This is a genomic window from Paenibacillus terrigena DSM 21567, from assembly GCF_000374845.1.
In the GTDB taxonomy this organism is placed as follows: Bacteria; Bacillota; Bacilli; order Paenibacillales; family Paenibacillaceae; genus Paenibacillus_K; species Paenibacillus_K terrigena.
In genome coordinates this window covers 1-57,671 of record NZ_KB895431.1, presented here as the reverse complement: position 1 = coordinate 57,671, position 57,671 = coordinate 1, and the positions used below count along the sequence as shown (strand labels likewise).

General features: G+C 42.4%; 46 protein-coding genes and 5 pseudogenes (1 of these 51 running past the window's edge). 43 read left to right on the top strand and 8 right to left on the bottom strand.

The annotated features are described in order from the left end of the window. From C558_RS0128045 to C558_RS32070, 8 genes are all read left to right on the top strand, one after another. Positions 1–1,527, top strand: partial view of a S9 family peptidase gene (locus C558_RS0128045; protein WP_018759621.1) — the 3' portion only. 822 nt of this gene lie to the left of the window's left edge; only the last 1,527 of its 2,349 coding nucleotides appear in the window; the start codon falls outside the window, past its left edge; the stop codon is at positions 1,525–1,527. Between the two features lie 394 nt (positions 1,528–1,921). Next, positions 1,922–2,695, top strand: coding sequence for a DUF4097 family beta strand repeat-containing protein (locus C558_RS0128040; RefSeq protein ID WP_018759620.1), 774 nt, complete (start codon positions 1,922–1,924; stop codon positions 2,693–2,695). 773 nt (positions 2,696–3,468) lie between these two features. After that, positions 3,469–4,596, top strand: coding sequence for an NADH:flavin oxidoreductase (locus C558_RS0128030; protein ID WP_018759618.1), 1,128 nt, complete (start codon positions 3,469–3,471; stop codon positions 4,594–4,596). Between the two features lie 640 nt (positions 4,597–5,236). Beyond that, positions 5,237–5,368 (top strand): sporulation protein YjcZ, encoded by a 132-nt coding sequence (gene yjcZ, locus C558_RS35060; protein WP_083927297.1) that lies wholly within the window; start codon positions 5,237–5,239, stop codon positions 5,366–5,368. A gap of 1,191 nt (positions 5,369–6,559) precedes the next feature. Next, the gene (locus tag C558_RS0128025; protein ID WP_018759617.1) at positions 6,560–7,456 is read left to right on the top strand and encodes a cation diffusion facilitator family transporter; all 897 of its coding nucleotides are present in this window, start codon (positions 6,560–6,562) and stop codon (positions 7,454–7,456) included. A 433-nt stretch (positions 7,457–7,889) separates the two neighbouring features. Then, positions 7,890–8,876: a glycoside hydrolase 5 family protein gene (locus tag C558_RS0128020; protein WP_018759616.1), complete on the top strand. Its 987-nt coding sequence runs from the start codon at positions 7,890–7,892 to the stop codon at positions 8,874–8,876. 651 nt (positions 8,877–9,527) lie between these two features. Continuing rightward, on the top strand, positions 9,528–10,661 hold the full coding sequence (locus tag C558_RS0128010; protein WP_245583895.1) for a phosphodiester glycosidase family protein: 1,134 nt from the start codon (positions 9,528–9,530) through the stop codon (positions 10,659–10,661). An 88-nt stretch (positions 10,662–10,749) separates the two neighbouring features. Next, positions 10,750–11,052 (top strand): DUF4367 domain-containing protein, encoded by a 303-nt coding sequence (locus C558_RS32070; protein ID WP_018759613.1) that lies wholly within the window; start codon positions 10,750–10,752, stop codon positions 11,050–11,052. A gap of 343 nt (positions 11,053–11,395) precedes the next feature. Here C558_RS32070 and C558_RS0128000 read toward each other — a convergent pair whose 3' ends face one another. After that, complete coding sequence (locus C558_RS0128000; RefSeq protein ID WP_018759612.1) at positions 11,396–12,667, bottom strand: IS110 family RNA-guided transposase; 1,272 nt, start codon at positions 12,665–12,667, stop codon at positions 11,396–11,398. Between the two features lie 282 nt (positions 12,668–12,949). On the opposite strand from C558_RS0128000, the gene C558_RS0127995 reads away from it, so the two are divergent. The 12 genes from C558_RS0127995 to C558_RS0127940 all read left to right on the top strand — a co-directional run bounded on the left by C558_RS0127995 (position 12,950) and on the right by C558_RS0127940 (position 25,948). After that, entirely contained in the window at positions 12,950–13,216 is a 267-nt protein-coding gene (locus C558_RS0127995; RefSeq protein ID WP_018759611.1) for a hypothetical protein, read from the top strand. A gap of 869 nt (positions 13,217–14,085) precedes the next feature. Further along, a complete protein-coding gene (locus C558_RS0127985; RefSeq protein ID WP_018759609.1) occupies positions 14,086–14,541 on the top strand; it encodes a hypothetical protein in 456 nt (151 codons plus the stop codon). Between the two features lie 597 nt (positions 14,542–15,138). Continuing rightward, the gene (locus C558_RS0127980) at positions 15,139–15,789 is read left to right on the top strand and encodes a hypothetical protein (RefSeq protein ID WP_018759608.1); all 651 of its coding nucleotides are present in this window, start codon (positions 15,139–15,141) and stop codon (positions 15,787–15,789) included. Positions 15,790–15,884: 95 nt separating this feature from the next. Further along, positions 15,885–16,682 (top strand): stalk domain-containing protein, encoded by a 798-nt coding sequence (locus C558_RS32915; protein ID WP_018759607.1) that lies wholly within the window; start codon positions 15,885–15,887, stop codon positions 16,680–16,682. A gap of 289 nt (positions 16,683–16,971) precedes the next feature. Beyond that, positions 16,972–17,910, top strand: a complete 939-nt coding sequence (locus C558_RS0127970; protein ID WP_018759606.1) for a dockerin type I domain-containing protein — start codon at positions 16,972–16,974, stop codon at positions 17,908–17,910. A 342-nt stretch (positions 17,911–18,252) separates the two neighbouring features. Further along, the gene (locus C558_RS0127965) at positions 18,253–18,528 is read left to right on the top strand and encodes an S-layer homology domain-containing protein (protein ID WP_018759605.1); all 276 of its coding nucleotides are present in this window, start codon (positions 18,253–18,255) and stop codon (positions 18,526–18,528) included. Further along, entirely contained in the window at positions 18,525–18,575 is a 51-nt protein-coding gene (locus tag C558_RS35255; RefSeq protein WP_425413963.1) for a hypothetical protein, read from the top strand. The genes C558_RS0127965 and C558_RS35255 overlap by 4 nt, the downstream gene beginning before the upstream one ends. 343 nt (positions 18,576–18,918) lie before the next feature. Continuing rightward, positions 18,919–20,223 carry an ABC transporter substrate-binding protein gene (locus tag C558_RS0127960; protein ID WP_018759604.1) on the top strand — a complete coding sequence of 435 codons (1,305 nt, stop codon included), beginning with the start codon at positions 18,919–18,921 and terminating at the stop codon, positions 20,221–20,223. A 195-nt stretch (positions 20,224–20,418) separates the two neighbouring features. Beyond that, complete coding sequence (locus C558_RS32910) at positions 20,419–21,351, top strand: S-layer homology domain-containing protein (RefSeq protein WP_245583894.1); 933 nt, start codon at positions 20,419–20,421, stop codon at positions 21,349–21,351. Between the two features lie 271 nt (positions 21,352–21,622). Next, positions 21,623–22,552 carry a HupE/UreJ family protein gene (locus C558_RS0127950; RefSeq protein WP_245583893.1) on the top strand — a complete coding sequence of 310 codons (930 nt, stop codon included), beginning with the start codon at positions 21,623–21,625 and terminating at the stop codon, positions 22,550–22,552. Between the two features lie 98 nt (positions 22,553–22,650). Beyond that, the gene (locus C558_RS0127945; protein WP_018759601.1) at positions 22,651–24,381 is read left to right on the top strand and encodes a sensor histidine kinase; all 1,731 of its coding nucleotides are present in this window, start codon (positions 22,651–22,653) and stop codon (positions 24,379–24,381) included. Further along, positions 24,299–25,948, top strand: a complete 1,650-nt coding sequence (locus tag C558_RS0127940; RefSeq protein WP_211220810.1) for a response regulator transcription factor — start codon at positions 24,299–24,301, stop codon at positions 25,946–25,948. The genes C558_RS0127945 and C558_RS0127940 overlap by 83 nt, the downstream gene beginning before the upstream one ends. Before the next feature lie 77 nt (positions 25,949–26,025). Here the strand turns inward: C558_RS0127940 and C558_RS35055 are convergent, their stop codons facing one another. After that, positions 26,026–26,154: a hypothetical protein gene (locus C558_RS35055; RefSeq protein WP_281167153.1), complete on the bottom strand. Its 129-nt coding sequence runs from the start codon at positions 26,152–26,154 to the stop codon at positions 26,026–26,028. Between the two features lie 309 nt (positions 26,155–26,463). On the opposite strand from C558_RS35055, the pseudogene C558_RS35250 reads away from it, so the two are divergent. Further along, a pseudogene (locus tag C558_RS35250) lies at positions 26,464–27,100 on the top strand (IS1380 family transposase); the annotation flags it as partial. Between the two features lie 267 nt (positions 27,101–27,367). Here C558_RS35250 and C558_RS33460 read toward each other — a convergent pair. Next, a pseudogene (locus C558_RS33460) lies at positions 27,368–27,581 on the bottom strand (ISNCY family transposase); the annotation flags it as partial. A 440-nt stretch (positions 27,582–28,021) separates the two neighbouring features. Here C558_RS33460 and C558_RS0127925 point away from each other — a divergent pair. The 3 genes from C558_RS0127925 (at position 28,022) to C558_RS0127915 (ending at position 37,078) form a co-directional block, all read left to right on the top strand. Then, complete coding sequence (locus C558_RS0127925; protein WP_018759597.1) at positions 28,022–34,549, top strand: DUF7402 domain-containing protein; 6,528 nt, start codon at positions 28,022–28,024, stop codon at positions 34,547–34,549. An 829-nt stretch (positions 34,550–35,378) separates the two neighbouring features. Beyond that, positions 35,379–36,245: a carbohydrate ABC transporter permease gene (locus C558_RS0127920; protein ID WP_018759596.1), complete on the top strand. Its 867-nt coding sequence runs from the start codon at positions 35,379–35,381 to the stop codon at positions 36,243–36,245. Between the two features lie 5 nt (positions 36,246–36,250). Beyond that, positions 36,251–37,078 (top strand): carbohydrate ABC transporter permease, encoded by an 828-nt coding sequence (locus C558_RS0127915; protein ID WP_018759595.1) that lies wholly within the window; start codon positions 36,251–36,253, stop codon positions 37,076–37,078. A gap of 557 nt (positions 37,079–37,635) precedes the next feature. On the opposite strand, the pseudogene C558_RS32050 reads toward C558_RS0127915, so the two are convergent. Further along, positions 37,636–38,906: pseudogene (locus tag C558_RS32050) on the bottom strand (IS110 family RNA-guided transposase). A gap of 332 nt (positions 38,907–39,238) precedes the next feature. Here C558_RS32050 and C558_RS32045 point away from each other — a divergent pair. Continuing rightward, a pseudogene (locus C558_RS32045) lies at positions 39,239–39,688 on the top strand (GrpB family protein). Positions 39,689–39,791: 103 nt separating this feature from the next. Here the strand turns inward: C558_RS32045 and C558_RS0127900 are convergent. After that, a complete protein-coding gene (locus C558_RS0127900) occupies positions 39,792–40,181 on the bottom strand; it encodes a carboxymuconolactone decarboxylase family protein (protein WP_018759593.1) in 390 nt (129 codons plus the stop codon). An 86-nt stretch (positions 40,182–40,267) separates the two neighbouring features. On the opposite strand from C558_RS0127900, the gene C558_RS33455 reads away from it, so the two are divergent. The 9 genes and pseudogenes from C558_RS33455 (at position 40,268) to C558_RS34065 (ending at position 45,852) form a co-directional block, all read left to right on the top strand. Further along, complete coding sequence (locus C558_RS33455) at positions 40,268–40,546, top strand: MerR family transcriptional regulator (protein ID WP_342662363.1); 279 nt, start codon at positions 40,268–40,270, stop codon at positions 40,544–40,546. A 363-nt stretch (positions 40,547–40,909) separates the two neighbouring features. Then, a pseudogene (locus tag C558_RS0127895) lies at positions 40,910–41,179 on the top strand (sensor histidine kinase); the annotation flags it as partial. A 77-nt stretch (positions 41,180–41,256) separates the two neighbouring features. Continuing rightward, the gene (locus C558_RS34070; RefSeq protein ID WP_018759591.1) at positions 41,257–41,403 is read left to right on the top strand and encodes a hypothetical protein; all 147 of its coding nucleotides are present in this window, start codon (positions 41,257–41,259) and stop codon (positions 41,401–41,403) included. A gap of 155 nt (positions 41,404–41,558) precedes the next feature. After that, entirely contained in the window at positions 41,559–41,681 is a 123-nt protein-coding gene (locus C558_RS35050; RefSeq protein ID WP_281167152.1) for a hypothetical protein, read from the top strand. Positions 41,682–41,739: 58 nt separating this feature from the next. Continuing rightward, on the top strand, positions 41,740–41,913 hold the full coding sequence (locus tag C558_RS34845; RefSeq protein ID WP_245583891.1) for a hypothetical protein: 174 nt from the start codon (positions 41,740–41,742) through the stop codon (positions 41,911–41,913). 96 nt (positions 41,914–42,009) lie between these two features. Continuing rightward, the gene (locus tag C558_RS34840) at positions 42,010–42,279 is read left to right on the top strand and encodes a hypothetical protein (RefSeq protein ID WP_018759589.1); all 270 of its coding nucleotides are present in this window, start codon (positions 42,010–42,012) and stop codon (positions 42,277–42,279) included. A 260-nt stretch (positions 42,280–42,539) separates the two neighbouring features. Further along, positions 42,540–43,841: an ABC transporter substrate-binding protein gene (locus C558_RS0127870; protein ID WP_018759587.1), complete on the top strand. Its 1,302-nt coding sequence runs from the start codon at positions 42,540–42,542 to the stop codon at positions 43,839–43,841. A 935-nt stretch (positions 43,842–44,776) separates the two neighbouring features. Next, positions 44,777–45,334 (top strand): GNAT family N-acetyltransferase, encoded by a 558-nt coding sequence (locus C558_RS0127860; protein WP_018759585.1) that lies wholly within the window; start codon positions 44,777–44,779, stop codon positions 45,332–45,334. A gap of 350 nt (positions 45,335–45,684) precedes the next feature. After that, a complete protein-coding gene (locus tag C558_RS34065; protein ID WP_018759584.1) occupies positions 45,685–45,852 on the top strand; it encodes a glycine zipper domain-containing protein in 168 nt (55 codons plus the stop codon). 371 nt (positions 45,853–46,223) lie between these two features. Here the strand turns inward: C558_RS34065 and C558_RS32895 are convergent, their stop codons facing one another. Together C558_RS32895 and C558_RS0127845 are read right to left on the bottom strand one after the other, a co-directional pair. After that, positions 46,224–47,195, bottom strand: coding sequence for an S-layer homology domain-containing protein (locus C558_RS32895; protein ID WP_018759583.1), 972 nt, complete (start codon positions 47,193–47,195; stop codon positions 46,224–46,226). 274 nt (positions 47,196–47,469) lie between these two features. Continuing rightward, complete coding sequence (locus C558_RS0127845; RefSeq protein WP_211220809.1) at positions 47,470–48,123, bottom strand: hypothetical protein; 654 nt, start codon at positions 48,121–48,123, stop codon at positions 47,470–47,472. A 170-nt stretch (positions 48,124–48,293) separates the two neighbouring features. Here C558_RS0127845 and C558_RS34060 point away from each other — a divergent pair, with 170 nt between their 5' ends. The 8 genes from C558_RS34060 (at position 48,294) to C558_RS0127805 (ending at position 54,547) form a co-directional block, all read left to right on the top strand. Next, positions 48,294–48,446 (top strand): hypothetical protein, encoded by a 153-nt coding sequence (locus C558_RS34060; RefSeq protein ID WP_018759581.1) that lies wholly within the window; start codon positions 48,294–48,296, stop codon positions 48,444–48,446. A gap of 309 nt (positions 48,447–48,755) precedes the next feature. Then, the gene (locus C558_RS32030; protein WP_245583890.1) at positions 48,756–49,709 is read left to right on the top strand and encodes a helix-turn-helix domain-containing protein; all 954 of its coding nucleotides are present in this window, start codon (positions 48,756–48,758) and stop codon (positions 49,707–49,709) included. A gap of 269 nt (positions 49,710–49,978) precedes the next feature. Next, a complete protein-coding gene (locus tag C558_RS32025; RefSeq protein ID WP_018759580.1) occupies positions 49,979–50,632 on the top strand; it encodes a CPBP family intramembrane glutamic endopeptidase in 654 nt (217 codons plus the stop codon). A gap of 15 nt (positions 50,633–50,647) precedes the next feature. Beyond that, positions 50,648–51,574 carry an alpha/beta hydrolase family protein gene (locus tag C558_RS0127825; RefSeq protein ID WP_018759579.1) on the top strand — a complete coding sequence of 309 codons (927 nt, stop codon included), beginning with the start codon at positions 50,648–50,650 and terminating at the stop codon, positions 51,572–51,574. A 342-nt stretch (positions 51,575–51,916) separates the two neighbouring features. Beyond that, complete coding sequence (locus C558_RS0127820; RefSeq protein ID WP_018759578.1) at positions 51,917–52,489, top strand: nucleoside/nucleotide kinase family protein; 573 nt, start codon at positions 51,917–51,919, stop codon at positions 52,487–52,489. Positions 52,490–52,739: 250 nt separating this feature from the next. Next, on the top strand, positions 52,740–53,072 hold the full coding sequence (locus C558_RS0127815; RefSeq protein ID WP_018759577.1) for a winged helix-turn-helix transcriptional regulator: 333 nt from the start codon (positions 52,740–52,742) through the stop codon (positions 53,070–53,072). A 269-nt stretch (positions 53,073–53,341) separates the two neighbouring features. Continuing rightward, positions 53,342–54,070 (top strand): NAD(P)-dependent oxidoreductase, encoded by a 729-nt coding sequence (locus C558_RS0127810; protein WP_018759576.1) that lies wholly within the window; start codon positions 53,342–53,344, stop codon positions 54,068–54,070. A 15-nt stretch (positions 54,071–54,085) separates the two neighbouring features. Further along, entirely contained in the window at positions 54,086–54,547 is a 462-nt protein-coding gene (locus C558_RS0127805) for a DUF2269 family protein (RefSeq protein ID WP_018759575.1), read from the top strand. Between the two features lie 325 nt (positions 54,548–54,872). Here the strand turns inward: C558_RS0127805 and C558_RS0127800 are convergent, their stop codons facing one another. After that, complete coding sequence (locus C558_RS0127800) at positions 54,873–55,487, bottom strand: helicase-related protein (protein WP_169445438.1); 615 nt, start codon at positions 55,485–55,487, stop codon at positions 54,873–54,875. 768 nt (positions 55,488–56,255) lie between these two features. Between C558_RS0127800 and C558_RS0127795 the strand changes: the two genes are divergently transcribed. Beyond that, positions 56,256–57,053: a phosphotransferase gene (locus C558_RS0127795; RefSeq protein ID WP_018759573.1), complete on the top strand. Its 798-nt coding sequence runs from the start codon at positions 56,256–56,258 to the stop codon at positions 57,051–57,053. The last annotated feature ends 618 nt before the right edge of the window (positions 57,054–57,671 follow it).

The window sequence follows — 57,671 nt, the reverse complement described above, 5'->3', positions numbered from 1 at the left end:
ACGCCTTACGATAAGGTAAATGTTCAACTCGTGAGCGAATTATCTGGTGTGAAAGACGAAATTCTGATCTCGATGAATAAAGAAGATGCTGCCATCTTCGATGTATATAAATTGAATGTAAAGACAGGGGAAACGAAGCTGATCGCCAAAAACCCAGGGAACATTATGGCATGGGTAGCTGATCGCCAAGGTAAGATTCGACTCGCTTCTGAGAGCGACGGTGTCGTAAGTACATTGTTGTACCGCGATACGGAGGAAGAAGCGTTCAAACCGCTGGCTACGTTAAATTTTGGGGATACGATAAATCCGCTTGGTTTCTCGGCAGACGGTAAATCGATCTATGCGGTCTCCAATAACGGTCGGGACAAGACGGCGCTCGTCAAGCTGAATTTAAAGGGTAAGGAAGAAGTTCTGTATCAGCATCCGGAAGTTGACGTGACTGGAGCATTTTACGACAAAAATCAAGATAAAATGCTGGCGGCTATCTATGTGACAGATAAAACGCATTTGGCGTTTTTCGATGATAAATTCGAGGCGATGTACCGCAAGTTGCAGCAGAAGCTTGGCGTCAGTGAAAGTGAAATCGGGCTAAACGATTATAACGAGGATATGACGAGGCTGATCGTTCGTGTTTCGAATGACAAGACTTACGGGATGTATTATTTGTACGATAGCGTATCCGGTGAGTTAACATCCTTAGGTAATCTGAGTCCGTGGCTTAAACCAGATCAGATGGCTGATATGTATCCGATCTCTTACAAGAGCAGAGACGGATTAACAATTCATGGTTACTTAACATTACCGAAAAATAAAAAGCCTCAAAACCTGCCGATGATCGTTAATCCGCATGGTGGGCCGTGGACACGTGATATGTGGGGCTTCAACCCGGAAGTACAATTGCTCGCAAACCGCGGGTATGCCGTACTTCAAATGAATTTCCGTGCATCAATGGGGTATGGGAAGTCCTTTATGGATGCAGGAGATAAACAATGGGGATTGAAAATTCAAGATGATATTACTGACGGTGTGAAGTGGGCGATTCAGCAAGGGATTGCTGATCCGAAACGAGTTGGTATTTATGGCGGATCGTTTGGCGGATACTCAACCTTGACGGGCATTACGAAAACGCCGGAATTGTATGCTGCTGCTGTTGATTATGTAGGTATATCGAATATGTTCTCGTTCTTGGGAACGATCCCACCGTATTGGGAGACCATGAGAAATCTCTTAAACGAACGTGTCGGCGATGTCGAAAAGGACAAAGTAATGTTGAAGCAAGTTTCGCCGGTGTTCCACGTCGATAAGATCGTAACTCCTTTATTCGTGGCTCAAGGGGCTAATGATCCGCGGGTGAACAAAGCAGAATCCGACCAAATTGTCGAAGCACTCAAAAAACGCGGCGTGCAAGTGGAGTATATGGTCAAGGATGATGAAGGACATGGCTTTACCAACGAAGAAAACTTGATCGATTTCTTCAATATAATGATCAAGTTTTTGGATAAAAATTTGAAGACGCAGAGCAAATAAGGTAAGAATTGCTAGAGAAAAGGTAACTATGCTATAATTTATGAAATTATACAAAACGGATGGGGTAGCACCTCTCTTACTTTGGTGAGAGGGGTGCTTTTTGCGTTCATTCGTTCATTTTATGGAGGTGCAAGGTGAAATTAGTTGGGAACCGAGTCCTCCTATTACGAATTCATTTATTGAATCAGAAAAGTGAAATGAACGGGACACTATAGCACATAGAGTCAGCTTAAGAAATTCGTAAGAGTAATGTAAGAAAAAAGAAGATTACGTCCTGTAAGATATCGTTATGAGAGAGCGAGAGGAGAAAAGAGTAGGAAGCATAAGTACGAACGATTCGATTCGAAGACTGGTTAGTCAACACATCTATTGCAGAAGAAAGGAAGATAAACGTTTGAACAACAATATGAAGTTAGCTATGATTCTCCTGGCCGCTGCCAGTATCGGACTCGCCGGATGTACGAAAGTCACTAGTACATCTAGTTTGTTCCAGCAAAACTCTTCTATATCGACAAACACAAATGTATCGAATGCAGTAAAAGGGGATATTTCTCAAATAGATGTTACTAACATTCTTTCCTTAAAAATTCAGAGTAACGCTGCTATAGTTACAGTCATAGGCGACAAACAAATCAATCAAGCAGAATTGGAATTATCCAAGGGCAACTCACATGGAATGGATACCAACGTGACTACGTCGACCCAAGATGGAACATTACAGATTATACTTGAAAATAAACAAAAGATCATAAATACGGGACCATTGCCCTCTTTAACGATTCGTCTTCCGTATAAAGAATTCAAATCCCTTGAGATAGAAAACAAAATGGGCAACATTTCCGTTGAGTCAGAATTGTGGGTCCAACACTTAAATGTGAGCAGCAGTGCCGGCGACATTACTGTAACGGATGTCATTGGTATGGAAAGCAGTAACATTTCTAATAACGTTGGTAACGTCGAATTCGCTCTACCTGATCAACCAGCACCTCTAAATGTAAATCTATCAACAACAATAGGAAAAATCTATAATCAGGTTGCTCTTGAAAAAACAACAAATACCACAAAGGTTGTATCCAAAGAACTCCATGGATATGTTGGTAAGGCTCAATCCGAGAGTGCAACACTCAACATTTCCACGCAGGTGGGCGACATTCTGTTCAAAAATTAAGTGTCATCATCGTACCAGGCTTGCCATTATCATGATTACGTGAATGAGAGACGTTAGAATATAGTTCATCGAGATTATATCCATCCATAAGAGCAAAAACTAGATTCAAAGCTCTTATGGGAGGTTTTATTTAAGTGATTTTTGGTGAAGGGCAACAACAAAATGTGAAGGTCGACGACATATGTCGGGTGACAAAAACATAGTAACATTAGAAGTCGCTAATTATGCGGCTTTTTATTTTTATGATATCAAGTTCTTGTCAAAACACAATGACAAGAACTTGATATCATTCCCGACGGATGACAAGAACTTTGTTACATTCCTGATATGATCTCATCGGCAGCAGGCATGCTTAAAATAAGCCACTTCTGTTAAACTAACTTATAACAGGTAGTGTCATTGCGCTTTTGGGACACGATAGTTAAATCATGATATAGGCAGCCGGTCAAACGATCGGCTGCCTATATCATTAATGTAACGGGCAGTATTCTTCAGCTGCATATGTTAAAAATATAGATGGTTATCAACGAGTAGGCTCCTCAATTTGGAGGGAGGGTCGGTTAATGTGGAAACCTTATGAAGAAATTAGGAAACACCCCGCTGATTTCAGAGTTAAGTATAAATTATTATCACAATAAGAAGGCGGTATGTAAAAAGTAGTGCTTTGCAAATAGTATGGTATAGTAAATTCAATAACTGTAATAATATATATGACAGTTTAAGTCGCGAGGCTTATTAAACCAGAATTTATTCATAATGGAGGTAATACTAAAATGAATAATCATAAAATCCAACCTGCCTCCAAACTAGGACCTTTATTCGAGTCTTTCAAGCTTGGTACTTTGAAGCTAAAGAATCGGGTCGTCATGGCTCCAATGACGAGAGCCTTCTCTCCCGGAGGAGTGCCGGGTCCTGATGTGGCTGCTTATTACCGTCGCCGTGCCGAGAACGGTGTAGGGCTTATTATTACGGAGGGCACTCTGATCAACGATCCGGCTGCCACCAATAATCCGAATATTCCGAATTTCCATGGGGAGGAAGCACTGAAGGGCTGGGCTAACATCGTCGCGGAAGTACATGAAGCCGGTGGGCTGATTATGCCGCAGTTGTGGCATATCGGCACGGACCGTAAGGTAGGAGCCGTTCCGAACCCGGAGGAGTTGCCGATCGGACCTTCAGGCTTGGATCTCGCGACCGGGGAAAAAGTCAATGAGCCGATGAGCCAGGAAAGGATCGATTCCGTTGTTGCCGCTTATGCACAAGCGGCGGCGGATGCCAAACAGATCGGCTTTGACGGGATTGAGCTTCATGGTGCTCACGGCTATTTGATCGATCAGTATTTTTGGGAGAAAACGAACCAACGCACCGACAGCTATGGCGGAGACCTTGTGAAAAGAACCCGTTTTGCGGCTGAAATTATTGCGGCTTGCCGTCGCACCGTAGGACCCGATTTCCCTATCCTACTACGGATATCGCAATGGAAATCAAGTGATTACGAGGCGAAATTGGCAGCCAATCCGGATGAACTGGCCAAATTCCTTGTGCCGCTTGTAGAAGCGGGCGTTGATGTATTTCACTGTTCGACCCGCCGCTTCTGGGAACCGGAGTTCGCCGGTTCCGATCTGAATTTCGCAGGCTGGGTTAAAAAATTAACCGGCAAACCTACAATTACTGTGGGCTCCGTAGGTCTGGATAATGAGTTTCTATCTTCGTTTAGAGGGGAAAATGCAGGTACGGCGAACGTGGATACCTTGAAAGACAAGCTTAACAATCGAGAGTTCGATCTGGTTGCAGTCGGCCGTGCACTGCTGGTTGATCCGGCATGGGCGGCTAAGGTCCGCGATGGCCGGCTTGACGAGCTGAAGCCTTTCACCCCAGAAGCACTGCGTTCGCTATCTTGATTCTGCTGTAATTCTATTTTTTAACTATTTGATCGGGCACTCTGAGTTAGTGGGAGAGCCCGCTTTTTTTGTAATATCAGAATTTATAGGTTTTCAACTTTATGACATTCCCGGCGGATCCGCTGCTACACGTTATTACCGGAATCCGGTGGTAGACTGGCGTTTCGCCGAATTCTAAGACCAATTGATGCGCTGTAGGCAGGATAATACGAAAGAGGGTTAGGAAATATAAATTAAAGAGGAGATGTAAAAATAGCGGCAATTATTACTATCTCAGTCGAAGGATGAACATTGAATGCTGCTTAGTTACACTAACGGGACACGATAGTTGAATAATATACATTAATAAGTAGGCGACTGAAGCCTGCTTATTCTAGTAATCAAAAGTAACTATGTATATCAAGATAAAGTGATAAATGGAATTATTGAGATAGATCAGCAGAAAAAAGGAGTAACAATGATGGAGCATTTTCGTCATACTCGTGTTGCGATCCGTTGTGAAAATATTCGAAATTGCACCGAGGATCAGATGATGATTGTCTTTATTTCAATATAGTGAAATAACCAGTAACAAACATCCAAACAAAGTGAAATCAGCCTTCATAACCTAACGTGTACTCAGTAATAGGGAGGTGTTGGAATGTCCGAGTTACGTGGAGGTTTGTTTACAAATACAGCTACTATCCTTGTGTTGTTCATCCTGTTAGTTATAGTCGCTTGCGCTTGTATGGGTGGTATAGGTGGCCTCGGTGGTGTAGGTTGCGGTTGTTAATAAAGCCTATATAGTACAGATTAGTTAGAGCCTAATGTCGATAATTTGATATTTGAAATGAAGTGAGCCTCGGAGTGATCCGAGGACCAATTATCTAAATTCTAGTCTTCGTTCATCTTTCGATTAGCTATGCGAGAAGTACAAGCGCGGAGTTCAAAAACAGAATAACGTTAAAATAACGCCCACTGATGGAGTTGACCTTATGGCTTCATTGGTGGACGTTTTGTACTTATAAGCAGGTGGTACGATTGAACTAACGGGACACCATTGTTCAATAAAAACATGGAGGCAGACAGACGATCTGCTGCTTTTTCCTCGCAAACAGGATGGTACATCTACTCGAGGCTGATCTTATGCGAAATTCTTAATACGGTGATCATGAGGCTTTCACCATACTGCTCATGCCGACCTATTTGGCCCATGAGAATTGAGAAGATAATTCATTGGTTTAGTAACAATAATCCAAGCAAGTAGAGAGATATCTTCATAACATAACGTGTACTTCATAGGAAGGGGGTGTTAAAGACGTCCGGTCTATTTGGTAGAGCATTACAAGCACAAGGACCATACTTGGCTATTGAGAATCGAGTTGCATGGGGCGCAAGGATAAGGGGGTAACTTTGGGACGTTACGGGACGAGGTTCGTTTTAATTTATCCGTAGTAATACTAGGAACAATCTATCCCGATCCTTATATGAAGTGAAAGGATTGATATTTATGACATTTCGCCAACAAGCAAAATTATTACAGGGAAAGAAAGTACAAGTTACAACTACCGGCAGCGTATTTACTGGTACTCTTTTATCCGTTGGTACAGACTTTTTAATTTTAAGCTCTATAATTAGAGGTCGCAGAAGACGTCTCATCATGCGATTAGCCGAGATAATTCTGCTTTCGAGATTATTGCGCTAATATAGGAATAAACCCAGAATCCAGGTGATTTCATCTGGATTCATTGCTTACTATAAAGTTGAATTTCCAAATAAACTATAAAAAATACATAAGGCAGTTACGCTATAAAATCACGTTATCAGTTTCGTATAACCAATTGTTTTTAGTTCTACCATAAGATTTGACCATAATCAACTTATAAGGTTATAAGCAACACTGTTTCTCTAGACCCACTCGAATATCATCGTTTAGAATGTTCTAGTTGACCTTAACAGTTTAAAGATATGTGAGGAAAGAATAATGAACGATTATAACAAGCAATCAACATTTGCGATATGGATCAGCTTTATTAGTAATATCGTATTGACTGTCATCAAACTAATGGTTGGATTACTCTACAATAGTCCTGTTTTAATTGCAGACGGGGTCCATAATGCAGGAGACATTGTTGCTACTGGTGCAGCTCTAACCTCCATGAGAGTGTCCAAACAACCTCCTGATGATGACCATCCTTATGGACATGGTAAAGCAGAAGTAATAAGTGCGGGTATTGTAGCCATTATTTTAGTATTGGCTGCAGTATATATGGCATATCATTCAGTAATGGTATTATTTGAGCCTCCACAAAAAGCAACAGTCATCGCTCTGATTGCGGCATCCTTTTCTTTAATCCTGAAGCAAATACTTTACCTATATACAATATCTATTGGAAAAAAAACAAATAGCAATGGATTGATCGCAACCGCTTATGATCATCTAGCCGATGTATATGCATCCATTGCGGCAGTAATCGGTATTGGATTAGCAATACTTGGGGATTATTTACAGATTGATATTCTATCATACGGAGATCCCATTGCTGGGATCATCGTGTCTTATTTTGTGTTAAAACTCGCAATTCATATGGGGAAGGCAGCAGTTGATGTGCTGATGGAAAAGACTGTAGATCAAGAGAAAATGGATGCATACATCCATCGAGTACAATCCGTTCAAGAGGTAAAGCGAATTGATAAAATTCGCGCAAGAGAACATGGCCATTACATTATTATTGATGTAAGAGTCGGAATTCAGGCGGAATTAAGTATACAAGAAGGACATGATATATCTAGGCATATTAAACAATCCATTATGAATCAGCATCCAGAAGTTGAAGAAGTGTTAGTTCATTTAAATCCATGGTACGGCGACGAAGATTAACAGCACCTGAAAGGTGCTGTTTTTATTGTGTACTGTCCAATGACACAAAAGTGCCAACATAACTTGACGGTGAAAAGCTTGATAAATCAGGCTTTTCTTATTTTTTGTAGGCACATTTGTGTCATGAAAAAATGCACAAATGTGCCTACATAATCGTTATTTGACACAAAGTTACCTACATTGTCGCGGATAGTGATTTAAAGGGAAATACATTCATGTTTTAAACTATGTTTTATCGCAGATTATTGAGCTAACGGGCAGGTTAGTTCCAATATATGTTAATATTAAGGAGCAATATATGGTTAATAAAATAACAGGGGAATCCCAAGTGATTAATGAATCACCAGTGTTTTCTTGTTAGCAGCGATTTTGAGTTTAATGACAGATTTAATTGGTACAGTAATAATTGGTTAATCTGAAGGAGTGGTGCTGAATGAGTAGTACTGATCACGTAAATGAGACTGAATCGTTTACATTCGGAGTATTTCCACTCGGGCTGTCAGGCGGCCCCGACGGGGTTGCAACAGGCCCGCCCGATGATTTCGAGCAGATGGTTCTCGCAATGAAACGGCTGCAGGGAGATGGCGAGCCGTTATTAATCCGCTGGTATATAAGTTGGACTGGAGCCGAGTCGACGGAGGGGGCTTTACAACATATTGGCCAGATGGCTTCGATTCCAGCATCATGGGATATGGTCTTGTGCTACAGAGATCCACGCGGCGACGTCGATGCTTGGATCGATTTTGTGAAACTCGTGGTAACCAGATATGGTAACCACTTGTCCAACGTACAAGTAACGAGTGAAATCAATCTGGTGGGATTCTCGGAGGCTGCCGACGGCAGCTCGCCGAGAGCCATAGAAGCTCTGGTTAAAGGGGTAATTGCGGCAGGACGGGCAAAGCGAGGATCCGATCGGAACGCTTCGATTGGCTTCGCCGTTGTTCCGGAGATTGATCCGCACTCAGGGACCTTTTGGCCGAGTCTAGCCAAACTCGGCGGAACAGAGTTCGTTGATTCCTTGGACTATGTCGGACTGGACATGTATCCGGATGTATTTGGCGGTCGTATTGTTAAGAACGAACTAGCCAGCGCTACTGAGCAACTGCTACGTTCTTTCCGTGAGTTAGCCTTGCCGATAGCGGGGATCGGGCCGAACGTGCCGATTCATATTTGTGAGACCGGCTGGCCTACCGGTCCCGAACGCTCAGAAGAACATCAGTCCTTTGCAATAGAGACCGTTCTATGTACCGCATACGCGAACCGGTTCGAACTTAACGTAACACATTGGGAATTGTTCACGCTTCGCGATGCGGACAGCAGTAAGGACAACATGTTCTATCAGTTTGGAATCTTACGAGACGATTATTCGCCGAAACCCGCCTTTGAACGACTCTGTCAGGTGCTCACTGAACTGCGCTGAACTTTATTTTCGAGCCAGATAGGCGAATGAAACTTTCTGGCTGTTTGGTGCGTAAATTCGTGATATTTAAGCTTCATTTCTACGCTAAGGGGACACTATAGTGCAATATGCAACTACAAAGGCAGCGATCACTTAGATCAGCTGCCTTTCTCAACTAACGGGCAGTTTAGTTGAAGATTAATTACGGTGAACCGTACCATAAATAGAGCGAAATTTTCCTGAAAAGTGAGAGCGACCCGTACTTGGTGTACGTGCCGCTCTTTTTCGTGGACTAGAATTTGTTTTTCTGCGCTTGTGAGGAAGTGAATGTCGCCTTCGGGGTTGAAGGTTGCTTCGAGCGTCAACAAGATTATTTAGAGGATTTATTGAAAAAGGCTGTGACTAATGCCAACAAAACAACTTATTCAAGACTTTTCTTGTAATTCAAAAAAAGCCCCAGACATTTTTGAAGGGCACCCCTTATAGTAAATATTGGAAAAACACCCTGTTGTTTAAACCGATGGTAACTATAGGGGGTGCTTTTCGTTATGGCGAGCATAAATAGATGTTCTCCAAATGTCGATATAAGTAATATTACCTATTTTGTTGATTGTGGGTATATCGAAAGCAAGGGGAGCTGAAGACACAGAGATGAGAAAGAACTATTGGCTAGTGTTATTGGGAGTAACGCTGTTACTGGCTGGAGGACCGTGGCAGCAAGTCGCTGAAGCAGGGGGAATACGAAATTATGGCTATATGGATACAAAATCCAATCGAACTTATGTACCTATCCGCTATTTGAGTGAGCAATTGAAGTATAGTGTGGCTTGGAACGAGCAAGCTCAAGAGATTACTGTAAGTAAGGAACAGAATAAGATCATTCTCACAATAGGAAAGAAGACGGCAATTTGGAATGATAACACGATTCAGGTAGATGCTGCACCATTCGTGCGCGGAGGAGTTACCTATGTACCGATTCGCGTCATGATTGATGCGATGAACCTGCCTTTGGAATGGGATAAATCTGGTTCTACGCTGGTCTTTCAAAATGGTGAACAACCCTCGAAATTGCCTATTATTTCACTAGAACGCGAGGTATCGTCACAGCCAATAACGAAGAAACAGCAAACGTTCAATGTCGGTCAAAAACAGATAAAAGCCACGATCCTGCAAATCGATCTGTTGAGCAAGGATATTCAGTTAGGTGTTGCTGTAGCTAACAACAAGATTGGAACAGTAGATTCTTTAAAGCATATGGCAACAGTTAATAATGCTGTGGCAGCAATGAATGGAACGTATTTTGATGCGTATTCTAACACAGGGATACAGAATCCATTTGGATATATCGTGCAGAATGGAACTGTAGTAAATAAGAGTCCAGGTGATAAGCGATCTGTTTTGGTGTTCACGAAAGATAATCAAGTGGAAATACTGTCGGGGCAAGACTTTCAGATACGTGTGAAGGAAGGGCAAATATATGGCGCCCTGCAGGCAGGTCCGCGCCTTGTGACAAACGGAGAAGTCAAGGTTGATCCAGCAACAGAAGGATTCAGAGATCCAAAGATTCTTACGAACAGCGGTTCTCGCAGTGCTGTGGGAGTAACGAGAGATCATAAGCTCATATTGGTAACCATACCGGGTGCGAAAGTAACAGAACTGGCACAAGTGATGCTGCAGGTAGATGCGTATCAAGCGATGGGATTAGATGGCGGGGCATCGAGCGGGTTGTACTATCAAGGTTCTTATCTAACATCTCCTGGTCGTGAATTGAGCAATGCACTACTCATTTATCAAAGCAAATCATAATTTATAAGCATAACAAAACAGCGCCATCGTCATGCCACTTCTTCCGGCATTGCGATCGGCGCTGTTTTGCTTTCTGGTTCATAACCACTTGGGTTTGGGGCTGTTTGGAATAGAAGAACATAAGTCGGATGGCTATAAAATCAGGCGAGTTGAAACCATAAGTGATGTTCGTAACCATACTAGTACAGATAAAACTATTGTTGAGGAATTTAAATTTGATGTAAGAGGAGAAAAAATCAACATAAACGGAATCGAAGCGCGATTTGTACCATGGGCTAATCACAAACCTGGTGGATATCTTCGTTGGGTACAAGATGGTACTTTTATTAAAATTGACAGTGGAGCCTTGTCCAAGGAGATGATGGTCAAGCTGGCAAAGTCGATGAAGTGAGCAAGTGATTTCGCCCTTGCTTGAAATACGGAAAGATAGTTAGAGAAAGCTAATTGAAGACCAGGACAATATGAAGGCGCGAGGAAATAAAGGGGGAGGTTAGAACCCCATATTCTTCCATATGCTGCACACATTCTCCACGCCGCCCCTGGAGGTTCTCACTCCCATGTCTCAACGGGTCTTTGCCCTCTCATTCCTTCGTTACGCCTGTCCAAGGGGTGGAGGCCGGTCTTGCTAACGGTACGGGTCGGTGCCCTTTGGTTGAATGTATCCGGTACTCCGTGCTTTCTTTGAAACCCTGCGAATAAGCCAAAATTCGTACGACGAAACGGTTATATTAAGCTTAAGCTGCTAGTTGAGTTGACATCGTTTTATGAGGATTGTATGCCTCGTTGCTACGAGCCATCCCTACGAGAATGCGAGCTAATTTACCACATAGTTTCATCAGGGACCTCATTTTCTTCATCTTTTTCACTTGAACATTGTACGTATGGATCGCTTTGAACTCCGGATTGTTCGCAATTAAACTCATGGCCATCATAAAGATGAAACGGCGGAGGCGAGATCGTCCACGTTTACTAATCTTCATCTGACCCGTCCATTTCCCAGAGCTTGCTTCTGCGAGGTTAAGGCCAGCATGCCGCAGTAGAGCATTGCCATGAACAAATCCGCTTAAATCGCCGGCTTCACCAAGAATTCCAGCGAGTGAAATGGCGCTAATTCCTTTGACAGCAAGCATGGATTTAGCAAAAGGTATGCGATCTAACACGGCGATAATCTCCGCTTCTACTATGCTTAGCTGCTGGCAAGCAAGGTCGTATTCATCGAGTAACTGCTTCAAGTGAAGCTTGTAGGCATTCGTGGCTTGTCTAGAACCCACAGAGCTACTAGCAGGGGCGATAAGAGCTCGAGCTTTTCGCTCACCAGAATGACGCTTCATCAGTGATTTCCAGCCTTCGATGATTTCTCTTGGCTGTAGTTTTCGAAGTTCTTCAGGTGTAGGAAAAAGACGAAGTGTGGCCAACGAACCGGTGCACATGAGGTTCTTAAATACCTGCCGCAACTCGGGGAAAACAATGTCAACAAAGCGATGGATTTGGTTTTTAGCACTCACGAGTCTCGTCACGACAGAGTCGCGGTTTGAGAGATAAACACGCAGCTCTTCAAATTCCTCAGGCGTGCTGCGAATGAAAGAGTAATAGCCGTTTTTGACCATATCTGCAATAACAAGTGCATCCTTTTTGTCGCTCTTGGAAGGCGTATTGTCACGGTTTTCTTTGTTCTTTTTCACGAGATGAGGATTGACAAGAACGACTTCGAATTGGTGATCCGAGAGCCACTTGGAAAGGTTAAGCCAGTAGTGACCGGTAGGTTCCATCCCGACAATGTTGTTAGTTAGAGTGTGTGATGCTTGTAGAGATTGCACCCACCGAAGGAGATTGTGAAATCCTTCTTCATCGTTTGAAAAGGAAAGGGGATTCCCAATGGCGATTCCTCGAAAGTTCACCGCACGTGCTACATGAGTTTGCTGGGCGATGTCGATCCCGACGACGAGGTGCTTGGCGGTAATCTTTTCAATGAGTTGATTTTGTTTCTCCTGTGCCTTAAACTTCATAGTAGAGCGTCCTCCTGGATGATGGGATTTTAAGGGCTATGACCCGTTGCGTACTCCCATCGTACCGAGGCGCTTTTCTTTTTGCAAAGATGAAATTAATCCATCTAAAGGAATGCTAACGGGACACGATAGTTCAATCGCAACAAGAAGGCAGCCGATTATCGATTCGGTTGCTTTTTTCGTTACGCTAACGGGCAGGATTATTTAATCCACTTCGCCGAATAATTCAATATCAACTAAAATTACATTATTAAAACTAGACGGAACGGGCGGGAAATTGCGATGTTGAAAAAAATCATACGAAAAACAGTATTTATTTATTCTATTTTTGGTTTGATTGTTGGAATTGGATTGCTTATAGCTTCATTTTTTACAAATGAAGTAGTTTATCAATACGGCGAAAAAGTAATTGCGAGTGGCGTTAAAGCAGGTATGATTGGCGTTCCAGCTTGTGTACTAATTGCGTCGTTTATCGGATTCATTCACGCTATATTTTTGTGGTTTCCGATTGTCTATATTTATAAGAAGATATCCAGCAGGAAAAGTTAAATGATTTGAAGGCTAATCGTAGAATTGATATTTTTCAATTGACCCATTCAGCTAACGGGACACGATAGCTCAATAAAAGACATTTGAAGGTAGCTGACTTCTTGAGATCGGCTGCCTTTTCTCAACTAACGGGCAGGATAGTTTGATATTACTATAGAAAAGTATGTTCTAATCTGTTCGACCTGCTTGCTGATTTTGATGAATATAAAAACGAGACAGACTTGATACTTACGAAATATCATAAAAAGGGGAGGGAAATAATACATTTAGGTGAACATGTCCGGAAACCAAGTAAACTTAGTGGCCCAAATAAGTTAAATAATAAGTAACGCATCAAATAACTAAAAAGGAGTTTATTCAATCATGCGAAATATAATTACTTACATGTATATCTTCCTGGTACTTGTATTTGGTATTCTATTAGTTCCTCAACGAACTTATTGGGGTCAGGAAAACAGTAGAACAATTGATAGCGTAGCGTTTGCACCCATTTGGAAACAACTTGCTCCTGGTGATATAAACGGGTTTAACCGCATATACTATATTGATATGCCTCGTCTAATAGTGATCATAATAGTGCTAACAATAATTTACGTAGTTTTAATTACACAAATTTATTCAAATAAAAGTAAGTAAGGGTCAAGCTGTTCGGTGTTGGTTTACGAGAAATATCGAGTTGTAATTAATTTGCTATTGAACTAACGGGACACTATAGCTTAATTAAAACGCGGCTGCCGGCATGGATCGGCAGCCGCGTTGCGCTAAAGGGCAGATTAACGCAACAAAAGACAATAAGACTGTATAAATGATTACACAAAAAGTTATAATTTGTAAACAAATTGATTGGTGTAATTCGGGGGGGGGGAACATTGAATAAAATAAGAATTTATCTGATGTGCATTACATTAGGTATTCTGATAAGTATAGGTGTTGTTTACTTGTTCCTCTCAACCCCAACAAAGTCGATCAAGATAACAGGTAATGCTATTGCATACAACATTGAAACTCAAATTCATAAGACAATTCCCATCCAACTCGATGGTACCTATGATAAAAGTGAAAATACATTTATTGGATCAATGAACATTGGAGGGACTGAATTTAAGCATACTATACTCGCGAATGGTTTCCAGATTGTAACTTATGATAAAGCTACTCGCACCCTTATTGGAACTGCCTATATAAATTCGGATATGACAGAAATCTCATTAGAATTTAACAAAGAGGAGTTCTTAATTTTCAATACTGGTGGTACTTCTATTCTTAGCTATCCAGCAAATAATTTAACGGAAGCCATGCAATTAAACAAAAAATTAAAGAAATAGTAAACCGCATACTACACATCGGAGCTTTTGTTATGCTAACGGGACACTATAGCTTAATAAATAACTAAGACGCGGCTGCCGGCATGGATCGGCAGCCGTTTTGCGCTAACGGGCAGTATTATGAAAAAAATGCTTTAGAATAAAGGGTATGAGTGATTGATGAAGAATTTTACATTTTATGAGTCAGAATAGACAATGGAAACATTTCGCTGTTAAGGATCTGGATGGATATGTCATGGTCTTTGGTGGAAGTGATTAAGCTAACGGGACTCCCATTGGTTCTATTCTTAGAGCTTAAATAACTAAGACGCGGCTGCAGACATGGATCGAAAGCCGCTTGTGCTAACTGCTGGAATAATCCATCCATGGCGAATATGGGACAAACTATAAAGTGGCCGGCGCACCCTTGCAACAAGTTTTTTCTTAAAAAATTGGTCATATATGATTTAGGATAAGGGAATGCCCCAAGTTTAAGCAGACACTAGTTGAGATAGACAAAGAATATTAAGTAATATAAAAACCTAAACTCAGATGCAGCTGATAGGTACAGGAATAGAAAGTATAAATAAATAATCATGCGCATAGGGGAGTTAAGATATGACACAGTTCTCAGTAGGGCTATTTGATCGCTTGTTCGGAAAGAAAACTACGCTGGAATTATCCGATGGTAAAGGAGGTATTGTTAAGCGTACCGTAACGGAAAAGTGGCTAGCAACAATGCAGGAACAAGGGGAAATGTCGGTTGTTAGAGAATCTGCTATAAATTCAATAAGTTCCGATATGGCAGTGGCATTTGTCTTCAAGGCAGCTATGGATGATCTTCCATTGAAGTGGGAATATGTCAAAAGCGAAATAATAGGCTACGATGTAATTTTTAAGGATATCCCTGAGGAATGGGCTCAGTTTGAGTTCATACTGGCTTCGCTTGGGCTTGATTTATTAGCCCTTTATAATCTTTATCCGAAAGAACAAGCAACCGAATTGCATGAACAAGTATTAACGTTGGTCCGTCAGATGGAGGAAATAGGGGAGAACTCGTCAACGGCCGTCCATGATTATTATTTAGTGGTATCGGATGCAGTGAGTAATACAGAAAATCCGTTGGAATATGCCGCATCTTTCTTATGCCATAGGCTTGATCTGACGGAGGATATTGGACCAATCGTATTAACAGGAATTATGGCAGGTATTACGCAACTCGGGGGGAAATGGGGATGGATTAGACAAAACTTCATCATATCCGATTAGCTATTGGTAAATCACTAGTTCATTAATGTAAAAAGTGTCTTAACTAATTCGTATTGAGAGGTTGGTGTAATGAATTCATGAGGAGAATCCCCTTCTTGCTTTCGCTGATAGTCTTACTGATTTCTGTTCCTACTTTAACAGTCTCGGCTTCTAATAACACGTTAAACTCAACAGTAATTTTAAAACTTAATCAATTTTATGTAGTCTATACTTCCCCATTAGCGCCTTATGTAGATAAAGAAAATCGATTAATGGTTCCTTTGCGTAGCCTATCTAATTTATTATCCACAGATGTAACCTACAACGCAGCTAATAAAACGGCAGTCATCTCAAGAAAAAATGATCTGAACGCTAGTGAAAAATACTATACTATAAAGATGGAAGTAGGCAAAAATAAAGTTGAAATCAATGGTATTACATCGGAAATGGACACAATTCCTACTTTGTACAAAGGAAGTATGTTTGTTCCTTTAAGTATTATTACTACTGCTTTCCACATTGATACTACTTGGGATAAATCTAAGAATATAGTTAACCTAAATGTTGATCCAGCTTATTTACCATCTGGAGTTGTTAGTGATGAATTACATTTTTTATCTGATAAAATTAACGAGGATATTAGGCCAATTAAATCATCTGTTATGACACAAACTAAATCCAATGGCACACATTTAGCAAATGTTCGATTGACTGCAGTGAATGAAGGGACCACGACTGTTTTGAGCAACGATCTATACCTACATTTTTATGTACAAGATTCTAATTTTAGTTTCATTGACATTGCTAACAAATCGTTAACTGAGCCCGGAAAAACATTTACAGTCCAAACAGCACCTTATACAATTCTGTCGGACTCACTTCAATATATCCTTGTTGGAGTTTATAATAATTAGCTCAACTTTCGCAGCTTACAGTTCCAACCTATAATGACCGTTTCTGTTAAAAGAGGAGACGGTTTTTTCTATGCAATTAGATACTTAGTTTTTAAAGAAGGGGAAAAAACAACAATATAATGTGACACATCATATGTCGGGTGACAAGAACATATATCGTTTGCCGATTGAGGACAAGAACATATATTGGTTTTCGTAAATGAGGACGATTTTCAATTAGATTTAATTTTCGTGCATTTTTACTTGAGCCAACCCGGCGTTAAACTAACGGGCAGGATAGTTCCAATATGTGGTACCATTAAGTCAGTATAAAATCTGGGGTGCAAATGTAACATGGGATGTAAACGCTTCAAGCTATGATCCTGCCTTGACGATTGCACAGACCTTTACTGTAAATGGAACGGTGACCTTACCTTTAGGAGTAGCCAATCCGAACAGCATAGCATTGACTACTAGGATCAATGTTACTGTCAATGCGGCCGCGGCATCGCTGAATACGGTAATAACAGGTAGTGATAAGACCGATGCCAGCGCCTCATTTAACTTAATTTACGGATCGCAGCATGTGAACTCCACGAATTACGCAATAGATCTGACGCTCAAGTACGATCCGACGAAGGTGGAACTTGTATCGGCAGATTCGCTGAAAGACGTAACGAAGATCGTCCAGAAGCATGTTGATCAAGCGGGGCAAGTTCGTCTGCTTGTGGCAGGCTTGGGCGAGGGGAATGGCGTAATGGCGGATGGCGATGGTGCGGAAATTCACTTGCAAGACGTATCTCACAGCATTCAGATCGTTGCGACGAAGAAGGAAGAATTGAACGCCTTGATTAGTACAGCGCAGCTTGTGCATGACAGCGCAGTGGAAGGCACGAAGCCGAATCAATATCCTGTCGGATCCAAAGCCGTCTTGCAGGCCGCGATCAACAAGGCTAAAGCGGTAGCAAACAACGCGGAAGCTTCAGCGGAGGAAATCAATCAGGCATATGTTGAACTGAGTGCGGCGCTGCAAGCGTTCAAGGACTCGGTCATTTCGCGAATGATGGAAGATATCAACGGCGACAGCACTGTTTCCATTGGTGACTTGGCTATTGTGGCGAGATATTACGGTAAAACTGCTGTCGATCCGAACTGGGATACGATCAAGATCACGGATCTTAATGGCGACGGAATCATTGACATTGTCGACTTATCGATGGTGGCAAGGAAAATACTCAACATTAAATAGTATTTGTGAAGGGACCTCTGGAGGATGGCAGTAATGCCATCCTCTACTATCACCATTTCCGTTAAAGGACGAAATAAATAAATAAACTATTATTTTAGGACAATTGAGTGACTTGCATGCCGAATTCATGGTTTATTTTGTTCCCGCGAAATGCGACTGTATAAGAGAAGTTTGCTGATATGTTGGAGCACTTCGCTCTTAGTTTAACAGCTTCCTGCTGATAAAATTTTCTGATCACATGTTAAAACCCTGCTGATGGGTAATAACGGGGGATGCAAGCAATTTTTATTTCAACGGTAAAGTGCCTACCGGTTGGTCTGGGCTATATGGAGAAGAGAGCAATTGTCTAATGGCAGCACTACGAAAATAGGATTTGCGGACGCAGATAGTATCCCAGAATGGGCAAAGCCGGCCATAGCGGCAGCCGTAGCGACAGGCGTTGTGGAGGGATATGAAGACAATACGTTTCGTTCGGATTATCGGATAAACCGGTCTGAAATGACAGCAATGGCAGTTCGGGTCATGAAATTAGACGTAAACGCTTCGTCTGCATCCACGTTCTCCGATGCCGATCAAATCCCGGCGATGGTTTTGATCTTCGTTCAGAAGAGATTTTGAATTTATCGATAGAATTAGATCGACTGCTTAATGAATACCATAAATAACTTACTCTGCTCAATAGGGGTGCGAGTCCTAAACAGTTCATTGAGGTGCTGACACTTTACGACGGCGGACGAGAATATCGCTTCCGTCGATGACGGTCTATACACAACCTGCACAGGCGCTGGGACAAATTCGCTTGATCATCGCATCGCTTGGAATGGATCATTTTCTCCCCCTCATTGATGATTATCATCAGAGTAAGAATAGATAACAGAGGAGTTCTATAAATACTACAAGATTTTCATAAATCCTCTATAGGACACTATCATTCCCCTTTTTATAATAATAGTACGGTAAACGGTATTAAGTAGTACGTTTAACGTTATTAAACGAGGGAGGTTTACTATGAAAAAGATTGGGTCTTTATTGTTGGTGACTACATTATTGGTGGGAATGACTGCTTGCGGTGGAGGTAATAATGAAGGTTCGGCTACTAATCCGTCGGATGCAGCGAATAGCTCTAACGAGCCTAAAACCCAAGAATCTGTCCAAGCAAAGTTTTTCTACGATAACGCAGCTTGGACGGACTATCTGAAGGATATTAATCCGATTACGTTGAAAAACTCTCAGACAGAAATGATAGGGGTTCCCTACAACGAGCCTACTTCCTTCCAGACGGCAGTTAGGGTAGGGTTTACAACAAATGATGCGGCGGACGTATTTAAATGGTGGAATGGATTTCAGATGAAGGAACTTGTTGATGCAGGATACCTTGCAGATATGACCGAGCAATGGAAGGAAATGGAGAAGGACGGCGTGGACCCTTCCATGGCCAATACATTGACCTTTGACGGCAAGACTTATGGGATTCCAGCGGGTGTACATTATTGGGTCATGTTTTATAACAAAAAATTGTTTAATGATAATGGGTTAAAGGCACCGAGAACATGGGACGAATTCCTTGCCGTTTCCGATTCATTGAAAGCGAAAGGCATTACGCCAATTGGTACAACAGTTACAGATGTATGGAACGGATTTATCTGGTTTGAGGAAATGATGATTCACTCCAATCCGGATCTTTATAACAAATTGGTAGTTGGACAAGCGAAGTACACAGATCCAGGCGTCGTCGAAGTCATGAAAACATGGAAGTCGCTATACGACAAAGGATATTTCGCTAAACCGATGGATTGGAATAAAGAAATTGCCCCAGCGATGGCTAAAGGACAGTTCGCGATGTACATGATGGGTACATGGTATTCCGATTATTTCAAAAATGCCGGGATGAAACCAGGTGAAGACTTGGGTACTTTCGTACTTCCAGCGATTAAACCTGAAGCGGGTAATAATGTGATTTCAGAGGTGACTCCGTTCCTCGTCTCGCAAAATTCGAAGAACAAAGATAATGCGATTAAAGCACTTGTAGCATTAACCAAGAAAGAAGCAAATGAGAAAGTGCTCTCCTTGTACGGAGGTGTTCCGATCCGTAAAGACATTGAATCTAAAGATTCTGTCATTAAAGAATTGTCTGATACGATTAACCAAGGCGGCTATAAGTCGATTACACGTTTTTGGGAAGCGACTCCCTCCGAACTTTCGGAGTATGCATCAAGTGAATTTGTACGCTTTATGCTGAATCCGGATCAATATATGACAGTGCTTGAAAATATACAGAAAAAAGCTGATAAATATTGGTCTGAACATAATTAATAATGATGAGCCACGTGATGATATCGCCGACTTCCTGAATAAGCGACTCGTACCCTAGATGATACTTTCGTTAAGGAACATTGTGATGTTGCATATTATTCCGGTACATGTGAGCGCTTTTTTGATCACATTATAACCGCAGTTTTCATAAACATCGCTGCTGTAATAAAAGCTGAACCAACAACAATTGATTTAGTGCTAAACTTATTTCCTGAACCAGGAGATACTGGAAATACTTATTCTCTGACTATTACGGCAGGAACAGGCGGACGAATTACTACTGGAAGAAGCGGCACCTATGAAGAAGGATCAGTGATAACCATTGCAGCCAAATCCAATTCGGGATACAGCTTCAAGGGATGGTTATCTACTGATGGTGGAACTTTCGCCAATGCTAAAGAAGCTAGTACAACCTATACCATGCCGGCAAATGAAACAACTATTACAGCCACATTCACCTATATTGGCTTCGGTGGCGATGGGAGTAATAATGGAGGCGGTGAAACCACATCTACACCAACGCCTACACCAACGCCTATGCCAACTGAACCAACTGATCCAGTGAATCCTACTAAGCCTAGGATTCCAAAAGTAGAACTAACAGATATAGCGAATCATTTGGCTAGGGCTTCCATTGAAAAGTCTGTAGAGCTTGGGTTTGTAAGTGGATATGAAGATGGGACTTTCAGTCCGAATCGTTCTGTTACACGTGGCGAGGTTGCAACGATGTTAGCTAAAGCACTGAAATTGGATCCTGGTGAAACTGAATATAGTTTTGCTGATAAAGATCAAACTCCGGCATGGGTACGGCCATTCATTCAATCAATTGCTAAAGCTGGATTCATTGTGGGATATAAAGATGGTACGTTCCGTTCAAATAATAAAATATCAAGAACTGAATTAGTAGTAATGATTGTTCGTGCACTGGGGCTTGAAGTAAATCCAAATGCAACACTAATGTTTGATGATGCAGATCAAATTCCAGCATGGGCAAGACCGTATGTAGCAACAGCTGCAGAAGCAGGCTTAATTAAAGGGGATGGGAATGGCAAATTTAATCCTAATGCTTTTTCAACCAGAGCTGAAGCAGTCACTTTAATTTTAGCTATGTTAGATAATGTAAAATAAAGTTTTACAAGGCAATAGACAATAAAGCCGCAGTTATTAACTGCTGCGGCTTTATTAGTACTGCGTAACCTTGCGATTACATCCAGCGACATGGCAGGCAATCAAGTAAGCAATCCATTAATGAGAAGGGGTACCGGGAATGATCCGCCGTTATATCATATTAATAGGTACGATTATATTACTTTTATATAACTCTTCTACCTCATTTGCTCATTATAAAAGTGTCGGCTACTCGACCTTAAACGTGAAAGGGAACGAGATTCTCTATGAATTGTTTTTAGAAGAGGTCGATTTGTACCAATTTGACATCAATAAGGATTTCATTTTTGAGAACGAAGAACTGGCCTCGCAAAAAGATCAAATCGAAGCTTATATACGCGAAAGACTTCGCATCGACACAGACCGGGGACCTTTGAAAATAGAATTGCTTTCTACGGCTGTATCGGATAAGAATTCTGCGAAAGGCGTAGTTTTTCAATTGCGATTTACCGCAGATGAAGAGATCGATCAATTTAATCTTCATTACAATTTTTTGTTTGATGACATTGCGCCTGATCATACGAGTATGCTCTTGGTCAATTCAGGGGAATTTTCCCATCAAGGTATTCTTGCGGAAGACACAAGAGACATTCAACTTGACCTTCCCAGGTCCAATGTAGGCTTCCTACTCTGGAATTATTTCGTTCTTGGAATCCATCACATTTTGACAGGTTACGATCATTTGCTGTTTCTATTATCGTTGGTATTAATCGTATCCCGATTCAATGAAGCGTTGAAAATTGTAACCGCTTTTACGATAGCCCATAGCATTACACTTTTCTTGGTGGCGTCGGACCGCATTCACGTCATCTCGTATTGGGTCGAAGCCTCGATTGCGCTGTCAATCTGTTATGTGGCAGTGGAAAATCTGTTTGTTCAAAAGGCGAAATGGCGGTGGATATTGACAGCTTTATTCGGCCTGATTCACGGTATGGGCTTCGCCGGGGCATTGGCTGAAACGGGGCTTCCAAAGCGCAATCTGGTTGGCACACTTCTATCGTTTAATTTAGGTGTGGAAACGGGCCAGTTAATGGTCCTATGCTTATTACTGCCCCTCTTGATATGGCTGCGGAGGTTCTCTTGGTATCGTAAAATGATGATTTCAACGTCTTGCCTTATTTTTATACTAGCATTTTATTGGTTGATTCAAAGGTTGATTTGAAAAAAACTTATAAATATTGGTCTGAACATAATTAATAATGATGAGCCAGGGAACCGTATCCGCGATTTCCTGGTTGTTTCGTTCCGGAGGGGTTATTCGTGTTCATTTCATTTCCGAATCGGTTGACACTGATTATCACGGTTACAATTTTGATACCGACAATATTCATCAATTTAGCAACCTTTTTCTTCATCAAGCAGGAGATGCAATCCGATGCAGCGTCTTGGCTGCAAGGAATGACCGTAACTACTGGAGAAACAATGGATAGCTATACAAAGTTAATGGACGGAATTACGATAAACCCCGCATATGACTATACACTCATGAACATCTTGGAGACCCATCGAGACAACAAGATTGGTTTACTCGGATACACATTTGACGAGATAGCGCAAATTAATGGACTTCTTTCGATGATCTGGGCGACCAATCGCAAAAGTCTGCTTACTGTTGAGTTATTTGATAATAACCAAAACCGCTTCAGGCTTGGAGAGGACATTTTGAACAGCAACATGGATTGGATGAACAAGGCTAGGTTAGCTCAGGGAGGGAGCGTTCTGGAACCTCCTGTTAAGATCAAAGACGGACAAACTGTTTTTTCTATATCCAGGCAGTTGTACAAACCCCATACATTTCATGCAGTCGGAATGATTCGCGTGGTTTTTATACTCGACTTCCTTGCGGCAACTAGTCATGAGGTTCAACAGCGGGATGGTAATTTACTACTGGTGGGTGAGAACGGAAGTGTGTTGTACGATACCAGGCAGAAGTGTAATAACAAAAAGTTGACGGATTGTATCGGGAAGGATCAATTTAACAGCAGCTACAAATCGGATGTATCTGGATGGACATTGGTCGGTGCCATGCCTGTCAACCAACTCTTTTTAAAAGTGAATCGAATTCAGAAGATTATCCTGCTGGTCAATACTTTTTTTTTCGTGGGAGCTTTGTTGGTCATTGTTTGGTTAAGCTTCCAGATGTCGCGTCCACTCATGCAGCTCAGTAGAAAGATGCAGATTGCATCGAAAAATCAATTTCAAATTGAAGTTGCAGAAACGAATCGTAAGGATGAGATTGCTATCATTACAACCAGCTTTAGAAATATGATTAAGCACATTCAAGATCTGATCGCCGAGGTGACGGTCACAGAGCAGCGGCGTAAACGTTCTGAAATCTCTGCACTGCAGGCTCAAATCAATCCACATTTCTTGTACAATACGTTAAGTACGATTGTTATGCAGGCAGAGATAGATGGAAACTACCGTATTTCAAGTATGGCATCACAGCTAGGTAAACTTCTTCGTTATGCGATCGGTCAGGAAAAAGAATGGGTGGATGTTAGACGGGAATGTGAACATATTCGACTATATGTGCAAGTTATGCGGTATAGATACCCTAGGGTGACATTAGAGCTTCTGGTAGATGAAAGGGTGGAGGATTGGTCGATGATTAAGCTCCTTATGCAGCCAATCGTTGAGAATGCCATATTGCATGGTATCGTGCCCGACGGACAAGAAGGCATGATACGAATCCGAATCTCGGCAAAAGAAGACTTAATGAAGGAGACGCTCCATATTGTTATAGAGGATTCAGGGATCGGGATGAATGAAGATCAATTGATAACTTTAAAGAAGGCGATATCTGGTTTGCAATCGAATGAAACCACAACAATTAAAGGGATGGGGGTCCTTAATGTTTATGAAAGAATTCGACTCGCATATGGGGATGGACCGATCCGATTTGACGTTGAAAGCCAGGTGGAACGTGGAACAAGATACATCATCGAGCTGCCGAGAGTCCATATTGATGAACGTCATGATCGTGGATGATGAGGAACTATTGCGTCATGGAATTAAGGCAATGATCGAGCGTATGGACCTTCCATTTACTGTGGTTGGTATGGCAAGTGACGGGGTACAAGCACTAGAGCTATTGGCAGACATTGAACCGCATGTCATTTTGACCGATATCCGTATGCCTAGAGTTGATGGTCTCGAATTGGTTAAGATCGTTTCTACCCGATTTCCTAAGGTGAAGTCGGTCATTTTAAGCGGATATGATGATTTTGATTTTGCGAAACGAGCCCTCAAGCTTGGTTGCATAGATTATTTGGTTAAGCCACCGAGCTATTCGGAATTGCGGGAGCTTCTATTATTGATTTACAAGGAATATACACTGGAAAAGATAAAGCTACAGGAAGAAACCGAAAAAAACGAAATCATCAAACGAAATCAGTTGCTGATTCGAACTGACTTCTTGCGGAGCATTATGGTACAAAAGGGTTTCCAGCATACGATGAACATCCGAGAGCAATCTAGGCGAATCGGTCTGGATATGGATTCAGAACATTATGTTGTTAATATACTCAAGTTCGAGAAACAGCATGAGCTTCGTCAGAAATATACGTTAGCGGAGTGGCAGTTGCTCCAATATGCAGCTTGGAATATTGCAGTCGAGACACTTGAACATCATCTTTGCTTTTATGATGAGAAATCGAAGCTGGTCATGCTGTTTAAGGAGCCATTAACGGTTGAAGAATGCGTAGAGAAATGTATAGCGATTCGTAATAATATCGCATACTACCTTAACCTGTCGGGTTCAATCGCAATCTCGCCGCCTACGTCTTTGTTATCCGTAGGAACCGGTTATACTGTAGCTCGGGAGCTATTAACCCTGCGCTTAATACGAGAAAAACCTGTGATAATCACAGAGGGGGATTCAGCAACGCTGATAAACGATAACACTCAGTATCATTTGGATCAACTACTCGAGCTCTTTAAGATCGACGAACCGCAAACACTCGGCCAAAAGTTAGAAAATTGGATTCAGTCGGTAAAAACGTCGGCTTATACACCAAAGGCTATTGAAATTATTTCGAAGGAACTACGAATTGCCTTAATCGCGTTGTATCGCTCCCTGTCAATTAACGCAACGGAGCCATCAGCGAAAGCCCTATATGCAGATCCAACTTGGCACGAACGGATTGAACTAGCTGATACGCTCAATGAGCAGTTGGCTCCGCTTCTGCAATTGATCGAGAGATTGGAATACAAAGGGCAATTCGGAACGTTACAAAATCGTACCATCGAACAATCATTGAAATTCATTCGAAAGAATTTCAATAGCAATTTGAACCTGTCCTCAATCGCTGAGGAAGTAAAAATGACCGCCGCCTACTTCAGCGTATTGTTTAAAAGGAAGACTGGAAAGAGTGTCATCGAATATTTGACAGAAGTTCGCATGGAGGAAGCCAAAAAATTGTTGCAAAGGACGGATCTGAAAACATACCAGGTGGCTGATCAAGTAGGCTATTCCGATGCAGGCTATTTTTCTAATATTTTTAAACGCTATACGGGGATGTCGCCACAGGATTATCGCAACAAGTCGCAACTATAAATACTCCATGAAATCCATAGATTATGATACGAGGAAATTGGGGTGGCCAGTACATCCGCCTCGTTGAAAAGGTTCGGTTACAGTAGATCCGAATGCGTCTTCTCGCTGGAAGTACTCCGACCGTCAACAAGGCGATGTACAACTGTCTGGAAACGATGGGCTTTCGCAGCGGCAATTTCTTCGGTCTGGTGCCGGAGTCGTTCCAAAACTCGTGGCTGTTTGGTGTGGAACTGGACAGCATTACCGGCCGTATAAAGGTTACGACAAACACAAGTTTCCGTCACCAGAAGGACAACTTACGACCGCCCTGGCGGATATTTTGCGTTGGCAGTAACACTATATATTCTACAAGAAATCAATATTTTTTCTATGTAAACGAATATAGAGTAAGTTCATAATTTAGTTAAACCTAAATTTCGAAAGTGCCAATCTCTGTAAACGTGAAAGAGCTCCGAATTTTTTGGGGAATAGTGTTTGTCGACAACACATCACCCAAAGAGAGGAGCACCTTTTGGGTGAAGTCTACCACACTCGTCAGCAAAATCAAGACCGAAAAAATCTTTCGGGCTTATCTCGAAAAAATCACGCTTTCCGAGGCGATGGACAATCTCTCCGGAGGCAAGGCGCGCAACTCGGTTTTCCACATTCATCGTATATTGCTTTATCTCATCGTCGGCTGGATGCTCGGTTGCGAACGGATCTTCCGTTTCCGCAAGTTGCAGCACGACGCGTTGCTGAACCGCTTTCTGGGTGACCGCTGTCCGAATCACATCTTGCTATATAAGGAGCTCGTCTGGCTTGGTCGGTTCTGCCTGCAGTGCCAACTGAACTAACGGATGCTGAATCAGGATATTATTCGGCTGTGCTAGCCGTCTGAACTTATTCTCGAACTGGAGCACGCACGATTTGATAATGGCTTCGGCGGAGAGGATTTCTACAGCCTATGGGAAAGCAAAGAAATTGGCTATGTCGGTAAGCATAAAGCGCAAGTATTCGAAGACGGTCAGGGCCGTATTGTGATTGACACGGGCTGGCAATACGAAGCGATCGTGACGAATCTGGAGTGGGAGCCGATTGATTTGTGTCGCTTCTACAACCAGCGTTGCTGTCTCTATCGACCGAATCGCGACAAGCGATTTCAAGGCCAACGAATAATGAAAAAAAGCAACAAAATTACATGGGAGATCACCGTGCCTATTGAGTGGGGGAGCGATTATCCACATGTGGATAGTCAGAGTCAATTACATTGGAATCCTATCCACTTATTAACAGGCTAGGTACCGCTTTCCTCAGATACCAACCTCATCATTAGGGGCTTTCGAAATTTAGGTTGAAATCAGTAGCGTTGAATAAAACATGACAATGAAACAATCCATCTTCTGCGTTTTCCTCAGAACTCCATAATTTCCATTTACTTCCTTATTTCACTTCTGTTTTGAGTATTTTGGCCGCTCTTTGCAGGTTGTGGGTCAGAATTCCGAAACCGACCCAACTTTTAGAGCCAGCAAGGCTAATTTATCTGCTGCGGGACAAACCGCACTTTCGCTTGAGGAGACTGATCTTCGCCTCGCCAGCGGCACGATAGCGCTAACAAATTTTGGAACCATATTTGTTTCTCGTGATCCGATCGCTTTAGGCCAGCCGACATCCTGAACAAGATACTCGTTCCCTAGATGGTACGTTCGTTAAGGAAGATTGTGATTTTGCACTTTATTCCGGTATATGTAAGCGTTTTTTTAATCACGTTATTACCTCAGTTTTCATAAACATCGCTGCTGTAATTTGAGCCTGTCAAGGCATGCTCTTTTGCCTTGATAGGCGGTTCCTACCTCCGACGGTAATTGGCTGCCCAGCAAGTCATTGCTAGGCCTACTTCGCGGCGAGCGACGGGGTGCAGTGGACGTGTTCCCTGCGGTTCCCCCGTTCAAGATTCGTTCGTCATTCAGCAATTCATCGACGCCAATTCGGCCGGCAGCGTACGTACGTTGTGTATTACTTTTGTTTTGACATTTACTCCCCGACTTTTACGGGGGAAACTAATTAACAACAAATTTCAAAGAAAGTGGGAGTGAAATGAAATTATTTAAAGTACAAAAAGCTTTAAGTTTGGTACTTTGTCTATGCATGGTGATTTCATTTTTTACACCGTTAACAAAGGTTAGTGCAGCAGTAGGCGATGTGACTATTAGTAAAGTAAAGCAAACGTCAATGGTAAGGACAGATGGGAAACAAGAGACGATGGTTTCAGTTTCAAACGGCAGCACAGCATTTTCAGGCTGGGCAAAGGTGACGATCGGTACAAATCAACCGTACACAGTCGCCATTGGAAAAATAGCTGCTGGAACTAGTGATGTTATGGTTCCGGTATCGGATACCCATGCCATGCTGAAACCTGGTGAAACCACTACTTTGAAGCTTGAACTGTGTGACAACGAGCAGTGCAGCGGTTCGGCTAAAGCCGTGTATCAGACCGACGAATGGGCAAGAACGCGCCATTGGGAGTTTTATCTATCTCAACAAATGCATACTGATCTGGGTTATACACTCTATCAGGAGGATCTGAAAAAAGCATATTCCAGTTATTTAGATATGGCAATACAGTATGTGAAGGAGTCGGATAAGCGAGGAACTGATATAGAGAAATATAAATACGCAGTTGAGTCCAGCTATATGATGGGCGAGGCATATTCGAAGAATAGGAACGCGGACCAGATTCAGGAAATAAAAGACTTCATTGATGTAGGAAGAATGACCATTGGTGCTGGACAGTTTAATTATACGACGGAAAATTTCAGTACCGAGGAAGCAGCGAGAGCGCCGTATTACACCAACCGCCATATGGTGGACAAATTGGGAGTAGACCCTAGTACAACGCAGCGGATGTTTGACAACCCTTCATTTAGCAAGGGTTACGTGGATGCCGCTGTACAAGCTGGCATCAAATACGGCATCCATTCCATGAATGGAGACCGTTCCCCTTACTATAAGAAAAGGCAGTATGACCTTTTCTATTTGGAAGGAATGGATCCCAATAATAAGATGCTGATATTTAATGGCAAGTCTTATGCTGAGAACTACGGTTTTGGCGGTACTCATGGCAGTGATGCAGGTAGTGTGGCAAGTGCCCAAAATAGCATCATGTCCATTATTGGAGATTTGGAAAGCCGAGTCGGAAGAAACGCCTATCCATATGATAAATTTCCTATGCCGCTTGTTCCGTTTGGTGATAATAGGCAACCATCGGATTCCCAAATAAAAGTTGCAAACGATTTAAACAAGCAGTGGAAAGATGCCGGTTATGCATATCCTAGAGTAAAATCGGCTTTTGCAGAGGAATTCTTTGAGGATGTAGAAGCAGAATACAAGGACATGATTCCTGTGGAAACGGGTACGGAGGAGAATTGGTGGAACGACGGCTGGGGCACCACCGCCTACGAGTCTGGAACAAACAAGGAAGCAGGCAGCTTGATTCCTGTTGCAGAGACAATGGCTTCCTTTGCTTCCACATTGACGGGTAGCGAGTATCCTTACGACGACCTGTTTCAAGCATTAGAACGGAATCACATCTATGATGAGCATACTTGGGGGGCAGCAGGTTATGGCAGTGCAGATTATCATAACCAGTTTGAGTGGAAGCGCAGCAACGCATTTGGTGCTAAATTATTGGCACGAAAGGTGCTGGATAATTCCTTAAAACAGCTCGCTTCACGAGTTGGCACAACAGGTAAGGGCATCTATGTGTACAATCAGCTAAACTGGGTGCGAAATGATGTTGTTGCGATTTCCGATCTCAGTGATCTACCAGCGTATTTTGTGATCAAGGATGGCAGCAAATCGGTGCCTTATACGATCAAGGATGGCGTCTTGACTTTTGTTGCTAAGGATGTTCCTGCACTAGGCTACAAGACTTATACCATTGAGGAGACACAAGCAGTTCAATCCTATACCCCACAAGTCATTACGGGGGATAACTTCATTGAAAATGATTATTATAAGGTTACATTTGCACCAGATGGCACTATTTCCAGCATTGTGGACAAGCAAAACGGCAACCAGGAAATTGTGGACGCTCAGGCTCCGGTAAAGTTCAACCAATACCAGTACTATGATGATTTTGGAATCCCATTTAGCAATATGGGTGCAAGTTTTGACCAAAGCAAATGGAAACTGTATGTGCCTGGTAATCCATCAAAGTTGGACGTACAAGCTAACGGTTATAGCGCGGCTGCAAGCATGAACACGGCTACTTTCCGTACCAACAGTATTAAGCAGAAGGTTACACTATACAACGACATTCCTAGAATTGATATCTTGAACGAAATTGTCAAGGAACCTCTTCCTAATTTGCAGGCGAAAGAAGAAGCTTTCTATACTTTTCCGTTCAAAACATCAGGCAGCAATTACGAGATCCGCTATGATCTGCCAATTGGCAATACGATAGAAGGCGATCAGGTCTATGGCACCTCACATGATTGGTACACGGCTAATAAATGGGTCAATGTGAAGGATAAGAGCAATAACTACAATATGACATTAGCGCTTCCAAACTCTGCGCTACTGCAGTTCGGTGAAAGAAGAACCGGAAACTGGTCGTTCGACTATAAATCCGAAAAGCCTTATATTTACAGTTACATTATGAATAATATGTGGCAGACAAACTTCCAGGGAGATCAACCAGGTTATGTGAATTTCAAGTACTGCATATCCACGAATACAGACGTTGGAGTAGGCGAGTCGGCTCGTTTTGGTTGGGAAATTAGCACTCCGCTTCAAGCGACTGTAATAACGGGGCAGCAAGGGGCATCGGGACCAGTATCAGACAGCATTATTAAGGTTAACAAGGATAACATCCAACTGACAACGATGAAGGCATCGGAAGCAAATTCGGACGGCATGATCGTTCGTTTCCATGAGATTACAGGAAAAGCAACAAATAAAGTTACAGTAACATTACCATTTGACAATGCTACTGTAACTGAAACGGATATAGTTGAGAATGATTTGTCTGAAGTGTCGAATTCGAGCACATTTACATTCGATATTCCTGCTTATGGCATCAAAACCTTCCGTGTGCGTTATGGATCGGCTCCAGAGGCAGTGACAAATCTCAATGCTGTTTCAAATTCGATAAAGGCAATCAATTTATCGAAGAATGCAATAGCAATGGCCTCAAGTGAGTATAGTGCTCAATATGCTGCAGAAAATGCAAAAGATATTGGAAATGGTCTAGAATGGGCATCTAAAGGACAAAAAGAAGCTTGGTACCAGCTGACTTGGAGTTCTCCGGTAACTGTTAAAAAGATTCTCGTTGCAGATAGACCTAACTCAACTGATGATATTTCATCTGCAATTATTACTTTTAGTGATAATAGTACTGTTGAGATTACCGATATACCACCTAACGGAAAGCCGAAAGTGATTGTTTTACCTGAGGAAAAGACAATTACTTCTCTAAAAATTGATATTAAAGGTACTCCATCCACCTTAAATGTAGGTCTAATAGGTTTGGAAGTTTATGCTTCGGATTTAAATACGAACGCAGCGGGAACACAGCTTAGCTGGGATGCAGTTGATAGAGCCCTGTATTATGAAATATTCCGTGATACCAAACAAGACTTTACAGCCGGCCGCGGAAATTATCTAGAGACCACCCGTGATACCGTTTGGTTTGACACGCAAGTTACTGTTGGATTAAAGGATAGTTACTATTATAAAGTTCGTGCAGCAGCAGCGGGAGCGAATGGTAAACCGTCTGCAGCAGTATCCCCTCATGCGGGTGATATTGTAGATACTACCGTACCTGGAACACCTAATTTAGTTGCACAACCACGGGGAACAAATCAAATCGATTTATTCTGGACACCAGTTCATGACAATGTCATGGTCGATTATTATGAGGTATATCGTGATGGAGTGAAGCTGGGTGGAATGTATGACAACTATGTTTGCTCATACCGTGATAGAACAGCTAAACCTGGAGTCGAATATACCTATACAGTCAAGGCAGTAGACACAAGCGGCAATGTGGCGGAAAGCAATGCGGTTAAAACAAATGCATTTACGAATGGTGTGACATTGTCTGATTTAGAAGTATCTATGGGAACCTTGTCGCCTAAATTTGACTCTGCACTTAGTGTCTATTCCCTGAATATGGGTGATAACTTTGGGCGTTTTGAGGGTGTTAAGGTGACTCCGACTACTGATGATGCAGATGCAGTTATAACTGTGAATGGAATCGAGGTAGCTAATGGTAAAGAAACCTTGATCCCGATTAAAGAGGAAGGCGACAAGATTACGATTGAGGTGAAAAAAGATGGGCAGACCAAGTTCTACTTTTTAACAGTCACTGCTAACGATCCTATTATTGTGCCTAATCAAGCATCTGTAGGTAGTGAATGGGCACCTCAGTCAGGCGGTCAAAAGGCGGCTAACCTGATAAACAATTCCGGTATGTCAGGAACGACTTCGCTTCAGGATACTCATGATACAGCTAGTAATACTATTTGGCATACAGATAGTAATCCAGGCAATAAGGCATGGGCAAAGATTGATCTAGGCAAGGTCTATCAACTGGACGAAATGTGGATATGGAATATAAATCAAGCGAATAACTCTTCACGCGGATTAAAAAATGTCAAGATTGAATATTCCATTGACGATATCCATTGGAGTGAATTGAATCCTCCAAAGGGTATGGTGTTTAAGGATGTAGTGGTAGACGGATATCCATTCCAGTTAGCAACAGCAAATGGTAAAACTAGTTCTAAAGCCACCAACTTAAATAACGATAAAAATAGTCCAGTTAGCTTCGAAGGAAAGGACGTGCGGTATGTTCGGATCACTGCACATCCTGAACCTGGAGTAGGTTCTTGGGGAGATATCTATTACGGACTGAGTGAACTTCGTTTTACACGAGCTATGGAACTAATTGATTTCATTCCTGTTGAGGAAATTGTTGTTTCCGCTCAGGACAATGCACATGAAATAACGGTTAGCGGAGGCAGCCTTCAAATGACTGCAAACGTTGAACCGAAAACCGCAACGAAGAACAAAGTGCAATGGTCAGTGACCGATGAAGCTGGAAATGAAACGAAGGATGCTATCATCGATAAGAATGGAATGTTGTTTGCACGTAGTAATGGAACCGTAAAAGTAATTGCCACAGCTAGTGACGGAACAAGAGTAACTGGTGAATACACCGTTCAGATCACAGGGCAGAAAGAGCTGTTGCCGGTAGCAAAAGTAACAGCAGGAAGTACCTATAGTAATTTGCAGCCCCCCATTAATATTATCAATAGTTCCGGTATGAGTGGAACGAAAAGCTTGTATGATATCCATGATAATAATGGTAATGCGGCAACCATGTGGCATACAGACATCAACCCTGGCGTGAACGCTTGGATCGAGTTCGATCTTGAAGAGGTCAGCAGTGTAGGCGAGATGTGGATTTGGAATATTAACCAGCAAAATAATATTGACAGGGGCTTTAAAGACGTAAAGATTGAGTACAAGGTTAACGAAGAAGATCAATGGACTGAACTAAGGGGGTCAGGTTCGAAAGAAGGAAAGGCATATCCATATACCTTTGCTAGAGCGACGGGCAACCCTAATCAGCCAGCAACCAACCTTGTAGGTGGTAAATCGGTGGTCTTTAATACACAAGCCCGCTTTATCAAACTTACGGCAGATCCAGTCGCAGGCCAAGGTTCTTATGGTGATGTATATTATGGCCTTAGTGAAGTTCGATTTACACGCGGAGAAGCGGTTGAAAAAACTGCGGCGGCGATCGGAGGGCCGGAGAACGTCCGTGCCGGGGAATCGTTCGATCTCACTTATGGATTGAACAATGTGACCGATAGTGTCTATGCCCAGCATGTTAAAGTTTCGTATGATCCGGATAAAGTTGAATTTGTTTCTGCCGAATCTATCGCGGACGGAGTCGCCATCGTGAAACAAAAGGCAGAGCCGGGTCAAATTCAAATCCTGGTGGCAAGTCTTGGCGAAGGAATCGCATTAAGCGCCGGCGGCGATGTACTCAAGCTGCATTGGAAGGCGAAACCGCTTAGTTCATCGGCATTGTCGGCAATATCGTTCAATGCAGTTATCGCTAACGGCAACGGGCTTGAAACACAACTGGACAGCGCTGCTCATCAAGTGCAAATTTTGGCAGCAGCAGTCGACAAATCTGCGCTTAACGCATTGATCAGTGATGCGCAAAGCGCACATGACAATGCAACAGAAGGCGTTCATATCGGCCAATATCCTGCTGGATCAAAAGCAGTGCTGCAGGCGGCAATTGACACGGCATTAGCCGTATCTCTTAACAACTCAGCTACACAGCAGCAAGTCAATCAAGCCACAATCGAATTGGGAGAAGCGCTGCATGCGTTCAGAACGTCGGTAATTACTAGTAAGACAGGAGATGTGAATGGAGACGGCAAAGTTACGGTAGGCGATTTGGGGATTATTGCGAGGTACTATGGCACGAAGAATACGGATCCAAATTGGGATATCGCCAAAGTGGCAGACGTCAACAACGACGGCAAGATCGACATTGTAGACCTTGCGATCGTTGCCAGAAGAGTACTCGACACAGATTAAACTAGACAAATATACTTACAACAGAGAAAGCACGGTAGAGGTATCAAAATGAAATCAAAAGGCAATCGCTCTAAGTGGTTGTCCTTTTGATTTTAATAGAATAGATTCTCGGAATTTTGAGGGGAAATGAACGGAACAATGGCAGTGGCATTATGGGCTGCGTCAAGCAGCATTTTATCCACTATGCCTAAGGTGTATCGTTGCGCATATTCAATCGAACTAACGATTTGCCAATCGGTACATCTGGAAACGAATTGAGGCAAAAAACAGTTTGTCCGTCTTTAATCTTAACAGGAGGTTCCAGAATGCTCCCTCCCAGAGCTAACCTAGCCTTGTTCATCCAATCCATGTTGCTGTTCAAAATGTCCTCTCTAAGCCTGAAGTGGTTTCGGTTACGAAACACTCGAATATCATCTTTGCTTTTATGACGAGAAATCGCAGCTGGTCATGCTGTTTAAGGAGCCATTAACGGTTGAAGAATGCGTAGAGAAATGTATAGCGATTCGTAATAATATCGCACACTACCTTAACCTGTCGGGTTCAATCGCAATCTCACCGCCAACGTCTTTGTTATGTGTAGGAACCGGTTATACTGTAGCTCGGGAGCTATTAACCTGCGCTTAATACGAGAAAAACCTGTGATAATCACAAAGGGGGATTCAGCAACGCTGATAAACGATAACATTCAGGGATGTCGCCACAGGAATATCGAAACAAGGCAGTACTATAAATACTCCATGAAATCCATAGATCCTCTATACCTGGAGTCCCTTCTAATCCTTACAATTAATAATAAGGACACAGAAGTCAAAAGGAGAGGTTAATAAAAATGATAGCTTATTGGAAAAAGAATGGAGAAGCTCTGCTTTATGCGCTTCCTGCCGCGTTATTGATCATCGCATTTTTTATCACTTCGATCGCATATACGATCTACTTAAGCTTTACTGACTATAATGGATTGGCAGCACCGAAATGGGTAGGATTATCCAATTACTTAGCGATCTTTCAAGATGCAACCTATTTGACCTCTTTAAAAAATACTTTGATCTGGGTATTTGCTTCACTTATTTTACCCGTTGGTTTTGGCCTGTTGTTCAGCGTGCTGCTTCAAAATTTGAAGGGGCAGCGTATTTTTAAAAATATTTTTTATTTACCTTATGCGATGTCTCTCACAGTAGTTGGAGTTATTTGGGTATTTTTGTTTTCACAAACGGGTATCAACTACATGTTAACACTGTTAGGTCTTGAGGCATTTACCAGGGATTGGCTGACTTCACCGCCACTAAATACATTTTCGATGATCGTCGCTTCTGTGTGGCAGGGGACAGGAACGAACATGCTGTTATTTCTGATCGGCCTTGGCGCACTGCCTAAGGAGCCGTTTGAAGCCGCCGCGATTGACGGAGCAAACCGAATCCGCACATTCTGGAGCGTGACGCTTCCAATGCTCAGTCCGATCACAATCGTTGTGATGGGGATGTCTCTTGTTAACAGTTTTAAAATTTTCGACATCATTTGGGTAATGACGATGGGGGGGCCGTACCGTTCATCTGAAACGCTGGCCGTAACGATGTTCCGTGAATCGTTTGTTCTATTCCACTTTGGACAAGGTGCCGCAATTTCAATTGTACTAACGATCGCTTCCATCGCCGTATCGTGGTTCTATTTACGGAAGACAATTATAAAGGAGGGGTGATCGGCATGAAGCGTCTCGGACAATGGATTATTTATATCATAATAGGGCTACTAGCGATTTTATGGGCACTTCCTGTCATCCTGGTTCTCATGAATGCATCTAAATCACTGACGGATTTTAGCCAAGGTAACATCTGGGCTTTTCCGACTACGTTTCAATTAGGTAAGAATATAATGGAAGCTATACGAATGGGTGGTTTGGGGTCAGGGCTCCTCAGCAGTTTCAGCTATGGGGTACTCGGTGCTGGGATAGCGATCATCCTTTCAGCGATGGCTGCCTTCGGAATTGTTATACTTAGATTGAAGGGTGGCTTCTATTGGTTTCTGCTGATCTATAGTGGTACAATTTTCCCATTTCAAATGTATTTGGTTCCGCTTTTCAAGGGCTATCAAGAGCTGGGTCTATATGATACTTTTGTAGGCATGCTTTTATTTTATACAGCAATCGCTATACCATTCTGTGTCTTTCTTCTTCGTAATTACATGGCAGCGCTTCCTTATGAAATTGTGGAAGCTGCACAGCTTGATGGATTTCGCAGCTTTGAAATATTCATCCGAATTATCGGGCCGTATCTGTTGCCTCCAATATCCGTATTGTTCCTTTTTCAGTTTACTTGGATATGGAATGACTTAGTTTTCGGTATGACCTTAACTCGATCCGAAACTATTCGTCCGATTATGGCTGGTCTAGCGACTATGCAGGGGATTTATTTCAGGTCCGGTGTCACCACTCTTCTGGCTGGGATCGTATTGACTTCGTTGCCAACGGTGCTTCTTTTCTTTGCCCTGCAGCGCAATTTCATTAAAGGCATGCAACATTCAGTGAAGTCTTAACGGAGTATGCAACACTAGATCTGTAAAAAAAGCGATCTTCGAGTCGGTCATCAGACTTTATCTCGCCAAAGGTGAGACATCACCATGTCAGTAGCAAGTGAACATGCAAGTGGATTGAGGATAAGGCAATAGACGGTCCATTTGAATAACTAAATAAAATAAGTGATTAAACTCCCTCGGTACGATGTAGTTTTCTCACGAATACTCGCTTATTCGCAGGATTTCGCCCTTGCTTGAAATACGGAAAGATAGTTAGAGAAAGCTAGTTGAAGACCAGGACAATATGAAGACGCGAGGAAATAAAGGGGGAGGTTAGAACCCTATATTCTTCCATATGCTGCACACATTCTCCACGCCGCCCCTGGAGGTTCTCACTCCCATGTCTCAACGGGTCTTTGCCCTCTCATTCCTTCGTTACGCCTGTCCAAGGGGTGGAGGCCGGTCTTGCTAACGGTACGGGTCGGTGCCCTTTGGTTGAATGTATCCGGTACTCCGTGCTTTCTTTGAAACCCTGCGAATAAGCCAAAATTCGTACGACGAAACGGTTATCTTAAGCTTTAAGCTGCTAGTTGAATTGGCATCGTTTTATGAGGATTGTATGCCTCGTTGCTACGAGCCATCCCTACGAGAATGCGAGCTAATTTACCACATAGTTTCATCAGGGACCTCATTTTCTTCATCTTTTTCACTTGAACATTGTACGTATGGATCGCTTTGAACTCCGGATTGTTCGCAATTAAACTCATGGCCATCATAAAGATGAAACGGCGGAGGCGAGATCGTCCACGTTTACTAATCTTCATCTGACCCGTCCATTTCCCAGAGCTTGCTTCTGCGAGGTTAAGGCCAGCATGCCGCAGTAGAGCATTGCCATGAACAAATCCGCTTAAATCGCCGGCTTCACCAAGAATTCCAGCGAGTGAAATGGCGCTAATCCCTTTGACAGCAAGCATGGATTTAGCAAAAGGAATGCGATCTAACACGGCGATAATCTCCGCTTCTACTATGCTTAGCTGCTGGCAAGCAAGGTCGTATTCATCGAGTAACTGCTTCAAGTGAAGCTTGTAGGCATTCGTGGCTTGTCTAGAACCCACAGAACTACTAGCAAGGGCGATAAGAGCTCGAGCTTTTCGCTCACCAGAATGACGCTTCATCAGTGATTTCCAGCCTTCGATGATTTCTTTTGGCTGTAGTTTTCGAAGTTCTTCAGGTGTAGGAAAAAGACGAAGTGGCCAACGAACCGGTGCACATGAGGCTCTTAAAGACCTGCCGCAACTCGGGGAAAACAATGTCAACAAAGCGATGGATTTGGTTTTTAGGCACTCACGAGTCTCGTCACGACAGAGTCGCGGTTTGAGAGATAAACACGCAGCTCTTCAAAGGCCTCAGGCGTGCTGCGAATGAAAGAGTAATAGCCGTTTTTGACCATATCTGCAATAACAAGTGCATCCTTTTTGTCGCTCTTGGAAGGCGTATTGTCACGGTTTTCTTTGTTCTTTTTCACGAGATGAGGATTGACAAGAACGACTTCGAATTGGTGATCCGAGAGCCACTTGGAAAGGTTAAGCCAGTAGTGACCGGTAGGTTCCATCCCGACAATGGCGTTAGTTAGAGTGTGTGATGCTTGTAGAGATTGCACCCACCGAAGGAGATAGTGTAATCCTTCTTCATCGTTTGAAAAGGAAAGGGGATTCCCAATGGCGATTCCTCGAAAGTTCACCGCACGTGCTACATGAGTTTGCTGGGCGATGTCGATCCCGACGACGAGGTGCTTGGCGGTAATCTTTTCAATGAGTTGATTTTGTTTCTCCTGTGCCTTAAACTTCATAGTAGAGCGTCCTCCTGGATGATGGGATTTAAAGGGCTATGACCCGTTGCGTACTCCCATCGTACCGAGGCGCTTTTCTTTTTGCAAAGACGAAATTAATCCATCTACAGGAATGCTAACGGGACACTATAGTGGAGGAGTTTGCAGCGATGCAGTTCTTCTTGTTCATTGAAGTAACGGGCAGAATCGTTGAGCATGTTGCCGAATCGTATAGATAGAAATGAGATCGATATTTGGAGTGATTCTATATGCTTGGATTGCCAAAAGGTGAAGTTTTTTTAGTCCCTTGGACTGTAGAGTGGGAAACAGAATTCCTCTTAGAAAAATAGAAAATACATCAGGCTTTATTTAATGAAATATTATCCATTCATCATATTGGGAGTACATCCGTAAGAAATCTAAGTTCAAAACCGATTCTTGACATTGCGATTGTCATTCCTTCGTTTGAGATTGGCTTGGAGTGCGTGGTCCCTTTAGAGCAACTTGGATACACGTACAGAGGATCGGATCTCCTACCAGATAGATATTACTTTAACAAAGGCGAACCGAGAACCCACCAAATACACATGTATGAGAGCGAAAATAGATATTTACTTGAACAATAGTCATTTAGAGATTATTTACGCAATAACGAAGTGGCGAGAATGCAATATGAAGAACTTAAACGGGAATTTGTAAAACAGAATAGCAAGAATAAGCACAAATATGCTGACGATAAGACTGAATTCGTGAAAATCATTTTAAAGAAAGTAAGCGATGAGAACAACAATCATCAGAAATAAGAACGCCATTAAGCTATCGGAACACGATAGCTTAATAAATAACTAAAATCGGCTGCCGGCATAGATCGGCAGCCGATTTGCGCTAACGGGCAGTTTAGTTGTTTTAATTCATAATTTTCAAATTCCGTTTCTCAAAAATTTGTTTGGCAACAAAAACGGCATTAAGAACTCTTGGGAACCCAGTATAGGGAATGCAATGCATAATCGCTTCAATTACTTCATTCGGTAAAAGTCCTACATTGAGAGCTGCGTTGATATGCACGTTTAGCTGTGGCTCGCATCCGCCTTGTGTTGTAAGAGATGCGATCGTTATTAGCTGACGTTGTTTGAGATCAAGAACTTCCCTTGAGTATATCTCTCCAAATGCAAATTCAACGACGTACTTTCCCAGGTCGGGAGCAATGTCCCTCATCGATTCAATGACACGTTTACCTCCTTCACCATCTATTTGCATTAATTTTTCCCAACCACGTGTATAACGTTCATTTGACATATATTATTCCTCCTCGTGAGTAACTTGAATTAAATGTTACACTTTAGAGTGCACTCTAAAGCAATGCCTATTTTTGATGTGCTATAATGAAATTTATGGAAACTAAATTTTTTACAATTCAACAAATTTCTGAAATGACGGGGCTTACTGTTCACACATTGCGCTATTACGAGAAAATTGGATTGCTTTACGGGATCCATCGAGATACAAGTGGGTATCGCCAGTACTCAGAGTCTGATATCTTGTGGATCCATTTTTTACTCCGATTGCGGGTAACGGGAATGAAAGTCAGTGATATGAAGCGTTTTTCTGATCTACGAAGTCAAGGTGAATCTACAATAAATGCAAGACGAGAGCTGTTGTAAACCCATCAAAGAAACGTTCTTGCTCAAATTAATGAACTGAAAAACAACCTGAGGATGATTGAAGAAAAGATAGATTATTATAAATGGATGGAGGGGCAAAATTAAATTAGTCATTCCGCTAACGGGACACGATAGTTGAACAAAGTGATAACAAAGAAAGGGCCATCCCAAAAGGATGGCCTTAAAAACTTGCCGTTTCTGGTGGTACAGAGAACCGTAGCTTTATGTCATAACTCGAAGATTTAGTGGTGGATTGGCTAAGGAAAAAACTAATTCTTGAAGTTCATCATGAAGAGCTTACATCTTGTCTAACGAGGTATCACTGGAGGAGCAAATTGAACAGAAATTTACGCGTGAGGAAGCAAGTATATAGATATTCATGGCGCTCTAGATGACGATCATGTGGTGGTCCAAATCGCAAATTACTGTGATTGTATTCCTCCGGATGAAATTCCTCATATTTTCGATATGTTATTTAACGGGGATCAGGTGCGGACTTATCGTGAGGGAAGCACGGGTCTCGGTCTGTTCATCGCGAAAAATATCGTGACGCAACATCAAAGTACGATTACGGCTCAAAGCAGTTCGATTCGCACGCTTTTTGAAGTCCGGATTTCAAAGCTGGATCTTTAAGGAAAATTTAAGCTTAACCCTACTTCTTATTTTATCTTTCTGCCCTATTCTTAATGAATGAATGGGAGGAGGAACCAATGAATGAAGAAGTGGGGTTTTTGGCATGGCTTCATTATGACGTAAACGATAAAAAAATGGATCCAAAAGGATGCTATAGCGGCATTGATGTTTCTCGCCCCAAGCGTTTTCGGATTTGCGTTATTCTACCTAACGTATTTCATTAAAAGCGTTTAATTGTCGGGCATCAAAGGATAGGAGGATTAGACCGGAGATGAATCTGAGAAAGGGCCTGCAGATCGCAGGCGCAAACGAATCATTCAAATCGTATTCCTTATTTTAATGGGATTGTTACTGTTTTTTACTTTTGTTCAACAACACGTTGCAGTCGCTCACATTACCGAAAGTGTGGACGGAAAAGCCGGGTAAAGGGAGTCTTTTATTTACGATAGAAGGAAGCGGTATGCTGCAGCCGATGACAGCAAAACTGCCGAACGAGAATTGAAAGATGAGGTCACCGTCCTGAACAAACACAGAATATTCAGGATCAGTACATCCTGTTGATGAATGAAGGAGACGAGCTCAAGATTCGGAAGGTAAATCGCGAAATCAAAACGAGCCAGCTTGATCTGAGCACTCAGGAACGTAAAATTAGCGAGCTAAGAGAACGCCTAGTCAGCCAACAGGAAATAACCGCTCCTTTCGATGGTGTTATTACTCAATTGAATGCCATTTGAAGGTTTAGCTTCGGCGGGATAACCGGATGTTCTTATTTCAAGCAGCAGCCGAGGATATCGATTGGATGAATCTGCCGATTCTACGCTTTTATCTAGTTGGGTATTTCAATCGGAGAAAATATAGAGGTTAAAGTAGGTGCAGTCCAAGAACAACAGATCCGCATGATCGTAGGCACGATAGAAGAAATTGTGAATACAGTGCCGCGTTCTGCGATCCCAACGGGTGAAGAGACGGGTACGACCCTAACGATCCCGCAGGAGTCTCTTCGTATAAAGGTCATGGATTCCGAGCTGCAGGGGGAAGGAGCAGGCAGAAATCAAACTCGAAAAACGCTCACGCCAAGAGGGAGTGGTCGTTTCCAATGAGGTTATTCATCAGGATCATGACGGCGTGTTTGTTTATAAAATTGAAGAGAGGAGAGGGGCATTGGGCAATGCTTATGTTGCCCGTCAAATCCGAACAAGTCCAGTGAAGCGAATGGCAAGGAAACAATGATTCAATTGGATAGTCTCTATGAGGAAGACCTGTTTATTCTAGAAAGCAGTGAGCCTTTACAAGACGGAAACCGTGTTCATTTGCAATAGTTATGCATATATGTGATGGAAATTCAGGAGGAATTCATTCAATGAAAAAGTGTTTGTGTATCCTATTTATTGGTATTTTAACATTGTCAATGACCGCATGCGGTTCTGGAGGCAGCAATGAATCGGCAAGTACGGAGAAACCGGAAATGAAAGAAGGGAAAACAATCGTTACTTTGGCGTTGCAGCTATGGCCTACACAATCGAACACATTTTATAAGACGATAGAAAAAAAGGTTGAAGAAAAGTATCCGGACATCGATCTGCAACTTCAGATTTCAGATGATTTTGAAAAATATCAAAAAACGACGAATGCAGCGCTACTATCGGGCAAAGGTCCGGATATTTTCGATATCAGCAATTTGCCTATCGAAGATTATGTGAACAAAAAGCTTGTCCTGAACATGGATGAGCTCATCGAGCAAGACAAAACGGTGAATAAAAGCGATTTGCAAATGAACATTTTGGATGCGGTGAAGCTGAACGGCGGTTCCTATGCCATGCCCTTAGGGTTCACCCTGCGGACGTTCGTAGGGGATGGGGACATTCTTAAGAACGCGAAAGTTGACGATAAGAATTGGACATGGAAGGAGTTCGAAGAGATTTCGAAAAAACTGGGAGATAGCGGCTCGAAACGCCGCTACGCTTTAGCGAATGACCCCCCGGAGCTAATCCTTCAAGAGCTGATTGTCGATAAATACACGGAATTCGTTGATCCTAAAGCGAAAAAAGCCAAATTCGACTCGCCCTTATTTCTGGATACGATGCAACAAATCAAAAAAATGTTTGATGATAAAGTGATGACTTCGGAACCGGCAGATATAGGCAAGCAAATGTTTTATTCTACTGTTTTGCAATCGCCGGCAGAACTTATCAATGGCCCTCATCTTCTCTTCTCCAATCCGAAGTTGCTGCAAAAACCTGAACAAAAAGGCGGAACGAGGATCGTTGTAGCATCCCGGTTCGCAATAAATGCCAAATCTCCGGTTAAAGAGGAGGCTTGGAAGGTTATTGCTTACTTGTTATCCGAAGAAGGGCAATCGCTGCAAGAGAGAGAAGGGTTTTCACTGCTTAAATCCGTGAATGAGAAGCAGTTGAACGACATTCAAGAACAAGTTAAAAGCGGGATGTACAAGCTTCCAGACGGGAAAGCGCCTAAGGTGTCGGACGAAGAGTTCACTCAGTTCAAACAATTCATTAATACAGCGGATAACTATTCGGATGCGGACGGTCGTGTGATTTCCATTATCGGAGATGAGGTCAGATCATTCTTTAGCGGACAAAAGTCTGCGGAAGAAGTAGCCAAGCTGATCCAGAACAAGGTGACAACTTTATTAAACGAATAACATAAGTTCAGTTCTGAACAATTTTGTTAATTAACCGAAGAAGAGAATCCCCGTGAACGGGAAACAAACCCGCAAAGGTGTATATTCCTTATCCATATTAATTTGACTTACGATAACCTGTTAAAGCCTCATATGAATGATTTGCGAAAGTACTGTACCTATCTGACAAAATCTCGCTGAGATGCAAAAAGTTTTAGTTCAAGAGACGTTAGTAAGGACGTTGGAATATTTTACGAACATCGAGCCTCTCAATAGAACAAAGCCTTTTCTGTTTCGAGTGGCACGGAATTTGTGGATCGACCATTGCCTGGCGAAGCAGAAGAGAGGGTCAATAGCCGTATTCGATAACGATGACGCGCTGGCTTGTTCCGATTCAGATTATGGAGAGGTTCAAAGCTTAATCGAGTGGATGGTAGAGAAGTTTCCGCGCCTCCAACTCATGGGGAAATTGTTGAGGCAGCAAGGGTTCTTTCGGATTTGTATAATAGTCAATTCGAAAGAGCCTCAACCGCATAAGAAAAAATGAAACAAGACGACTTACCTTCTGAGCGAAGGTAAGTCGTTTTGTTTGTTTCTAGATGGCCAATACAAGTTTTCCTACGATTTCATTGAGATTTCTTTGGATCTCGTTATTGTAGTCTCTTCCTCAATAATACGGGAGAAGATAGTTCATTTTGTTTTTATGCGAATAGTTTAAACAACTTTATTGTCAAAGAACAGGAATCGCATATTAAAAGCAGCCAGCCGGAAATAACCGACTACACATCGTTCAGCTAACGGGCAGGATAACGAACAAATTAGATTTACTTTCGTTGCCCAAAAGAGGACATCGCTTTTTTGTATTATTGTTCTGCTTGAAAATTTAACTAATTATATTATAATCTAATTAGATCTTTGTATAATTTGTTGCCTTGATGCGAAAGGAAAATGAGAAAATGATGACGCAATGGCCAGTGGTCTGGGGGACAGATCGATGTGACATTCACACGATGCGGCATGCGGAGGAGAAAACTCTTCAGGAGCTATATGAAAGATCCGCTCCGCTGCCCAAGTGGACTGGACAGCCTCTCGACCGGCTGTATATTTCCAATGTTCTGAACGGAATCCCCGAACTGCCCCCCGGTGGGAGCCCGGATCGGATCGTCGCCCAGCTTGCGGCTCATCGGGTAAGCGGTCCGGATGCCGTCCCTTCAGCTTTATTCGAACTTTACCAAGGCTACCCCGAAGAACGCGATCTGTATATTGGGCTATTCGCTGTCGATCCATCTTGGCGTGGCCAAGGGTACGGAAAGGAACTCGTTAACGGAATCATTTCGCTTGCCGTTAGCTTATCATATGAGACCGTACGAGCAGCAGTCGATCTTAAAAACTGGGGAGCTCTTCGCTTCTGGGTTGGTTGCGGATTCAAGGAAGCAGTGAAGATCAGTGGCGACCGGGAATATGGCGAGAAGGCCTATGCCAGATTGGAGCTGGTTTACCGTCTAACGAATTAATCGGCGGCATGCTCCGTTCGTTGAAGTAACGGCAGATTTGTTAAGCCAATCCCCCTTAAATTTAAGAGAAAACAAGTCATCTATTTTGGGACACGATGTAGATTAAATTGTACTTTCTGTGTAGGGAGGGCTCGGCGTGAGTCCCCGTATCAAACACAGATCATTAAGCTAACGGGACACGATAGTTGAATAAAATTATTGTTGAGTAGGCTTCCACAGTCTGCTCATTTTTTACTAATTGGAAGAATATTGCAACGAAGAAATAATGTATTCCGGCAAAATATGTACTAAATTCAAAGTATCAAAATAGAATGTCGTATGGTTTATGGGGAAGGAGGATTTGAGGATATATGGATAATAATTCAAACAAAATGATGGCAAGTGGACTGGCAATTGGAGTTGCATTAGGAGCAGCTTTTGGTTTTATGTTTGATAACTTTGCTCTTGGAATGACATTCGGTATTGCGATAGGAGCCGCATTTGGTGTACCAGTACAATGCAAGAAGAAATTGAACTAACGGGACACGATAGTTGAATCTAATTAACAGACAATATACAAAAAGTCATACCTCCTTCTTTATATAGCTTTACTGCATAATTCATACCTGCGTGATTTTTATAGGTTAGGACACCCCCTTATTGAACCGGGTACAATAACAGAAAGAGCAGGAGGAACACTTCGCTGCTCTTTTGCTATTGCCTTATTTGATGTTTAGCTTATGAGAGTCACTCTGGAAAATGACAGACACCAAGAACGTTTCCATCTGGATCTTTAAAAGAAGACCCTTTTACATTTCCATAGTCCCGAATCGCAATAAAAATAAAATGGGTATATTATCCATAAAAAGCAGCGGTTGAATTTCTCAATTCGACCGCTGCTTTCATATTGCTACAATATAATTTCAAATGATGATTTAATGTTCTGAACATCCTTAAACATAGCTTTATAATCCTCCATTGACTTATTATCGCTTGGATCATATTGAACATCCGTTGGCGTATGGAAAATGTATGCGTGGTCTCCATACTCACCAACTTTAACGGCAGGAATTTGGCCTTTAATTTCCTCTTCCCTCTCAATCCAATAGTCTTTAGGCCACACAGCTATTGTAAATAACACCCCATATTTTGTTGTTTTGTTAATAAATTTAAGACTGTGTTTGGATTGTGGATCTTTAGTATCCACTACCTCAAATTTATTTTCCCAAGTTTTCGGAAGAGTGAGTGTAAAGTGATACTCACTATTATTATAAACCAGCACATTTTCACTTCGATTATACTTTTCTTCTACCGCCGAAATGGGTTGCAGAGCTTTAGAGTCTAATCGCAGACGTTCAATAAATACGACAACTTCAGTCCTTGACAGTGTATCGTCTTTATAAAATCCTTTTACAGTCCTTGTAGTTTTTCCATTCGCTAATCCAAGATCAAGGAGGTACTGAACCGAATCAGCCACATTGTAATTTTGTCCTGCGGCGTTTGCTAAATATTGAGCGGCCGTCCCCCTAGAAAACGTCTTATTGGTGGGCTTCACTTTCCAACCTATTTTATCAACATAATTTAAATACGGTTCATCCCAGTGTGCTGGATGGGTACCCAGTATGAAATCATTGGGCTGAAAAGCTCTTATAAGCATAGCAAGAAATTCGCTTTGACTTACGACCTTGTCTGGCTTAAAAGTACCATCTGGATATCCATCCACTATCTTATTTTCAAAAGCCCATTGAATGCTTGCATAACCCCAATATTCAGCTTTCACATCGCTAAAGGAAGTCCCCTTTGCATATGTTGGACCTAAATTTATACATAACATGCTTATTGAAAGAATCGCAACGCAAACTTGTCTTTTGTATAGTTTCATTATTATAGCTCCCTTATTGTTTTCTTAAGTATAAGAATCCACCGAGTTGGCGTGAGGATATCAGCTTACCAGCAAGTCCCTCAAGATTGTGTTAGGTTGAAATCGTCATACAGCACTAAAGGAATATCTCCTGCACTCCATTGCAACAGTCATTGTATTAAAAAACTTATCGATTGGTTTGATTCTCTTGTATGTATGATTATAAATAAGAGCCCTGACAACAGGGTGACAGGGCTCATAGAGGTTTTAGTTCGATATATCATTTTGGGATCAATTATTTTTTTAATGGTTCGACACCGATCGTGGTACCTGTATCGCTCGGGTCTTTCATTTTTATATTCGTAATAAACCAACCTTCATGACCTTTAGATGCAAACTTTTGTACGGTGACAACCGCAGAGCCCTTGCCTTTCCAATTGGAAGCAACAAGGCCATAATCGAATGAGAACTGAGTCGTCGTTTTATTCAGAGATTTTGTTTTGAGCTTTTCGATCTCAGACATATGCGGACTGGAGCCGCCCGTTGTCCAGTAGTAATCTTCGAATTCTTTCTTGGTTATGGAACGTAGTTCAGGTGAGAAAACAGCGAATTGCAGCGCTCCATTGCGAGTCTGAATGCCTTTGACCCAAGTATCTAAGGCTTCTTTTGCTGTAGAGGGGACCATCGCCGCTTCCAAACGTTCGATCTGAATCGCTTGTTGAGCGGATTCCGGCAGCGTCACTTGAACTTCATTCTTATCAGCATCGTAGACCGCCTTGCCTTTAAATTCTTCCGCAAGGCGATCGATCGGAACAAGCACTTTGCCGTCTTTGACTTGAAGGTCTAGATAGCTCGTCACAACGCCATGTCCATTGATAAGTAAATTCAATTTAGATTCTGCATAAGCAGAGCCTAAAGCAATCATCGCCCCGATGGCAGTACACAGCATAATTTTTGACAGGGGTTTCATCATATTCACCTCTTCTTCATATAGAAGTATAGACGATTAATACTGGAAAAAGTTTCCTCTGACATAGCGAAAGGGAGCCCGAAGGCTCCTCCAACTAAAGGCAGGATAACTCAATAATTACCAGAGAATATTACCTTTGAGGTGATGTTATGCAGAGATTGCTGCTGCTGCTTCCTTTGTTATTTTTAGGAATGAGTTCGGTAGTTGCTCAATCAGAATTAGTAACTGAGAAAACAAACCGTATTCAAAAAAGCGTCATTGAGAAGGAGCTAACCCTAAAAGGGGTCCTGCCAACATTTTAACGAAAATATACGCTAAGGCCCTGAATCGTCTCTGGCTTAGCGTTTTTTTATACTGTTCAGTGAAAATAAAGTTTTAGACTGTCCCTATTTATCTGTTCGACGAAGGATCTAAAAACCCGGCTCTAACGCGGCTTTGTCGACAAGATTTTGCAACAGTCAAGTACAGTATTTGAAACACAGCTCATCCTAAGGGGTGGGCTGTTTATTTTATATTGTTTCCCTACGGTTGATTGTTTCTCGAAAAGTAAACTAAGTGTCGCTTGGAAGGTTACTTTATAAACCGTATAGTAATAAGCGGAGGTGACGTTGATGAAAGAAATCAATCTGGCATCGGTCATTTTGGCCAAACGCAGGGAAAAAGGAATCACGCAGGATGGGCTTGCGGCATATATCGGCGTTTCCAAAGCGTCTGTTTCTAAGTGGGAAACGGGGCAAAGCTATCCCGACATCACATTTCTCCCACAGCTTGCCGCCTATTTTAACATCAGTATAGACGAACTGATGGGCTATTCCCCGCAAATGGAACGGACGGACATCGCAAAACTATACATCCGGTTGGCCTCTGATTTCGCTTCCCTGCCTTTTGAAGATGTAATCGCGGAGTGCGCTATCATCATTAAAAAATATTACGCCTGTTTCCCACTCCTTTTGCAAATAGTCAAGCTGTATACAAATCACTTCATGTTGGCGGGAACGCAGGAACGAAAAGAGGCGCTTCTGAACGAATCAGTGACGCTATGTGAGCGGATTCAGGCAGAAAGTGACGATGTTCAACTTTCCAAAGAAGCGGTTTTATATCAGTCGATTTGCTGTCTGACGCTTAATAAACCGCAGCGTGTTTTGGATTTACTTGGGGAAGGAATCCGACCCATGATACCGGAGGGTGTGTTAATGTCACAGGCTTATCAGGTTATGGGTAACTTCGGCAAAGCGAAAGAAACCTTGCAGATTGATCTGTATCAGCATACGATGGCGACTTTTCACGGGCTGCTGAAAGTACAGCAAACGAATATGGACAACCTCGAAAAAGCGGAAGAAGCCTTTCTGATGGCGTCAGATATCGCACGAATCTTTAATATGAAGAGGCTAAACCCAAACGATGTCATCCAACTTTACGCACAGGGCGCTCATATGTATTGCGCGAACAATTTCCTCGAAAAAGCGATTGAACTGCTTGGAAAATATGTGGATACCTGCGTGGAAGGATTCTTCCCCTTTGAGCTTCATGGAGATTCCTCTTTGACCAGATTGAACCGTGGCTGAATGATTTCGCAGCCACGCCCCGCAGTGAGCAGGTAATAAAGGAAAGCATGATGCGGGATGGACTGATGAATCCAGCGTTCGATTCGTTGCGAGATGACTCTAAATATCAACGAATCGTTCAAAAAATGGAGAATTTTATAGGAAGGCATTGACTATGAAAAAAATCATCAACTGGAGCTGTTCTTCCTGCTTATTGTTGTGTGCGCCGTGACAGGCATAATGGTTCTACCGTTTACTACGCGCTTGCTCCGCTGCCAGATAACGCGCCTATGCAGATCATCATACCAGCGCAGATTGCGCAAACACTGGTGTTGAGTGCGTTGGCGAGCTTTTTTGGATTGATTTTGGCGCGGCGCATTGGGTTTGGCGCACCGATTCTGGAGGAAATTACAGGCGGTGAAAAGCGAAAGGATTATTTGAAGTCTATACTCGGTTCATCCGTCCTTTGGGGTATTTTGGGCGGTTTGCTTGTCGTTTTACTGTGCATTCCGTTCTGGAATATGTCCGTTGAACTGATGAAGGCGGAAATGGCGGTGCCGATTTGGAAATCCGCACTTGCGATTTTCTACGGCGGCACAGCGGAAGAAATATTGTTCCGGTTGTTTTTGATGACGCTTTTGGTTTGGATTACTTCCAAAATCAAAAAGGCGAAAGATGGAGGTCCAACTAAAATCGGCGTGTGGCTGGCCATAATTATAACAGGCGTGATTTTTGGCCTCGGTCATCTGGGAATCACGAACGCGCTGACCGCGGTCACCGGCGACGTAATCCTCCGGGCGATATTGCTAAACGGCTCTCTCAGCATTATTTATGGCTGGCTCTACTGGAAAAAGGGGCTGGAGTCGGCGATGATTGCCCACTTTTCCACCGACATTGTGTTGCATATACTCATTCCGCATGTAATAGCGCCATTATTTATCTAATCGGAGGTTATGGACATGAACGAAAAAATAATCATTGGCAGGGGAACGAAATACCCTTTGAATGGGATTTTGTCGTTGCCGGATAATTGTTCTTCAAAGGTTTCGGCTGTGGTACTGGTGCATGGCTCAGGCCCTGCGGATATGGATGAAAGTATCGGCGCTAATAAGCCATTCCGCGATATTGCAGAAGCACTGTCTGCCAAAGGAATCGCTGTGCTTCGCTATGACAAGCGCACAAAGATATACGGGAAGCAGATGCTGAAAGAAAGCCCCGGCGATGTGACTGTTGAAAGCGAAACAATAGAGGACGCCCTCCTTGCCGCCAAACTGCTTAAAAATGATGGCAGAATTGACCCCGAAAAGGTGTATATTTTAGGTCACAGCCTCGGCGGTATGCTCGCGCCGCGTATTGACGCGGAGGGCGGCGAATTCGCGGGTATAATCATATATGCAGGCTCGCCGCGTATTTTGAGCGATATTTTGCTGAGCCAAAATGATGATATGCTCAGTCAATTGCCTAAATTCCTACAGAAAATAGCGAATAGGAAAATCGCGGGGCTCAAAGCCAAATTCGGAGCCATCCCCGGTATGAGGGAGGAAGAAGCAAAACAGACAAAGATTTTTGGTAAAACCTACGCATGGTATTTCAAGGAGATGGCCGAACATCCCGTTACCAATTATCTGAGCAGAACAGAAAAACCCGTGCTGGTATTGCAGGGAGACAAAGATTTTCAGGTCTCCACGGAAAAGGATTTCGCACTCTATCAGCAAATCTGCATCGGTAAGCCCAATATCCGTTTCAAGCTCTACCCCGGATTGAACCACCTGTTTATGAAGTCGGTTTATGGCAGGGTCAAGGACTTCAAAAAAGAGTACAAAATCCCACAAAAGGTGTCAGCAGAAGTTTTGGAGGATATTGCGGAGTGGATATTGACCAAATAATAAATAGTTACCCGTTTATCTCATCGTCTGTCGGTTCCGATCGATGAACGACGGGGCTTTTACTTCTCGCGCGCATACGTAATCATGGATCGCCTTACGGACTTTCCTAAATTGGAGAAGCTGCTGCGCGGACAGATTATGATATCATAGCAGAGATGATTATGTGCTAACGGAGAACTATAGCTTAATAAATAACTAAAACGCGGCTGCCATCAAAGATCGGCAGCCGCGTTGCGCTAACAGGCAGATTAATGAGGAAGGACTTCCTGCCGGCCTCCAAGAAAAATGGTATTTATAATAGCTTTAGGAAGGAATAATGATAACCGAAAGAAGGTTTGAAAGATGAGTATTACCGTTGTTTCAATTAGTGGGCCATCAGGTTCAGGTAAAAGTAGCCTAGTTAAAGCTATTGTTACTCTGCTTCCGAATTCTTGTTCGCTCCATTTTGACGACTACAAAGAAACCACAAGATTCCCTGATGATTTATCAAAGTGGGTAAATGCCGGTTGCAATCCAGATGAATTTGAAACTCCAAAAATGGTTGAGGACCTGAAAACTTTACGTAATCAGAGCCATTACAATTGGGCCATTGTCGAGGAACCTTTTGGCCGTGGGCGAACAGCGATAGCTGAGCTTATTGACTTTGTAGTTTGCATTGACATTCCACCAGAGATTGCTTTAGCTCGAACAATCAAAAGAGCCGCACTTACTGTCCCAGAAAATGTTGAAGTATCAGCTTTGGTGAGAAGCATTATTGAATTTGTTGATCAATACCTTCACGTCAGTAGGGATTCATATGCAATTGTAAATGGGAATGTAAAGAAAGATTGTAATCTTATCGTAGATGGAACAAAGGAAGTCGAGCTCCTATCCAATGAAATTATCACCGCATTACAAAATAGCTTATTCTGCTAACGAGACACGATAGTTGAATAAAAGACGCGATTGCAGTCGGTCGAAATGATCGGCTGCTTTTCGTTGAACGGGCAGTTATAGAGGAGAATAACCCCATTTCATTAGCCTCGTTTAATCTTCGCAACCGATTTTGGATCCGAAAATGAATTAATTTTATTTGGTTGACCGGATTGCAAACATTCTGTAAAATTTTGTTAAGTGTATACTTTAGGGTAATGAACTTACTTAAAGGTAAGGGGATGATTTATCAATGATTCATCAGCTTGAATGTCCAGTGGAGACAATCATTCATGTTCTAGGCGGCAAATGGAAACCAATGATTTTATGGCATTTGATACAATCCAATAAGCGATTCAACGATCTGGAAAAGCTTATACCAGATGTTTCTCAAAAAATGCTTTCACAACATTTACGGGACTTGGAACGAGAGGGCATAATCGATAGAACGGTCTTCCCCACCGTCCCTCCAAAAGTAGAATATTCCCTTAGTGAATATGGTAAAACATTGATTCCTGTAGCAGAAGTCATGTGTACTTGGGGAGAAAACCATAATAAGCGGAAATATGAAGAATCTGCTTCTTAAAGATGGTTCAATTCATTTGCACACGAATTCAAGCACTCATAACAAAAGCTGCCACGGGATTTGACCTGGCGGCTTTTGCTATTTACAGTCAATCTTCCTTTAAGATTTTCACCGTGGACCAACATGGATAACCCTTTCTGCTTAATGCTTACTTTTAAGTAAGGACCCTACATTAAAGTGGGTTCTTATTAAGATTTTTAAACGATGCTATGCTTGAGTCAATCCAGAGATGAAATATCGGGAGTCAATTATAAAAGGAGGAAAAAACGATGAAAATTATTGTTTTCGGAGCAACGGGAAATACGGGGAGAAGAGCGCTGGAGCAAGGGTGTAAAATGGGACATGAAATGACCGCATTCGTGCGAAACTCAGAGAAGTTTTATGGACAGCAAGGAGAGCGTTCCGCCAACCATGTGAAGGTGATCGTGGACGATATCATAAACCCAATAAGCGTCGGCGAGGCGCTCTCGCATCAAGACGCCGCTATTATTGCTGCCGGCCATGCAGGTCAAGGAGATGAGTTCGTTCGTCTCGTTGATAACATTATAAGCCAATGTGAAATCCACCCTAGTTTTTCCGGGAGGGTATGGGTAATGGGAGGTGCCGGCCTGCTGGATATTCCATATACTGATCTCATTGGCAACAATCTGCCCGGATTCCCGCCTGCGTATAAAAATCACAACCGGAATTTTGAACGACTGCTGCAGTCTGAGCTTGATTGGTCAATTATGTGTCCGGGAACTATGATTGATTCGATAGAACCTCCGGCGTCGATTCATCTGCATGTAACAACGGAAACCTTGCCCATATCAATTCCGAAGACGATCAAGGAATTATCCGAGGCCGATATAGCCGGTTACTTGTTCAGTCGGCTTCAAGAGCTGGATGTTGCTTATGATGATGTCGTGAAATGCATGCTGGACCATATCGAGCTCGGAGGGCCTTTTAAGAGGAAAAGGGTCGGACTCGCCTATCAAAACGAGATTCCGGTGTGCTAAGGAGCAAAAAGGGAGATGGTGAATTTGGTTGGATGGATCCTCGTGTTGCACATATTGGCTTCTATCGCGGTAATCGGTCCCGCTTTCGTGGTACCCGTCATTCGAAGGTCCGCTAGAACCGTCGGCCAGTTGCGCTTTGCTTTTGATGTAACGAACAAGCTTGCCATCCTGCCTAAAATTGGCGGAGCCGCACTTATTATTACCGGGGTTTGGCTTATGATCATAACGAAGATGGGGTTGTCCCAAATGTGGCTAAATATATCGATCCTTTTATCGCTGCTCATGGTCGCCACGATCGAGGGATTGATCGGGCCGCGCATGAAAAAGATCATGGAAATTGTATCTATAAGTCAAAGCAAAGGGGATGAACTACCCTCCGAGCTCGGTCGATTGATGAAAAAGATCGTACCAATCGAGACGGCGTCACAGCTGCTTATGATTGCCATAACCGTACTTATGATCCTTAAACCATTCTAAAGAAGCCGTCAACCCTTTAACAATCGGCCCTTGGGTAGCCCCAGGAAGGGAAGAATCAATATCGAAAAGGTGGCCGTGCGCAGCCCTTTGTTCCATTAATGAGGAATGATGTTCAATAACCAAAGGGCTGCCGCGTGGCAGCCTTTTGTTCCGTATATAAACTTCCGCATCAACGCCGTAGCGAATGTAATAGCAACATCACCTTGGAGCTGGTGGGAGCAGGTCAACTTATTCCAATACAGGAGTATAACCAAAGATTGAGTAGGATCAGACAACAGCATGAGGCTGCCGCGGAATTGATTGGCAGCCTTGCTGCAGCGTTACACTATGGGTTCCGGCATTCCCGATATTCGAACTCGTCGATTTTGCCAGACGTTAAGAGATAATATATGGTCGCTTCTTTATGATATGAAGTTTGTCTCGATATGCGGTTGTTGCGCTGCAGAATATCAGAGTAGCGGGCCGGATAATCATAGTGCACAAGATGATTTGCCGCCGTAACGTCGAGACCGGTGTTGACGGAATCCGTAATAAGCAGAACGGTGAATTCCGGGATTTTATTAAATCTGTCAATCATCTCATTGGCCTCATGGATGGAAAGCTGTGCCGTAATAATAAGAACGCCCTTGATGTCCTCGTCCGCAGAAAGCTCGTCTAATAACAGGGCGGTGACGGCATTCGATTTGGAAATGACGATCGCCTTTTCCCTTCGGTCACTCACATCTCGGATGATGGACCTCAGCATGTTCATTTTTTGCGGATTCTGGTCGCAAATAAGCGCCATTTGCTCTTTAATCGCCATGAGCTGTTTTTTTTCATGAATGGAGGATGCCCGGCTATTTCGCTCGGAAGCCGTAAAGTAATTATTCAAAAGCTGCAAGTATTCGGTTTCATATTCGGGCTCCAAGGATACGACGATCTGTTTTTCAGTAATGTTCACGATATCAGTCATCCTTCCTGCTCTTCTTATTCTTTGAATAATAGCAACGTAACTTATGATACGGTTCTCTCGACGAAACGGCAAGCTTCATAAAATGGAATTTTACAACGCGACGGTAAGAAATATTACCTGGCTAATGAAAAATATACATCGCTGGTGTACTTGCTGAACACATGGTACACCCTCAAAATGAATTTTCGGATATTTCGGTACATTGAAGGAAACACGTTATGATAGGCATTCATTGAGCTAACGGGACACGATAGTTGAACGAAAAAAGGAGCAGGATGCCGTGGCAGCTGCTCCTTTTTTTATTAAGCTATTGGGCAGAATACTTGAAAACTAAGTTATGTGATGTTTTGAAAAAATGGGTTATTCGTTATCCTCGTGCAGGTCTAAGAGTCAGATGCGACTAAGATAATGATGTTGTTGAGCGGTCTTTTTTGATTTTTTCAACTAAATAGCAAAATAAAAGTCTTTTCTTAGTTGGTAACCCCTGGTAATATCTAATTTAGAGATGTAAAGAGAGGGGAATCTATACTTATGTGGAATACCTTGAAATGATTATTTAATTGGATAGAGACAGTGGCGGTCCTTGGTTCTTAAGGATGCGTTTATTTGTCTATCTTAAATCATTCAAGGGATACATGGTGTGGACAATTAATTTCCCATTGCCGAGCAGATACCTTTGTATATCTGCTTTTATTTATGGGAAAAAATACATCTCTATTGACACAATCAAAGAGTCCCGAAATTGGGGGAATTTTAATGAAAAGCCAGTACGAAAAAGAAGAAGCACTAACTGGAGGGAATGTCTCCAGTGTATATCGTTTGGGAGATACGGTTCGACGAGAATTAAAGCCTGATAGTGTTAAAATTCATACATTGTTAAAGCACCTTGAAAGCAAAGGCCTACATGGCGTGCCAAAGTTTCTAGGTATTGATGAAAAAGGAAGAGAGATCTTATCCTTCATCGAAGGAGAAGCTGGCAATTATCCGTTAAAAAAATACATGTGGTCGGACGAGTCTTTAAAAGAGATCGCAAAAATGCTTCGTCTCTATCATGATGCGGTGAGTGATTTTCCAATGGAAGAACGTTGGCAACCCATTGATAACACCCCGCAGCCATTTGAGGTGATGTGCCATAATGATTTTGCCATCTATAATATTATTTTTAATCGCGAAGAACCAGTAGGTGTGATTGATTTTGATTTGGCTGCTCCTGGTCCAAGACTTTGGGATATCGCCTATACGCTTTACACGTGCGTTCCTTTAAGTAGGCTATATCATACGGAAGCAGGTGAAGCCATTTATTATGATTCGTTAAAGGATGCTGAGCGAATCAAACAAAGGGTTAAATTGTTTTTTGATTCCTATGGTATGGAGGGAATAGATAAAGGGTTTTTAGAGATGGTATTGCTACGAGTAGAAGGATTATGTAAAACTATGCAAAGGAAAGCCAAAGAAGGCGATATGGCGTTTCAAAAAATGATCGACGAGGGACATTATGATCACTATCAAGAGGAACTTCGATTTATTCGCGAACACGGAAAAGAGTGGAATTAAGAGAAAAGTCTTGGTGAACCAACGGAGTGTAAGCGTGAAAAAAGAGACCATCTTTTGAGAGTCCACTGAAAAGTAAAACTTGAGGCCTTCCCCGACTTTCAGTCGGGGAAGGCCTCACTGTTTTTGTGTATGGTTGTATCAACTTAAGGTGGTGTGTCTTTTGCTTCCAAGCCCTGGTGAACAAATACGTTAATCCAGTCCTTATTTCGTTATCTATGATATTGTGGTGCCTAAAGACAATGTGCTTCGTCAAATCAAAGAACTTGTAGATTTCAGTAAGCCCCTATTCGATTGAACTAAAGGGACACGATAGTTGAATAAAACTCAATGTTGAGCAGACCACTGTAGTCTGCTCATTTTATTGAGCTATTCTAGCTAATAGTTTGTCAATATTTAAAACTTAATGGATTCAATCGCCGGTGGTATACTGAAAAATGAGTATAGCAAATAACCCTTCCTGCAGTTGTGGGAAGGATTTCCTGAGAAGGTGAGAATTTCTTTCTAACTCAATTGAAATGCTTCTTTTTTAGTAAGGATCGCGTAAATCCAGTGGATCAGCTTGTTTACGCAGGCAATTACGGCTACTTTAAACGGCTTGCCCTCGGCACGTTTTTTATC

What these genes read in the sequence shown, in the direction of transcription:
- C558_RS0128030 (WP_018759618.1), top strand. Translation starts at nt 3,469, where the DNA reads ATGAATAATCATAAAATCCAACCTGCCTCCAAACTAGGACCTTTATTC.
- C558_RS34065 (WP_018759584.1), top strand. Translation starts at nt 45,685, where the DNA reads ATGGATAATAATTCAAACAAAATGATGGCAAGTGGACTGGCAATTGGA.
- C558_RS33455 (WP_342662363.1), top strand. Translation starts at nt 40,268, where the DNA reads ATGAAATTTATGGAAACTAAATTTTTTACAATTCAACAAATTTCTGAA.
- C558_RS34060 (WP_018759581.1), top strand. Translation starts at nt 48,294, where the DNA reads ATGCAGAGATTGCTGCTGCTGCTTCCTTTGTTATTTTTAGGAATGAGT.
- C558_RS0127995 (WP_018759611.1), top strand. Translation starts at nt 12,950, where the DNA reads ATGTTGAAAAAAATCATACGAAAAACAGTATTTATTTATTCTATTTTT.
- C558_RS0127900 (WP_018759593.1), bottom strand. Translation starts at nt 40,181, where the DNA reads ATGTCAAATGAACGTTATACACGTGGTTGGGAAAAATTAATGCAAATA.
- C558_RS0128000 (WP_018759612.1), bottom strand. Translation starts at nt 12,667, where the DNA reads ATGAAGTTTAAGGCACAGGAGAAACAAAATCAACTCATTGAAAAGATT.
- C558_RS32895 (WP_018759583.1), bottom strand. Translation starts at nt 47,195, where the DNA reads ATGAAACTATACAAAAGACAAGTTTGCGTTGCGATTCTTTCAATAAGC.
- C558_RS34070 (WP_018759591.1), top strand. Translation starts at nt 41,257, where the DNA reads ATGAATGAAGAAGTGGGGTTTTTGGCATGGCTTCATTATGACGTAAAC.
- C558_RS0127920 (WP_018759596.1), top strand. Translation starts at nt 35,379, where the DNA reads ATGATAGCTTATTGGAAAAAGAATGGAGAAGCTCTGCTTTATGCGCTT.
- C558_RS34845 (WP_245583891.1), top strand. Translation starts at nt 41,740, where the DNA reads ATGAATGAAGGAGACGAGCTCAAGATTCGGAAGGTAAATCGCGAAATC.
- yjcZ (WP_083927297.1), top strand. Translation starts at nt 5,237, where the DNA reads ATGTCCGAGTTACGTGGAGGTTTGTTTACAAATACAGCTACTATCCTT.
- C558_RS0127925 (WP_018759597.1), top strand. Translation starts at nt 28,022, where the DNA reads ATGAAATTATTTAAAGTACAAAAAGCTTTAAGTTTGGTACTTTGTCTA.
- C558_RS32025 (WP_018759580.1), top strand. Translation starts at nt 49,979, where the DNA reads ATGCAGATCATCATACCAGCGCAGATTGCGCAAACACTGGTGTTGAGT.
- C558_RS32030 (WP_245583890.1), top strand. Translation starts at nt 48,756, where the DNA reads ATGAAAGAAATCAATCTGGCATCGGTCATTTTGGCCAAACGCAGGGAA.
- C558_RS0127870 (WP_018759587.1), top strand. Translation starts at nt 42,540, where the DNA reads ATGAAAAAGTGTTTGTGTATCCTATTTATTGGTATTTTAACATTGTCA.
- C558_RS0127825 (WP_018759579.1), top strand. Translation starts at nt 50,648, where the DNA reads ATGAACGAAAAAATAATCATTGGCAGGGGAACGAAATACCCTTTGAAT.
- C558_RS0128020 (WP_018759616.1), top strand. Translation starts at nt 7,890, where the DNA reads ATGAGTAGTACTGATCACGTAAATGAGACTGAATCGTTTACATTCGGA.
- C558_RS0127805 (WP_018759575.1), top strand. Translation starts at nt 54,086, where the DNA reads ATGGTGAATTTGGTTGGATGGATCCTCGTGTTGCACATATTGGCTTCT.
- C558_RS0127860 (WP_018759585.1), top strand. Translation starts at nt 44,777, where the DNA reads ATGATGACGCAATGGCCAGTGGTCTGGGGGACAGATCGATGTGACATT.
- C558_RS0128025 (WP_018759617.1), top strand. Translation starts at nt 6,560, where the DNA reads ATGAACGATTATAACAAGCAATCAACATTTGCGATATGGATCAGCTTT.
- C558_RS0127820 (WP_018759578.1), top strand. Translation starts at nt 51,917, where the DNA reads ATGAGTATTACCGTTGTTTCAATTAGTGGGCCATCAGGTTCAGGTAAA.
- C558_RS0127795 (WP_018759573.1), top strand. Translation starts at nt 56,256, where the DNA reads ATGAAAAGCCAGTACGAAAAAGAAGAAGCACTAACTGGAGGGAATGTC.
- C558_RS0127960 (WP_018759604.1), top strand. Translation starts at nt 18,919, where the DNA reads ATGAAAAAGATTGGGTCTTTATTGTTGGTGACTACATTATTGGTGGGA.
- C558_RS0127810 (WP_018759576.1), top strand. Translation starts at nt 53,342, where the DNA reads ATGAAAATTATTGTTTTCGGAGCAACGGGAAATACGGGGAGAAGAGCG.
- C558_RS0127815 (WP_018759577.1), top strand. Translation starts at nt 52,740, where the DNA reads ATGATTCATCAGCTTGAATGTCCAGTGGAGACAATCATTCATGTTCTA.
- C558_RS0127915 (WP_018759595.1), top strand. Translation starts at nt 36,251, where the DNA reads ATGAAGCGTCTCGGACAATGGATTATTTATATCATAATAGGGCTACTA.
- C558_RS0127845 (WP_211220809.1), bottom strand. Translation starts at nt 48,123, where the DNA reads ATGCTGTGTACTGCCATCGGGGCGATGATTGCTTTAGGCTCTGCTTAT.
- C558_RS0127980 (WP_018759608.1), top strand. Translation starts at nt 15,139, where the DNA reads ATGACACAGTTCTCAGTAGGGCTATTTGATCGCTTGTTCGGAAAGAAA.